Source organism: Bradyrhizobium sp. NBAIM08 (genome assembly GCF_020193935.1).
GTDB lineage: Bacteria > Pseudomonadota > Alphaproteobacteria > Rhizobiales > Xanthobacteraceae > Bradyrhizobium > Bradyrhizobium yuanmingense.
Window position 1 is genome coordinate 1 of sequence record NZ_JADYVR010000025.1, and the last position, 46,892, is coordinate 46,892.

Genomic DNA, 46,892 nt, shown 5'->3' on the forward strand with positions numbered 1-46,892 from the left:
CCAGGCCTTTCAAGCTCTCTCGACCAAGATCTGTGCCGCTCTCCCAGTCAGTCCGATCCGCCGACCGCAATCAATCCGCTGGTCCGAATGATTAGGCAATGTTGCCCGCGCGTCATTCCATGACATCTCGCCTTGCGCCGCGCTGAGATACGGTCCTTCGTGTCACCCGTGCAACGAAAGCTAGCTCACACTTGCCGCGGATGAGGCTCAAGGTCAGGCGCCAGTACTGCGGCCAGCTGCCGATTGGCCTCACATAGGATCCCGCCCCATTGCATTTCCCCTCGGGTCTACGGGCAAACTAGCACCGGGAAGACGTCGTTTCTCGGCGATCTGACTGCCTTCGCTGGAAACTAGCGGTGAAACTCCACGAAAGACTGGAGGTAAGTGAATGATTCCTGCAAGATACGATGGATTTTGACGCGCGAACGAATCAGCATCGGAAAGCACCCGCACCGAATGTCGCGCGCTCTGGCGCAGCCGGAGACCTAACTGGTCGTCGTGAGGTTGAGTTTCAGCGTGCGCGGCAGCGATCGTCCGCCATCCATGACGATTGATTGTCCCGTCACCGCGGAAAACTCCGATGTACAGAGAAACGCCACCATCCGGGCGACCTCCTGTTCGGTGACCAGTCGCGCCATCGGTGTTTCCATGACGACGCTGGCCTTGTAGTCGGCCATCATATTGGTACGCTCGCTGGCGATCTGGCCGGGTACGATCGCGTTGACCGTAACGAGCGGCGCAAATTCGAGCGCGAGGCACTGCGTCAAATGGATCAAAGCCTCTTTGGCAAGCCCGTATACCGAATGCGACCTCGCATAGGCCGAGGTTGCGCTCACATTGATGATCCGGCCCCAGCCCATTCGCTCCATGCCTGTGATCGCGCTTTGAGCAAGCTGGTACGGGGTCCTTAGATTCACCGCCATGACCGTCTCCCACTCCGACAAGGATAGCGACCGAAACGGTGTATCTGAATAGGGACCCGCATTGTTGACTAGGATGCCTAAGGCTCCCAGTCGCTCTGTGACCCGGCATACAAGCGCTGCCGCCGCCTCTGGGTCTCTTAGGTCAACCGGAAACAGCATCGCTTTTCCACCGATCGCGGCGATGCGAGCGACAATGCTTTCGCCCTCGCTCAAAGCACGCCGGCAATGCACCGCGACACGCGCCCCACGCCGGGCGAGCTCGACTGCGATTGCAGCGCCGGTGCCTGATGAGGAGCCGGTGACAAGGGCGACCTTGCCGTTGAGATCACATTCGCCCGCACTCATGGATCGATTCTCCTAGACCAGATCAACTTCAGCTTCGACTCGTCCAGATATTTGTTGTGTATCAGGTCGATCAGATCCTTGGCGGATGTGGCGAGCTCCGCCTCATAGGCGGCGCGATCGGTCACCTCGATGCGCTCGATGTAATCCCAGGGGCCGCCGTCGAACGGCACCGGCTCCGTCAGGCGATGAATCCGATAGCTGATGATCGTCTTCAGCTTTGCTGTAAACGGATAGTCAACCTCGCGCTCGAAGCGTTCATATTCGTCCGGGTCGACACCGGTTTTCAAGGCGGTCAGGATATAGACGACCGTCGTCATCATTTGCTCCTTATGAATATTGCTCAGAGAGGACGAACGAGCTTTGATAGCCTGAAGGCCAAGCTTCGGCAGATCCTTATGTTTGGGATCATCGGGCGCCGATAAGTACCGCTGTCCGCCAAGCACGAGCCACTCGTCTTCACCATCCCGCTCGTCTCCGACGCCAAGCTACACGCGTCATCCGTCACGTCCCTGGCAGGGCTTCGATCAGCGCGGCGCAAAGAGCCCGCGAGGAGACTGCCAGTCCTCTTTTGGGAAAAAAAGTTGGCTCGAGGCTTATGCCTGCCGATCGCTCGACGCCTTCGCGAAAGCCGCCTCGACGGCCGGCCAGACTTGCGTTCCGAAGCGCATGATGACGTCTTCGTAACTGACGCCAGGAGCCGGAACCGGAAAGATGTTGAAGCCGGTGACGCCGGCGCGGCGGAGGTCAATGACGTGCTGGGTCACCTCTTCGACAGTCCCGCAGAGGGTGAGAGCATCGACATGGCGGTCGGTGACGAGAGGAAATAATGCGGCGAACGGGGCGACGCCGGCAGCATAAGGGACTGGACCAATGGCATCGACGACCTCTTTTGGCAATGTAAGTCCCTGTGTCTGAAGCGTGTAGAACCGCGAAGTGGCTTGCGCAATGATCCGCGTCACTGAAGGGCGCAATATATCGCGCGCCTGCTTACCGTCATTGGCGATACAGCAATCAAGGCGCGCGACAAGCTTGATCTCGCCCGGAGAACGGCCGGCCTTTGTCGCCCCCTCGGCGACGGCCGACGCGAAGGCCTTTGCTTCGTCGACAGAGCCGCACCCTTCCATCATCACGCCATCGGCGACTGCGCCGCCCAATTTCTGACCGAGCGGACCATTGCTTGCGACGCGAACAGGGACGCGCGCGCGCGGCGGCGTGAAATTCAATCGGCCGCGGTGAAATCGAATGATCTCGCCCTGGTAGTCGACCTCCTGCCCGGCCATGAGCTGACGAATCAGATCGACGGCTTCGCGAATGGCGAGAGGCGGCTTGCGCGATTGGATCCCGAGCTCGGCGAAGCCGGAGACACCCGCGCCGATGCCGAGAATGGTGCGCCCCTTCGAGATTTCATCGAGGGTGCCCAGGGCCATGGCGGTCAAAGCCGGGTGGCGCGCGAACGGATCGGTCACGCAGGGACCAAGCTTGACGCGTGAGGTTTGCCCGGCCAGATAGGACAGACACGAGTAGGTTTCGCGGTAGAAGCGCTCATCCGCAAGCCAGACGGTTTCAAATCCGCTCTCTTCGGCAAGCCTGGTACGAGCGGCAAGGCGGGACACCGGTTGGTCGCCGAGCATCAACAGTTCTATCGACATGAACGTCTCCGACAGTTGCCTCCCTCCGCGCTCAAGCGAGCTGACCCGGCCGAGAGGTGATGAAGAAAAAGGGCTTGACTTGCCGCCTCGCCGGTCCGCGGCCAGGTCCCTAACCAGCCGAGGCATCCGATCCTTGAGGGCGAATGCGCGATGACGCCGAGCCACGTATTCGGGCGTCGCCATGGCGCCGGCCTTCACGAGGGTGGATTACCGGGCAACAGATAGACGAAGAAAGCCGGTCACGCTGACGCCGAATAGGGTCGGCGTCAGCAAAGAGTGACTGGCGAAGCACGAAAGCGAAGAACGACATGATCTTGTCAGCGCGTCCAGGCCGCTCTCAACTCAGCTTCATCTTGTTGAAGCGCTCGAAGGAATCCCAGTACTTCGCAACGCCCGCGAGCTCGGAACGAGTCACCCTCGCCCAATTGTCATACCAAAGCAGACCCCAGGCCGCGTCATCCAGAAGAATCTTCTGCGCATCCTTGACTGCGGCCATGCGCCTGGCTGGATCAGCCTCTCGGATATTCTCGTCGATGATCTTGTCGAGGGCAGGATTGGCGTAGCCCCCCTTGTTGGTCGCGCTGGCTTTGCTGTGAAAATTCCAATAGAGGTGATAGAATGGGTCGTTGATCCAGGACTGCCACGATTCAATCGACAGCTCGTGCCCGCCGGTCGATGACAGTTGGCGGAAGGTCGCGTCAGTCTCCTTCTCGATGCTGACCCGGAATCCGATTTTCTCCAGTTCGCGCTGAATCCATATCGCTGCTTGCTCATGCGGCGCATATCCAACACGCACCGCGAGCTTGACCGGGATCGGCTCCGAGCCGAGCCCAGCTTCCGCCATCAGTGATTTTGCTTTGGCGACATCGTAATTGTACGGCGAGAGCGAACCATCATGGCCGGGCGTTTGAGCTGCGATCGGGCTTTTCATCTGTTCGCCATAACCGTAGAGGACGTTCGGGATGATTGCGTGGATCGGCATCGCGTAATTGATCGCCTGGCGAACTTTCACGTTATCGAACGGTTTTTTCTTCAGATTCATGCAGAGAAAATTGCAATTGGTGTCGGGCAGCGACACGACATTGAGACCCGGCTCGCCCTCAAGGCTCTTGAGATTCTTCGGCGACATCGAGTTGGGTCCGATCACCATGTCGATGGCTTTGCGCTTAAGCAGGAGAATCCGGTCAGCCTCATTCGCCGTTGATTTGATGACGATGCGCTTGAAATAGGGTGACGCCCCCCAATAGCCTTGTGTGGCTTCCAGAACCACCTCGACGCCTGGCTCGTTTCTGACGGCTTTATAGGGCCCGAGCCCGGCCGTGTTGCGCTTAAGCCATTGAGAGGCCCAAGGATCGTCGGCGGTCGCGTGCAGCTTGATCTCTTCGGGATCAAGAAGTGCGTTGTTGGACAAGGACAGCACGTCGAGCAACATGGCACTCGGCGCCGGCAGGTTGATCGCAAAGGTACTATCGTCGCGCACCTCGAATTGATCTGCCTCCGTCACCCCGATCATGGTTGGAAAGATGAGCCGCATGTAGCCGGAAGATTGCAGCCCACGGTCGAAGAGATATTTCACCGCGTTCGCATTCACCGGCCGGCCGCTCGGAAATTTCAGGCCACGACGGATGTTGACGACAAGGGTTTTGTTGTCGTTCTCATACGTCCAGCTTTCGCCGATGCCGCTTGCGAAAACAGCGGGCTTGGAAATCGCAAGGTTAGGCGATCCGGCGACTGGCTCTGCACCCCAGCTCAGCACCGTGTCGTAGATGTTTGCCTGAACGATATAAGCGCCGTCGGACTTGAATTGCGCCGGATCGAAGGAATCGATATCCGTGCCCCAGGCCACCGTGAGCGTCGGACCAGCCTGTGCATTTGCAGACCCGGTAAAAAGGCCCGGCGTGAACATCGCACTGCCGCTCGCCGCCAGCTTGAGAAAGCTGCGGCGTGATTGATTTCCCAACATTCAAGTCCCCTGCGTAGGTTCTGGATTTGCGTGAACAAGCTCGAATGACGTGGATAGCTCTGTCTCGTGCGCACGAGTCTTCGAAGGCGCTCCCGCAAAGGAGCGACCCAGGAAGTTCCGCTTGCGTCCGCACAATCGACGATCGCGGAGATAAAGATGCGCCTGACGTGTTCAGACACACAGCTCGGGATAAGGCATGAACCGCTGCAGGATCCTCAGGCAGAGGCGTTTCCGCGCCTGCCTTTCGGAGCGGCCGCCGATCGCTTCTTTACGGGTTTGTCGATAACGCGCGAGAGGCAATTGGCCGCCTGCATGATGTCATCGGTCACAGCCGCGCGGGCGGCGGGGCCGTCGCGATGCGTCAGCGCATCAAGGATGCGGCGATGAGCATCCATGGAGCGGCGCAGGTGCGCGGCGTCGGGCGCAACGAGCACGAAGCACGGGCCAATCAGAACCCAGAAATTCTCGACCGCACCAAGGATGATGGGTGCTTGAGCGATCTCATAGATCCGCCTATGAAAGGCGAAATTCGCCGATAGATAAGCGGGCACATCGACTGCATCGGCCGCCGCCTGGAGACGATCATAGAGCTCAGCGACCTCACTATCGTCAACGCCCGTCATGCGGATTGCCGCGCGCTCGGCAAGAAGCCCCTCAAGCGCCACCCGTGCATCGCGCACGTCGCGCAATTGCGCGCCTGACAGATGAACGACGCTCAGGCGCGCCGTGTCGCTGAACTCGAATGCACCTTCAGCCTGCAGGCGGCGGAGCGCCTCGCGCACCGGCATCGGGCTCGAACCCAACGCCTCGGCAAGTCCTCGAATTGTCAGCCTCTGGCCCGGCGCGAAGCGGCCGGCCATTACGCCGTCACGCAAATGCCGGTAAACCTGATCCGCCATCGAGTCCCGGGCAACGGACGGCAGTAGCGGCAGCGGTTTCTTGTCCTTCACCATCGCGGGTCCCCCCAAGTCTTAATTTCGGATATGTGATCACAAATTCGCGTCTACGTCAAGTTTGCTCAGCCCATTCTTGATTTTGGACTTAAGGTTGCAGACTTGTCGGGTCGTTCGGTCAACGTGAGACTTCAGATGGGACGCGAGCGGCGGAGCACCGTTCGTCCCGCGGATCATGGGCCTGAAAAACCGGTTCTTGGAAAGGCCTCCGGCGGGCATGCCGGAGGCCTTCTGGAGGTCAAACTCGATTCTAAAAGCCTCTTCCTTTCTCCTTCGTGCTAGTTGCCAAAACAGATCACCAATTGCGCTGAGCTCGCAGGAGCAAGCTCACCGTGCTCTGGTCCTTCAGCTCGTAGGTAACTCCGGGCTTGGCAATACCCGTCTGCGCCGGCAACACCACAGTGCCGCCGGCCGCATACTTCTGGTCGAGCACGCTGTATGCCAGATCGGCCGAGAAGGTCAGGTTCTTGACCGGAGTCCAGCGAGTGATCACGCCTGCGACCGCATAGTTGAAGTCGGGGTTGCAGCCGGCCGCGCCGCTCGAGAGCGCAAGGCCCGCGACGAATGCACCGCAGATGTAGCCTTTCGCTGCACTATTATATCGCGCAGCAGCCCACGCACCGTAGATGCCAGTGTTCCAGTAAGGATCCCAGTTGTGGGTATAGCCGCCACGGAAGCCGTAGGTGGTGGTCAGTTCCTGACGGGAGCCCGCCACGAAGACCGAGTCGGCGAGACCGGCAAGGCCGACGCTCTGGTAGACCCCCGCAAGTCCCGCCCCCCCGTACATCGCGTAGGTGGTGGGTACGAGGTCCTGGAAATTATAGCGGCTTGCGCCATACGTATAAACGCCTTGGACGTTGATTGTGTCACCCGGACCGGTCGGGAGATTCTTGATTGACAAGGCCAGTTGACCCGCCCAGCCCCACTTGTCGCCGGGATGACCGGTCGTCTCGTCGGCGCCGTAGTAAGCGGCATGATTGTCATGCATCGCGACTGACGCCTGGAAGAGGCCCCAAGCCTGATCGACTCGAAGCATAGCGACAAGGTCAGGAGAGCTTGCACCGGCAATGTCGCTCGCGCCGTACGCGCCTGTCGCAAGACCAGCCACTGTCGCGCCGCTGATGTTCCAGATGTTGGTCGTGTAGTATTGGACCTGATCCTGCGCCGAGAATGATGCCGTGATACCCTGGCCGAAGTCAGCGGTGTACGTAAACTGATTCACACCCGTAACCGCACCGCCGCCGCCCGGCAGACCGTCAAAGTTGTTCGCGGGGTAATTGATCCAGGGCGTTGAGAACTGGGAGATGGTTTTGCCTATCGTGAACCCTGCGAACTGGATGAAGGCCAGATAGACACCAACCGATCCACCAGCGACGCCAGTTCCGCCGTAAACCGTCGAGCCGTTAACACCGCTGGTCCCAACACCGGTATAGCCGCCCGACCCCCAGTCGAACACACCATCGAAGAAGGTGCGGAGCATACCGTATTGTGTTGCGGTGCGCGTATCGATCGTCAGATCTTCACGGGCATTGGTGGAATAGGAGTTGCGCAGGCGATTGCCCGCTCCAGGCGCACCATTCACCGCGCCCTGCGTGTAGATCGAGTTGGTGTTGAAGGCCGCATCAACGCGCAGATAACCTCCGAGCTTGATGCATGTGTCGGTGCCGGGGATATAATAGAACCCGGCGCCATAGAGAGAGCAGACCTTCACGTATTCAATCGGCCCTGCCTTGGCCGGCAGGTCGGCCGCCTGTGCACCACCCATCAAGCTGAGCGCAGCGGCCGAACCGCAGAGCATTCGGTTAAACGTCTTCATAAAAGCCCTCCAACATCTTCTGCGGCCCTTATGGGCGGTTGCCGAAGAATGATCCCAAGTTCACGACTGTTGCTTCTCGTTTCGCGCACCTCGACGTCTTCGCCACGCGCGAATGGATCGATTTGCTTGACGTGCGACCGAGGGGCCGCTCCGTCACGGGATGGACATTATATAAGCTACTTATATATGCAACTGATATAAGTTAGCGAAGTGTCGATTCGGGAAAGAGTCGTGGTATTCGAGCAACACACCACCGCACCCGCATTGTTGCTGCGTGTTGCAAACCGGGTTAGGTAAGTTGGCGAAATAATGAAGAGGAGGTCTCGGATCATGTCCCGAGATACGACCCGGCAGCAGCCCTCGCTGAGCGCGAAAGGTCACAGGACAAGCAAACAAACCGCTCCGTCGGACCGAATCATAGGAGAAGTCGGTTGGGACATTGCGGCCATCAATGTGCATCTGGAGGACATTCGGCGGACCTGGGCAAAGGCACTTGGCGTCAGCGGCCCCCAATGGCTGATCCTAATGGCGATTGCCGATCTGGATCAGGGTGCAGGCGTGTCCGTCGGAGATGTTTCGGCGAAGATCAACGTCCGCTCCCCGTTCGTGACCGCAGAGACCAAAATGCTGGAAAAGGGGGGCTTCGTATCTCGCACTGCCTCTCCGGCGGATGGCAGGGTCGTTTTGATGTCGCTGACCGAAAAGGCTCGTAAGGCAATTACGAGCCTTGCAGCCAAGCGCAGAAAACTGGATGAGACGATTTTTGCAGATCTTGGGCACGAAAGGCTGCAAGATTTCAGAGAAGTGCTTTCGACCATCAAGCGCAGAATGGAGAAAGTGGCCCTTCAGCTCGAGCTGGATGCAAGCAAGCCGGACGTGTGAGTGGCTATATTACAGGAGCCATTCGGCTCCGAAGGATTTATGAGCAGATTGTGCGCACCGGACGCCGAGCGCGAGAGCGATTGATCCCAATTGAATTCGCGCCCTAGGCCCTCGACGCCGTGCGGGTATCATTGAGCGCCAGCGGCCGAGCGTTCTTTACGCAATTCTTTCGCGTTGGAATGCTAGGCGCCTGGTCGTTTCGGTCGATGCGCAGTTTGTCTCTGAGCCAATCGAAGATAAACTGCCGCCCAATGCTCGGATTGTCGAGTTGCCGGTGCGATGAACCGGTCTCCTCGCCCTTGAAGATCTTGAGATCCATGGGTACGCCGGCGGCGCGGCAGTGCTCATGCAAGGCAGTGATATCCTCCAGGCTGACATAGTCGTGCTCTCCCACAACGACCAAGGATGGACATTTGATCTGACGGGCAAGCTTACAGAACGGGGATAGTTTTATATCTGGACCGAAGAGGCTGGCGGTGACATATCTGTGCTCGAGATCATCCCAAAATCCGCCGTCGCAAACGGCAGCAGCCCACCTCGTTTCGGTTGCCGCCACGCGTGTGGCAAGGGCCCCTCCAAGACCATCGCCTATCAAGGCGATTCGCCTCTGATCGACGTCATCGCGGCTGAGTAGATAATCCAACCAGCGACGTAGAGCCACGCATTGATAATGGTGGACCGGTCGATCCTGGAAGCGCTCGATCTCTCGCGGCAGGTCGGTAACGAGCAATGACAGGCCGTTTGCAATGGCATGAGACTGAAATCTCACCAATAGGTCTTCTTTGGTATCTCTTTCCTCGCCGATAGCCACGACCACCGGGGATTTGCGCGGCGCGGCCGATGAACGAATGAGATAACCTTGGAGCAAATTGGTACCGAAGCGGATCTCGAGCACCTCTCCACGCGGAGACAGCACTTCCAGGAAGGCCTCGGCACATGAGTTGGCAATGCGAGACAGTTCGGGAATTCTCGGATCGCTGCGAACAAGAAAGGCGGAAGCTGTGCGATAATAGTTCAAGGCGCGCAGCCATTCGTTCCTTGCCGTCGTAAAGTGGCCTTCTGCGCTTGAGAGGCGCGCGCGCCTTGCGATCCGGTCGGCCAGGGCACGCCACTCCTCGAGCCAGCTCTCGTCGTCGCCGACAACGATCTTGCCGGCAATCATGAGGCACTCGGACACGAAGCTTGCGCCCTCTTGAGCATCTCCCAGCAGGCGTCTCAGCTGGGTGCTCTCGACCTCATGATCCGGCCAGTGGGTCCAGCCGTCAGCGTCATATCTGGGCGAGCGGTGGACATTTTTCGCCTGTTCTCGCATCATCCTGCCCTCCCTATTAAGCCGCGTAGAACGCCTCTGTTCTTTGCGGTCGATCACCTTTTTTTCGTCCAAGCGCCGAATTGACACGTGGCGATATGTCGTATGGTGCGGCGCGCGCATGCAATGCTATTTGAACTCATGCTCGAACCCGAAAACGCGACGATTAGGCCGGCTGGTCACATTGAACCGCCATCGGCTCGTCCTGCGGAACGTGTGACCATTTCGTGTTCGCCTATGCCCAGCGGAGTCTAGGCGACGACAACGCACGCGCTCACGGCAGAGAGCCAGACGCTATTCACAGCTCACCGAGTTCTCCTGTCTTCGCCCCGAACGCTGATCGGTGGCCCTTGGCTGCCTTGCTGAGCTGGCGCCGGTCTCATTCGCAAAAGGTCGCCACAAGATCGCACTCAGAAGCCGACATCGCTCGTCCCTTTCAACTTCAGCATGACACGAGCCTCGTCCGGGGTTGCTGCCTCTAATCCGAGTCCTTTCAGGATCGAGCGGGCTAGCCTCACTTGCTCGGCGCTGGAGGTGGCGAGCTTGCCAGGCCCCGCCCAAAGGCTGTCCTCGAGTCCCACGCGGATATTGCCGCCCATTGCCGCAGCCATGGCGCCTATGCGCATCTGCGCGGCGCCCGCGCCGAGTACCGACCAGACATAGTCGTCGCCGAACAGCCGCTCGGCCGTGCGGCGCATGGTGACGATGTCCTCATGATGCGCCCCGATCCCGCCGAGCAAACCGAAGACGGACTGGATGAAGAACGGCGGCCGCACCACTCCGCGGTCGACAAAGTGCTTAAGATTATAGAGGTGGCCGACATCGTAGCATTCGAATTCAAATCGCGTGCCACTGGGCGCGCACAATGCGAGGACCTGCTCGATCTCGGCAAAGGTGTTACGGAAAACGAGGTCGCGTGAAGACTCCAGGTGCTCGCGTTCCCACTGATGGGTGAACTCGTGATAACGCTCGAGCATCGGAAACAGGCCGAAATTGAAGGAGCCCATGTTGAGCGAGGCCAGCTCAGGCCGGAAATGCCGGGCGGGCTCCACGCGTTCGGCGACCGTCATGAATGGGCTGCCGCCGGTCGTGATGTTGATCACGGCCCCCGATCTGCGGCTCAACTCCGGGAGAATCTTCGCAAATCCTTCGACCGATTGGTCCGGCTGACCAGTTTTCGGGTTGCGTGCATGCACATGCAGAATCGCAGCTCCCGCTTCCGCAGCCCGCACGCCCTCTTCGATGATCTCCTCCGGTGTCACCGGCAGGTGCGCGGACATTGAGGGCGTGTGGATCGCGCCGGTTAAGGCGCAAGTGAGAATGACCTTGCCAGGCCTGGCCATGTGAAACCTCAAGAGCTAATCGGTAGTGGGTAAGCGGCGGCGGCCGCGGAATTTTCGGCTTTTATGGCAGGACAGCCGGATCAGGAGTGCCCATCGCGCTTGCGCACGATGGATCTCCTCGCCTGCCAATTGATGACGAGGCAGCTTTTCGCGAGGTCAGCTGGCGAACCGCGGCTCCGGTATGCCCCGGACGCCAAGCCCCTTGATTGCAAATAGGGCCCCGCGCTGCTGTCCGTCATCGGGAAATCGCGGCAAGGGCGGCTTCGCCATGGAGGTCACATAGAGAATGTCGAGGTTGGGACCACCGAACATCACGCTCGTGACCTTGCGCACCGGCATCTGAATAACGCGCTCAACGCTGCCGTCGGGCGCGTAGCGTACGAGCTTTCCATCATAAACAAGCGCTTGCCAAAGAAATCCTTCTGCATCGACCGTAGCGCCATCGGCAGCACCGCCGTTTGAGCGATCTACTGGCGCGAAACGGCGCCGCTTGGTCGCAGCGCCGGTCTCGATGTCATAGTCGTAGGCCCAGATTTCTCCAGTCCAGGTGTCGGCGAAATAGAAGGTCTGGTCGTCCGGGCTCCAGCACGGGCCATTGGACACGATGATCTTCTCGTCCAGGACGTGCAGCGAGAGATCGGGATCGAGCCGGTAGAGACGGCCAGAGGCCTGATCCTCCAGTGTATCCATGGAACCGAACACGAAACGCCCGCGGCGATCGACTTTGCCGTCATTCAATCGATTGCGCGGCAAATGTGCCTCGGGGGCCGCGATCAGCTTCAGCTCCCCGCTCTCCAGATCGAGATCATGCAGGCCCGATTGCAGCGCGACGAGCGCATGCGTACCGTCGCGACGAAGCGCCATCGAGCCGATTTTCGCTCCAACATCCCAGGCGCGAAGCTCGCGTCCATCTGCGGTCGCACGAAAAACGCGACCATCGATGCTGTCTATCCAGTACAGACGCTGCTGCTCGGTGTCCCAAAGCGGGCCTTCGCCAAGCGTCGTCTTCAGATCCGCCACGATCTCGATCTGCAAAGTCATCCCCCCCATTCTCACGTTTCACAGGTATTCCACATTCCCGTCAACGCTGATCGCCTGGCCAGTCACATTGCGTGCACCTGGCGAGCAGAGGAATAAGGCCATGGCCGCAACGTCCTCAGCCGTCACCATGCGACGCAGCGAGATCTTCTTGAGGTATTCCTGGCGCATCGCCTCGTAGCTGGTATGGAGCTGCTCGGCGCGCGCGCGGATTACGCCCTCCATGCGCGGGCCCTCGACGATACCGGGCAAAAGCGCATTGACGCGGATGTCGTCAGGACCGAGTTCGGCAGCAAGCGATTTGACGAGCCCAACAATAGCCCATTTCGTTGCCGCGTACGGGGTACGCCAGGCATAACCGAGGCGGCCGGCAACGGAGGCCATGCAGAGGATTTGTCCATAGCGAGATTGGCGAAGCATCGGGACCGCATGACGGGCGAAGCGGTACTGTGCATTGAGATTGATATCGATCGTTTGCTGCCAATCGAACTCTGCAATGGCATCGATTCCGCCCGTCGGTCCGGCAATGCCGGCATTGTTGATGAGCACGTCGAGCCCACCCCAACGCGCAGCCTGCGCGCGAAAGACGGCCGCGACCGCACCGCGGTCCGATACGTCGGCCTTTGTGGCAAGGACCTGCGGATGTTGATTGCAGAAGCTTGCAAGCGCATCGTCGTTGACGTCGCAGATATGCACATACGCACCAGCCTCAACGAAGGCACCCGCAAGTGCGGCGCCAATGCCGGATGCGCCCGCCGAGATCAGGACGCGCAGCTCGGGATGAGGCACAAGACGCTGCAGCACGCTCATGCCGGTGCACCTCCCCGGCCGCGTCTCGGAACGGCCACGGAGCGCCCAATGCCCGCATTGTCGAGAAAGCGGGACAGACAATTGGCGGCCTGCATGATGTCGTCTGTCACAGCGGCACGAGCGGCGGGCGCATCGCGGCTCAACAGCGCATCGAGGATCTGGCGGTGCGCGTCCATAGAACGCTGCAGGTGGGCAGCGTCGGGAGCAACGAGCACGAAGCACGGACCAATGAGCAGCCAAAAATGCTCGACGGCGCCGAGAATCGCCGGTGCCTGTGCAATTTGGTAGATCCGCCGATGAAAGGCGAAGTTGGTCCAGAGATAAGCGGGTCCATTGACTGCATCAGCGGCGCTCTGCAGCCGGCCGTAGAGTTGCGCCACCTCGGCATCGTCGACACGCGTCATACGCGAAGCCGCGCGCTCGGCCAGCAGCCCCTCGAGCGCCACGCGCGCATCGCGCACATCCCGCAGCTGCGCCTCGGACAGGCTCCCAACGCTCAGTCGCGCCGAATCGCGGAATTCGAAGGCGCCCTCGGCTTGCAGGCGGCGGAGCGCCTCCCGTACCGACGTCGGGCTTGAGCCCAGCGCCTCGGCAAGGCCCCGGATTGTCAACTTCTGACCCGGCGCAAAGCGTCCGGCCATCAGACCATCTCTCAAATGCCGGTAAACCTGATCCGCCATCGAGTCCCGGACGAGGGACGGCAACGGCAGCAGGGCAATGAGGTTGCGCGATTCCAAGTTCCCTCTCCTATATGAGATATGTGATCACATTATGAAAAACCCGTCAAGCTTCGTCGGCGGGATTCCCGAATCGCGCGTTGAGGCAATTGCCGCCCGGCTGGCGGCGGCAGAATGCCTCGCAGAGGAGGCAAGAGGATTGAGCTTTTCACGCACCGAGGAGTTCGTTCGATGACAGCTGAAGGATGCCGACTGCGTAGAGCCCATCCACGAAGGCCCGATACTGCGGTCGCGCCGCAACGATGGCGGCAACGAGTCTCCTCCCTGAAGCGATCTCGCCGGCGCGGATCAGCAGCACGCCCTTCCAGAAGGTTGGCTCTGGATCAAAGCCGATCAATCCCTGGGCGTTCGTGAGCATGCGCAGCGCCTCTGCAAGCTGCGGACCTGTCGCTGCCGTCTCGCCCGAGAGCAGCCCGGGTGTGAAGACAGATGCGCCGAAGATCGTGTGGGCCTGAGAGAGCTTGGTGAGCCTGCGCAATTCGGCAAGCGGCTCCGGATGGTCGTCAACTCGCACATCGATGAGCCGGTTAGCCCAGGGCGCTGGAGCGATTTCGGCGGACACAACGAGGAGCGCGGCCGACATCCGGCCGCGGGCGTCACCTCCAGCGGCTTCAGCTGCATCCATCGCCGCGAGCATGCGGTCGAGAAGTGGGCCGGCAGTATCCTCGTAAGCTGCCAGCATGGCGGGAACCACGGCGTCGCTGGCCAGCATGTTTCCCAGCACCACAACGTTGCTGGCCTCGAGCTGAGCGCGGTGGGGAACGCAGCGATCGCCAGTGAACATGGCTTTGCCGCCAGCGGCATCGAGAAAGGCGACTTGGCGCAGCTCTCGGTCCTCGTCCTTCGCAAGCAGGCTCGTGAGCGCCATCGGCGCCGACACGCCGGAGGCCATGAGATCCAGCCCGTTCGGCCCGTAAGCTGGATCAACGAACGATTGGGTCGCAACAACACCAACGCCGGCTCGCGCAAACGGCACAACGCGCCCGAGGGCGAAATAATGCGATTGGCTCGCAACACCCAACTCACCCGTAACCGAATCCCGGGCGACAATCGAGTACGTCATCATCAAGACTCCACACGCTCGAGGTGCGCCTTGATCGCCGCGATCAAAGCCAGCGGATCCTCCAGCATCGGCAAATGACCGATACCTGGCAGGAGAACGTGCGGAGCATGCAGCGAGGCTGCCATTTCTGCGCCGGCTGCGGGAGGGCAAGTCAGGTCGAACTCCCCGGTCAGAACCGTCACAGGGCAATTGACGCTGGCCACATGGGCGCGGATATCGGCCGCGCAGGCGGCTCTCCACACGCGACGGATGTCGTCCTTTCCGTTTGGATTGCGCAGCGCAATGGTCTTGGCCACCACTTCGGCAGACGCGTGTGGACCCAGCGCATATTTCGGCAAGATAAGCTCAAACATTTCGGTGACGGTGTGATACTCGAGGGTGGCTAGAACAGCCGCATTGTCAGAATCTCGCGAGTAGAGCTGACTGCCTACCGCAACAACCGAGAGGACCCGTTTGGGCTCTGCAGCGGCGAGATAGACCGAAATTGCTCCACCAAGCGAACCGCCGATGGCGTGGAAGCGATCGATGCCTGCCCGGTCCACGGCATCGATGCAGTCCTGCGCCCACCGCGCAAGGTCGTACTGTTCGGCCGGCGGCGAGTCACCGAATCCACGCATGTCGGGGACAATCGTAAATCGGTCGGCGAATGCCGGAACAATTTCGGCCCACGCCGCGCCCTTGAGATTGATAGGATGCACGAACAGGATTGGCGGCCTGCTCGCGTCGGTCTCGCCATGGTAAGAAACGGCGATCGGACCGACCGGTCGCTTGATAGTGAGCCGCCTCATGAGTCCTCCACGGTCACGACGTTCCGAACGGCCGAAGGGACGCTCGATTGCGTGTGCTCTCCCTTTCCAGTGAGGCTCGCGCACTACGGTCCATCCGCTTCTCGGCGGTCACATCGGGCGGCAAGTTCAGCTGGAAAATCTTCTTTGGACGTTCTTCGCCCCGGCGGGATCAGCCTGTCCGCCGGATGTAGGCGGCGCGGCCAGCCCGGCGGGGCGCTCGCTTTGATTACAGCTTTTGGTCGTCCGTAACCGAGAAGCTCTTGCCGAAGCCTGGCGGCAGATAACCCACGCCGCGGCTGGCGTAGCTATCGCCGAACGGCTGCCGGATCTTGTCTTTGGGCGCCATCTCCGAGCAGTGGAAGTGCCAGATCTTCCACTCCGGCTTTCCCTCTCCGTCGTTGCGCACGTAAATTTCGGTGCTGCGCAGGTACTGGTCCGGTTTGTCGGCTTCCTCGAAATTGCCTTCGCAAAGCAGGTAGGCCATGTCGCCATGGAGATCCAGACGCCAGATGTGCATGACCGCAGGCTTCGATCGCGGCCTGTCCTTGAACGACTCCCAAAAAGCGGTCAGTTCCTCCCGCCCAAAGTACGGATCGCCGCTAAGGTTGAAATTCAAGAACGCGGTGCCACTCGGGAAGCAGGTTCGCATCAAGGGGATATCCCACTTGTGATTGGCAACCCACCAGTCGCGGTGCACTTTCAAAATGGCTGCTCGGTCCTCATTTAAAGTCGGCATGAATGCTCCTGATTGGTGTGATCGTTAAATTGGCCGCCGGGAAAATCCCCCTCAGATTGGCGACCTCATCGGCCTTCGGGTCAAAGACCGAGGCAGATTCTTGTGCTTACGCCTCGGCCACTAGCAGTCGCTCTGGACAGCAGTTCTGAGCGGTTCAGCTGAGCGCGCGCCAGAAACGCGAAATTTCGAGCGCTGAAGCAGGGCGTTGCCGCTGCTCGTCGTGATCCACTGACGCGGACGGCGCCAAGAATGCACTTGGATGGCCTGCAACGCTGAGCCAACTCATAGGCCGCGGAATAGTTGATCCAATGACTCTTGCGGCACAGCGCATTGCGCGCCCACAACAAGCTTGAGCTGAGAGCAACACGAAGAGATGGCGCGAAGCGCCGGCCGATCGAAGCTGGATGCGCGATCAATGCCCGGCGAAGCGTGCGCTGGCGCGATAATGCGGCTCACTTTAGGGTCCCTCCGTTCTCGATATGTGATCACAAATCAAATTCAGCGTCAAGCATTCCCGGCCGACGCCTTTCGGCATCGTCTCAGGCTCGCGCGGGACGCGCTCCCATTACGTCATTTCAAGCGCGCGGGACCGAGGGATGTTTCGCACCTCGCGATGGTCGTCCAGTCCCGTAACAATCGGAGTGAGCGCCGGAGGGTTCAGCGACGCGAGATAACGATCGTCAGCAACTTCGCCATAGAGCGTCGTACGTTGGCGCGGCAGGCGTGCCATGGCCCGGATGAGCTCTTCCATTTGTTTTGGAGCCATCTCGTGGCCATGCTGAGCACCGGCTGAACGCGAGATCGTTTCGTCCATCAGCGTGCCGCCGAGATCGTTCACACCAGCCTCAAGGCAGGCGCGAATGCCTTGTTCGCCGAGTTTCACCCAAGAGGTTTGGATGTTGGAGATTTTCGTGTGGAAGACGAGCCGCCCGATGGCATGCATGAGAACGACTTCGCGGAAGGTCGGCCCCTTGCGCGAGCGCCCTTTCAAGTAGATCGGGGCCTCCATGTGCACGAACGGCAATGGGACAAATTCAGTGAAGCCGCCGGTCTCGGTCTGAAGATCCCGGATGCGCAACAGATGCTTTGCCCAATGCTCGTAACGGTCGACATGACCGAACATGATCGTTGCGGTGCTGCGCAATCCGGCTCTATGGGCCGCTGCCATGACCTGCAGCCATTGCGCGGTGTTGATCTTGTCGGGACACAGAATCGCGCGGACCTCGTCGTCCAGGATTTCTGCGGCGGTCCCGGGCAATGTACCAAGACCGGCGTCCTTCAACTCGCGCAGAAACTCATCGACCGAAACTCCGAGCGTCTTGGCCCCCTGAAACACCTCCAAGGGCGAGAAAGCATGGATATGCATTTCGGGCGTGAACTGCTTTACGGTCCGACAAATCTCAAGATACTTTGCGCCGGTGTAGGCGGGATGGATGCCGCCCTGCATGCAGACTTCGGTCGCGCCACGCTCCCAGGCTTCGCGCGCGCGCCGCCCGATCTCATCCATGGAAATATCGTACGGCCGCCCGCGCAAGTTCTCGGCGAGCTTTCCTTTCGAGAACGCGCAGAACTGGCACCTGAAGTAGCAGATATTAGTGTAGTTTATGTTGCGGTTGACGACATAACTAACGCAATCCCCATTGACGGAGCGGCGCAGCTCGTCAGCAGCGCGGCACACGGCCGTGAAATCGCACTCCTCGGCTTCGAACAGCGACACGATCTCTGCCTCGTCGAGTCGTGCCCCAGAATGAGCCTTTGCGACGATTCTCCGAAAGCTGCCGGTTAGGACGGCGGGCGAGCTGGCATCTTCACGCAGCATCGCGAGGTCCCCGGCAGGCGGCTCGCACCTCGCTCCAGGGCACCATTCGTCTCGGCGCGGCCAGCCATGTCCGTCGACAAGACCGAGCAGGTTCTTCTGCAGCGACATGTCAGTCCAGCGAGCATATTGACGCGCATAGGGCGGATAAACTGCGAGGCGTTCGACGAGCGTCTTGCCGCATTGAACGGTGGCCTCGGAGAGACGTGCCAGATGCGGCCATGGCGCCTCCGGATTGACATGGTCCGGTGTAACCGGGGATACGCCGCCCCAGTCATTGATGCCAGCGGCCAGAATCTTGTCCAGTACGCCCGGGCTGAGATTGGGGGGAGCCTGGATGTTCATGTCGGGCCGGAACAGCAATCGCGCGAGCGCAATGGTCCACAGATGCTCTTCCATTGTTGGGGCCGCCGCGCCCCTCATGCGGGTATCCGGCTTCGGCTTGAAGTTCTGGATAATGACTTCCTGAATGTGCCCGTAGCTTTCGTCTAAATTGCGCAATGCAAGCAATGAGGAGATGCGCTCAAGCGGCGTCTCGCCGATACCGATGAGCAATCCGCTCGTGAATGGGACCGAGAGCTGGCCTGCCAGTTCAATTGTCCGCAACCGACTTCCAGGCTCCTTGTCAGGTGAGCCGAAATGTGGCCCCCCGGGCTCGCACAGTCGTGCCGAGGCGCTCTCGAGCATGATCCCTTGCGAGATGGAGACCTTGCGCAAAGCTGCGATATCGTCGGCCTCCATCAAGCCTGGATTGAGGTGCGGCAACAAGCCAGTCTCGCAGAAAACCACGCGCGCGGCTTCCTGGAGGTAGGCGAGCGTCGATGCAAAGCCCATCTCGTGCAGCTCTCGCTCGGCCTGGCGGTAGCGCAGCTCAGGCTTGTCGCCCAGCGTAAACAGCGCCTCCTTGCAGCCGGCCTCACGACCGGCACGCGCGATCGCCAGCACCTCATCGATGGTGAGGTAGGCACGCTGCCCTTTTTGGGGCGGATGGGCGAATGTGCAGTAGTGGCAGACATCCCGGCATAACTGGGTCAGCGGAATGAAGACTTTTCGCGAGTAGGAGATCTTTCTGCCGTGAGCCTCATCCCGCTTTGATGCCGCCATCCGCATGAGATCGGGAAGGGACACGTCGCTGACGAGAGACATGGCCTCGGAAGCGGAAATGTCACTTCGCCTCAAGGATTCCAGAAGCATCCGATCCACCATTCTCAGAACTCCTCACGCTCCGCGAAAAACGTCGGAGCTCTCTGCATTTTGGGCAACCAACCCCGAGCTCACTTCGGCCGCCGCATCGACGCTTGCGCGCCCCGTCCGTCCGTTCCCATCCCCAGCCGCCTTTGGCCGAGATTAATCGAACGCAAATAGCGATCGGTGGCTGTGGACGTGTTCAGGTCAAGAAAATCAAAGACATCGGCGGGAGCATCGAGATCAAGCCCAATCCTTGCATTGCGGCACACGATAGGCTGAATGCCGAGCCTATCGGCTGCGGCGATGTGGCGGGCGAAGCTATCGGGGCCGAAACACGGCTGCAAGGCTCGCGCTACGGTGAATGCAACCGCGTTGGTGCCGCCATCGCGCGGCGCCGGCACGATCACGGCGTTGCCTTGCGCGGCTTGGAGGAGCGTCGAAACGTCCTCGCTCAAGATAGCCGGCACATCGCTCGGCAGAACAAGGATGAGTTCGTCCCCACGATTTTCGACCGCGGCGAGCCCGGCTGCCACTGCCGCATTGGTTCCGTCCGCACCGCCGTCACCAATCACGACAGTCCCCAGACGAGCCGCCTCTTGAGCGACATCCTCAGCATTTGTTACCACAGCGATATGATTTAGTTTTATCACGCCACATGCCGCGCTCAGAACATCGCACAGCATAGACCGGGCCAACAGGGCGCGCTCGGATGCCGTCAGCAATGGGGAGAGCCGCTGCTTCGCGCACGAGAACGATTTTGCCGGGATGACTACCCATGCATCACGTGTCGTCATGATGCGCCTCCCTTTGAAGGGGCCCTGCCCCGCCGCTCGTGCGTTGCGCGAAGGTTTTCGCCGAAGGCAAGCGCATGCTCTGCGAGCATGAACTTCGACTGCATGTCTGTCATGAGCGTAGGCGCCGGGTGTACATCGACCCCCAGGTCGCCTGCCCCTGCCGAATCGGCAATATCTATGATCAGGCCATCGAGCAGCCCCGCATAATGCCTGGAAATCTCTGCATTTGACGGCTCAAGGCCGAGTTCGTCCATGATCTTGCGCGTCGGTCCTTTGATTGCCTGACCGCCGATAATCGGGGAAATGGCCACAACGGGAACGCTGGTCGCGCGCAGTTTTTCAGCCATCCCTGGAACAGCCAGGATTGGATCGATGCTGAGATAAGGATTGGAAGGACATAGGATGATGAGGCGGAGATCCTCGGCATCGAATGACGCAAGCACCTCCTCGCTCAGGCGAGCGTTTTGCGCCCCGCTGAACCGGATCTGCTTGACAACCGGTTCGCAGCGACGCTCGACGAAATAGCGCTGGAATTCGAGCTCGCCTTCCGTGGTGTCGAGGATGGTCGAAAGTCTGTCATTGGTGACGGGCAGCACAGCTGAAGCGATCCCGAGCCGTCGTGCAATGTCGCTGGCAATCGCTGTGAGACTTTCTCCCCTTAAGCGGCGGCGGGTCCGCTCGATATGCATCGCCATATCGCGATCCCCGAGCAAGAACCAGGTCTCGCCGCCGATCTGCTTCAAGGCCTCCATGAAGTTCCAGGTCTCATCGGATCGGCCCCAGCCGCGCTCGGGATCGCTGAGACCGGCGAGCGTATAAAGGACTGTATCGAGGTCCGGCGAGATATGGAGTCCGAGATGCTCGAAATCGTCGGCCACATTGATGACCACGGTCAATCGTTCTCCGAGAACGTGCTGTAATCCAACAGCGAGCTTTGCTCCTCCGACGCCCCCGCAGAGCGCCACAACACGCCCTTTTCCCGGCAAATGTGACCGCCCGTTCATCTGAACATATCCCGTTCTTTCGCACGCACGAGCGCGGACGCCGAATTGATAGGCGCACGAGAGGAGAATCCACGAACATGGATTACTGGTTGGCCTTCGGCCGCCTGTCCCATCAAGAGCGAGGCGGCGGCCGCCAGCTCATCCGCGACCGCGATCTCTGTTACCTGCATGGGCCGGCCGAACAGATCGGGCTTGCCGATCATGCTCTGAAGGGCAGGAATTCCAGCACTTCCAAGCGCCACACCTACGACGCCGTTGCGCCATGGACGGCCGAAGCTATCGTTTATGATGACGCCGACATCGACCCCGAATTGTCGATCGAGGCCGCGCTTGAGGTGCCGGCAACTGTCATCCGGATCTTCAGGCAGCAACAACACGCGATGGCCGCGATCCTGCTCGATATTGGATTCATCTATGCCGGCGTTCGCCATCACGAAGCCGAGGCGGTGAACAACGATGATCACATTCTGTCTTGCGCGAAGGACCTCGGTGGATTCTGAGAGTACCACCTCGATGTGCCGGGGATCTTTGCCGACCGTTTTTGCAAGCTCCACAGCGCGGTCGGAAGGCCTCACATCATCGAGATAGACGTACCTGTTTTCCGCCTTCGACACGATCTTTTGTGCGACGACAAAAATATCGCCAGATGCCACGGCGATCTCTCCGGTCTTCGCGCCATCCGCGATGACACCAACCAGATCGTCGCCAGGCCCCACCAGAGGGATCCCGGGAAGGGCGCTGTATGTGATGCTCCTCGTCATCGCGACTTTTTCCTCCTTCGCCGCTGCCCACACGTCTTGTTGTTTCTGGCGCGGGGCATCTCTCCTCGAATACGATCTCTACGCGCCGTACCCGAAATCAGTTCTGTATCCTATCTGCTTCTCCCTTAAGCAGACCCTGGCACACCTCCTGGATAAGTCTTCGACGTTCGCATCCTTCAAGCGTGCTGACGCGCGTTTCCGTGCTATCTCTTGCCCTTATTCCGAACTCCGCTTCGCAACGGAGAGGCTAGCCATGAAGCGCCGCCGGAGAAATTGACCGCTTTATGACAGTGCGCATTGCGAAACTCGATTGCAGTCTTGCCACCCCCGGCAGGCGTGACAGGTGCTGCTTATGAATGCGTTCGTAGTCCTCCATGTCGCGCGCCAGTACCGAAAGCCGATAATCGTCCGTACCGGACATCAGATGGCAGGCGATCACGTCGGGGCATTTCTGAATTTCGGCTTCGAAAGCCCTGAGCGCGCCCTCGCTTTGGCGGTCAAGCGTGATGTGGACGATCACGGTGAGGGGAAAGCCAAGCGAGTTTGCATCGATCTCGGCCGAGTAGCCTTTGATGATCCCGGCTTTCTCCATTTGCAGCACGCGCCTTGCGCAAGACGTTGCCGAGAGGCCGACCCGTTCGGCCAACGCCAGCTGGCTTATGCGGGCATCCCGAATGAGTTCGCTTAGGATTTTGCGGTCTAGAGGATCGAGGGCTGTGAGCATCGTTGCGAACGCCCGTGTGGTTTTCCATTCAGGTCAGGCCGGAAATCGTGATGCCGGCACCCTTCACCTTGTATTTGCGGTTGATCGCGATCAGGACGGAGGTGAGGGCCTCGGCTGCAGCGGAGTTCGCGAGCGCACCGCCATCGATCCCGCGATTGCTCACCGCATCCGCCAGCAACATCACCTCCTTGCGGGCCTCAGGATCATCGCTGAACACCAGAACGTCGCAGTCCGCCTTTCCTCCGGCATGGAGCTTCTGTGAGCCGACATTGTGAAACGCTCCGACCACCCGCGAACTCGGATCAAGCTGCGATTGGGCGATCAGCGCAGCCGACCCGGCGCTCGGGAGTTGAACAACAGAGACCTTCGGCGGCACGAGCGGCACGACCGCGGTGACAACAATCTTGCCCTTGGCCGCGTCCTTGATCTCGGCCAGGCTTGTCTCATAACTGGAGAATGGCACCGCAACGACAACAATATCGCTCTTCGCCGCGGCGGCAGCGTTGGCCTCGCCAGTCACATTGGCGAACCCGTCGGATTTTAAGAGCGCGACTGCATCCTGAGCGCGCTCAATCGAGCGCGATCCAAGAATGACGGAATATCCGGCGCGACTCCAGCTGCGGGCAAGGCCGGATCCGAGATCTCCAGTGCCGCCGACGATCGACAAAGTCGGAAGGGGCGCGTTCGACATTTGGCTTACACTCCTTTGCTTGCGGCATGACGCCTTGACAGTGAAACTCTGCTTCGCTCGAGCGTGCTTGACCGTATTCACACCAGGCCGAACACTCAATAGATCAGTCGCACCGCTCCTTCACGTGAACGAATTAGTTCAAAGACGGCTCGATCGCGGGTCAACACTTCTGGGTCCGTCGCCGAACAAAGAAGTTCATACTAGCCGCCTTCAAGATAGGGAAAGAAATTGAGCTCGGCTCCGTCTTTGACTTCAGCTGACAACGGCACGACCATGTCACCAATCGAGGCCAGCCAGACATCATGCTCGGCGCTCAACGAGCCGATCACGTTGAGAATCGTCGCTCCCTCGGGGAGGTCAAGCTGAATGGATCCAACCCCGCCGGGCAAGAACCGACGGAGATTTCCATGCATATTGACCTCGACGCGGATCATGAGTGCGGGGCTCGCATTGTGGCGGCAATCTTTTCAGCGGTCATCGGCAGCGAGTTCGGCCAGCAGCCAGTCGCCGCCGCGATCGCATTGCCGATTGCAGCCGGTGGTTCGATGCATGGTGGCTCTCCAACGCCCTTGGCACCGTAAGGACCGGCAGCGGATCGGCATTCGACGATAATGCTCTCGATCTCCGGGACATCCATCGCCGTCGGCATCTTGTAATCTGTCAGGTTCGCATTCATGACGCGACCGTCCTGATAGACGATCTCTTCCGACAGGGCCTGGCCTATACCTTGCGCCACGCCACCCTCGATCTGTCCCTCAATATAGGTCGGATTGATCGCATATCCGACGTCCTGGGCCACGACATAGCGATTGATCGTCACTTTGCCCGTGGCTTGATCGACCGAAAGGTCGACGGCGTGGGCATGGTAGCTCGGCGTATTCCAGACCGGGAGCGGATGGTTCTTGACGCGTGTCGGATCGTAGGCTGGTGCCGGTGAAATGGCTGTGCCATGCGCAATGAGCCCGCCACCGGCAAGACGCGAGATGCGTGCCAGCTCCGCAATCGAAATCGACTTGTTGCCGACGACCACGTGCTTGTCCTGCAGCTTCATATCCTCAATCGGTGCTTCCAGCTGCTTGGCCGCGAGTTCGAACATCTGACGCCGCAGCTCTTTAGCTGCCGCAACGCACGCATTGCCCACAGAAAAGGTCGTACGGCTGCCTTGAGCGCCGTAGTCGAACGGCGCGGCCTGAGTGTCCACCCCGGTGACGTTGATGTCCGTCAAGTCCAGAGACAGCTCCTCGGCGAGCACTTGAGCGGCTCCCGTGATCGCGCCGGTGCCGATTTCAACGGCGCCGCTGACGAGCGTCGCACTCCCATCGGGATTGATCTTGACATAGACACCAGACGAGCCACCCGTCGTCATCCACCAGCTGCAGGCGATGCCCTTGCCCCGTCCTGGCTCGGGATTACGATCTTGCCAGCCGATCGCATCGGCTGCCTTGCGCAGACATTCCTCGATGCTCACAGAGGTGTGCGTCTCGCCCGAAGGGCCTGGATCCCCCTCCTTGACGATGTTGCGCAGGCGCATTTCGAGAGGATCCAGGCCGAGATCCTTTGCGATCATGTCGATCTGGCTTTCCATCGCGAAATTCGCCATCGGTCCCGCCGGAGCACGGAAGGAGCCAGAATGGACCTTGTTCGTGTAGACAGCGATGCTTTCGAACGCGAGCGCTCCTGTCTTGTACGGACCTGCCATGACCTGAAGTGCGATAGCAGCCGTGCCTGGACCTGAGCCGGCATAAGCGCCACAATCCACGATGACCCGACCGCTTCGGGCAAGAAGATGCCCATCCTTGTCAACGGCAGTTTTGAGCAGAACCACGGAAGCCTGACGCGGAAGCGCGGCTATAAGCTCCTCTTCGCTCGTCGACATCACTTTGACCGGGCGGGCAGTCTTGCGCGCCAGGAGAGCTGCGAAGTGCTCGACACCGATCCTCAGCTTGCCACCGAAGCCACCACCAATTCCCGGCACGGTGACGCGCACCCGCGCGGCCGGCAAATCGAGGATTTCGGCCAATGTCGTTTGCGTGTCGAACGGCAATTGGGTGTTGCACCAGACCGTCACTATCCCGTTCGCATCCCAATCCGCGGTCGCAACGCGCGGCTCGGTGTATCCTGGATGCTGAAGCGAGGTCGTGAACCGATGCTCATAGACCTTATGAGCCTTTGCGAAGGCTCCTTCGACATCGCCGACGTGAATACGGGCGTGACCTGCGATGTTGTCCTTGCGCGAAATGATCGGGAGCGCCTTGTAGGTTTCCCAATCAGGATGGATGCGGATATCGCTTGTGAGCGCCTCTTCCGGATCGTACAGTGCCGGTAGATCCTGATATTCAACCTTGATGGCTTCAATCGCGCGCTCGGCGATCTCGCATGACGTGGCAGCGACCGCGGCGATCGCATGTCCCATGAACAGGACGCGATCGGTTGCAAATACGGTCGTGTCGCGCACCGCCGTTCCATAGCGGACCTGCGGGATGTCAGCGGCGGTGATGATGCCACGCACGCCTGCGATCGCAGCCGCGCGCGAGATGTCGATGTTCTTGATCAGAGCGTGCGCGCGAGCACTGCGCAGGATCTTGCCGTAGAGCATACCGGGCAGCTTGAAATCCGCAGCGTAAACGTGCTTTCCGGTAACCTTGCCGACGCCATCCCGCCGGGGCAGGCGGTGACCGGCAACGCGATGGGTTTGAGCGTTCATTGCTTGGCTCCCGAAAGTGCGATGCGCTCTGCCGCGGTTTCCACGGCATCGATGATCTTGCGATAGCCGGTACAGCGGCAAAGGGTACCTGCGATAGCTTCCCTGATCTCGTCGCGCGAGGGGCGGCAGCCCGGATTTTCGTCCAGGAATGACTTTGCCGTCAGGATCATGCCCGGGATGCAGTAGCCGCACTGAACGGCGCCGCATTCGATGAATGCTTCCTGAAGGGGATGCAGATGCTCGGGATCGCCGATCCCCTCGATCGTGGTGATCGAGCATCCCTCAGCTTGCCCCGCGAGCAGGATGCAGGAATTGACGGCCCTTCCATCGAGCAGCACCGTGCAGACCCCGCACTCTGCTTCCAGGCAGTTCTCCTTGGTGCCCATCATGCCGATCCCGTTGCGCAGGACCTGTAGCAGCGTCCAATGAGGCTCAATGAGCAGCTGATGGCTCTCGCCATTGACAACGATATTGAGAATTTTCCGGTTCATTGATCCTGTTCCCGAATTCGTTGCAAACATGTCCCGAGCGCGCGCTCGACCATGACCGCGACAAGACCGCGGCGGTAGCCGGCCGACGCGCGAACATCAGAAATGGGACTGGAAGCCTCTGCCGCGATCCTGCCCGCCTCCACAAAGCTTTCCTTTCCGGCAGATCTGCCGATGAGATAACTCTCCGCCTGTTCGGGCCGGAACGCCTTTGGGCTTGCGGCTCCGATTGCCAGGCGCACTGAAGCGCAACGCGAGGTGGAGGCATCCAGCGTCAAGCAAGCTGCAACACAAACCACCGATATCTCCATGGCCCGCCGGCGCCCTTCTTTCAGGAAGGCGGTTGCGGATCCGGCCGGAAGCTTGGCAAATCGGATGCTGGTCACGATCTCGGCGGGCAAGAGATCAGTCTTTCCCGGGCCGACGATGAAGTCGCGCAAGGGGACGGAGCGCCGTCCATTGGGACCTGTCATGTCGAGGCTTGCATCGAGCGCGAGCAGTGGCGGCACAAAGTCGGCGGCAGGAGAAGCATTGACGATGTTGCCGCCGATGGTTGCGATGTTTCGTACTTGATGGCCACCGACGACGCTGGCAGCTTCGACCAACGCTCGCAGATTACCCCGAAACGCAGAATGCGTTTCGATCGTGCGGTACCTCGTTAACGCGCCAAGGGTGAATGCTTCGGTAGTCTCGGTGATTTCGCTCATTCCGGCCAGGCAGGCGACATCGATCAGATGTACGGGATCGATCTTCTTCCGATTGATCTGGATAACCGTATCGGTCCCGCCGGCGACATAGCGCGCGGTCGGCGCAAAGCGTTGAGCAAGGTCGATAGCTTCAGTGACCGTGGCCGGCCGATGGAGATCAAAGCTCATGGCTTGCTCCCTTCCAGCGCCTGGGCGGCAGGCCACACCTCGGAGCCCATCTTGGCGATCGTATCCTCGATCGTACCTCCTTCGGGAGCGAAGGGCATGATGATAATCCCGTCGACGCCGGCCTGGCGCAGTTCGATCACACGCGCGGTCACCTCCTCCACATTGCCGGCCAAAGTGAAGGCGTTGATATGGCGATCGGTCACGTATGGCAGCAGAGGAAGGTAAGGCGTCACCCCGGCGGCGTAATGGGCGCCCTGGACAGAGGCGAGCACGTCCTCCGGCAAGGTCAGCCCCTGCTCTTCGGCTGTTTCAAACTTGAGACGCCCTGCCCCGAGCAGTCTTGCAACCGTCGGCCGAAGCGCGTCACGGGCGGCCTGACCGTCTGAGGCAACACAGGCATTGAGCCGAACGATCAGCCTGACGGATTTGGGATCGCGGCCCGCCTTCCTGGCCCCATCGTCCAGTCTCGCGCGGAAGGCCTTGATTTCCGGAGCATTGCCGCCGGCCTCCATGAACGCGGCATCGGCGCAAGCGCCTGCCGTCCGTTGGCCGAGCGGACCATTGCTGGCCACATAGATTGGGATATCGGCGCGAACAGGGGTGAAATTCAGCTTGCCCTCCTTGAACCGAATGACCTCTCCCTCGTAGGTGACGGTCTCGCCGCGCAGGAGCATCCGAATGACCTCGATCGCTTCGCTGATAGCGCGCGCCGGCTTCTTCCGATCGATGCCAAGCTCAGCAAAACCGGAAATACCGGCGCCGAGGCCGAGAATTGCGCGCTTGTTGGAAATCTCGTCGAGCGTCGCAATCGCCATGGCCGTCAGCGCCGGATGTCTGGCGTAGGGATCTGTCACGCAAGGTCCGAGCCTGACCCGAGACGTATTTTGTGCAAAATATCCAAGACACGAATAGACCTCCCGATAGAACCGTTCATCGGCAAGCCAGACCGTGTCGTATCCGCTCGCTTCGGCGAGCTTCACGCGATCAAGCATCTTGGCCATTGGCGCGTTGCCGAGAATCAGCAGGTCGAGGGTCATCTTGTTGGTGTCCTGTTTGCGCTTACGTTCTTGGACTAGGCAGAGCTCAACGCGGAGCACAGATCATTCTATCTCGTCGCTGACGAAATAGATGTTCTTCGAGCGATCGAGAAACTTGCCATAGAGCTCCTCTCGCAGCGCAACACCAGCCGGTGAGGCAAGGTCCCTGTCGTGTTGCTCCAGGCTTTTGACCTCGATCCTTTCGATGTATTGCCACGTCGAGTTTTCGGCGCCCTGGATGGGGCGGCGAATGCGATGAACCTTGTAGCTCACGTAATTGTCGAGGCTCCGCACGAGAGCGTAGTCGCGCTCGCGGACCCAGGCCTCATATTCCGCTGGGTCGACCCCTTCCTTGAGCGTGCTGATCAGGAAACGGACTGGCATGTGACTTTCTCCTTGGCTGTTTGCCCAATTCGGGTTGATCGGATATTGCCGACGACTTTGACGCGCACGCGCATGGCATTTCCGGGCAGATAGGCGATCGGCGTATCCTCTGCCTCGACCAGGGCAAGCGATTCCGAATCCGCGCCGGCCTCCACTGCCCGGGAATCGGCAAGCTTGCGTGCTGAAGCAACCGCCTCGTCTCGCGTCAGCCCCTGGAACACCTGATCGACTTCACCACTGACCTGCGCAATGGCTGCGCCAACCGCATTCGCGCAGCCCCCGTGTTGAACCCGAACGACACGCCCGACGCCCTGCAATTCTTCCGGAACAAGAAACGCGCCGCCCCCGACCGCAATCAGCGTGACGTCTGAAGCGCTTGTCTTCATCCGGTCGACGTTCTCTTCCAGCATCTCCTTGCAGCGGCGCAGAACCCTCTTCACGTCATCGGCAGTGATGTGTGCCACACGCTTGCGATCGCCAAGGTCGATCAGTCCGGCGGCAACGCCGATGTCGGTCGAGGTCACGCGATTGCCGCCAAACACCAGCGCTTCCGTGGACAGGCGATACCCAACGCTGAGCGGCCCGATGGCTGCCGCTCCAAGGTCGATATGGCTGCCGCCACCAAGTCCGATGGAAACGAGGTCCGGCATGCGGAATAGGGTCCTGACGCCTCCAATATGAACGACCGTGTTGGCTTCACGGGGAAAGCCGTTCCGCAAGTAGCCAAAGTCCGCCGTCGTTCCGCCGACGTCAACCACCACCGCATCTTTGAGCCCGGAAAGATAGGCCGCACCGCGCATCGAGTTGGTCGCACCGGAGGCGAAGCTGAACACAGGGTATGCGGCGGCACGCGAGGCCTCCGCGACGGTGCCGTCGTTTTGCGTGACAAAAAGCGGCGCGTTCAGCCCGACCTTTGACTTGGCTTGCTCAAAAGCCGTGATGGTCTCCCGAGCAAGCGCAATGAGAGAGGCATTGAGAATTGCGGCGTTCTCACGTTCGAGCAATCCGATCCCGCCGAGCAAATGTGCGCAGGTCACCGACACATCGGGGATTTCTTCGCGCAGGATGGCGGCGACCGCTTCTTCGTCGGACGGATCAAGCGGAGAGAACAGTGCGTTGACCACGACGTATTTGAGGCCGAGATTGCCGATTTCGCGCGCAATTCGCTTGGCTGCCGCGATATCCAGAGGGGCGAACCTGCGCCCGTCGTAATCGTGGCCGCCTTCGATTTGAAAGACCCCGCCATTGGCGAGCTCGGCAAGCCCAGCCGGCCAGTCGGTAAAGGGCGGCAGGGAGCTCGTGGCGGGGAGTGCAACTCGGATTACTGCCACTTTCGTCAGATGACGGCGCTGAACGACCGCATTGATGAAGTGGGTCGTACCTATCATCAGCGCGTCGAGACCGCTCGCATGCTCGGCACTCAGATCGAGCGCCCCGATGGCCGCAGCCACACCACTGGTGACGTCGGCCGTGGTGGCGACCTTCACGCCTTGAACGACTTTTCCGCCGTCGATCAGCACGGCATCCGTATTGGTGCCACCTACGTCAATCCCAATGCGTCTCATGAGCAGAATACCGACTTGAAATCGATGTCATAACCAAAAGCGCGGGGGCCGACATGGTCGAGCCCGCGCGGCGAGAGGAAGACCGGAGCCGCCGGCAGCGCGATCACGGTTGTCCGCTGGCCGTAGCGAATGGTTTCCGTTCCGATCGCTTCGCCGGATTCACTGTCGAGAACGCAAATGAGGTCGGGCGTCGAGACGAGCGCCTGCCCATCGCGCCACACGACGATCCACTCGTTCTGGAAATCGATCCGGATCTGGCTGCTGTGATCATCGCCAAGCCCCTCCACGACTGTGCGGCCGCGCAGGAAGCCCTCCGTTGTCCGCCGCTCGACTTCAACGACCTTGCCGGAGAACAGGAACCTGCCGGATTCCGCTTTCAGAATGGCTGCAATCGGGTCAGCGTGCTGCCGGTTGGCCTCGGCAACCGCCCGCCCGAGATTGATGGCTTTGGATGTGGTACGGGGAATGGCCCATTTCTTCACCTCAGCACCGGTGCGCGGCGCCTTGCAGGTCGCGACGATGGACCCGAACTCGGTACAAAGCTTTCGGCTCACACGTTCCATCCATTTCCAGGAGGAGGTTTTGCCAACGATCGCCTCATTACCGCGCGGGTCTACGGAGGTCAGCGGATAGGGAGCGAGACCGCCCACCGCAAAGCTCGTCATTTGCGCCTCAGGATAGGCACGCCCCATCGCATCGGCGTCGACAACTGGAATTTTCAGGTGGACGGCAGCGAGCAAGGACTGCATGCCGTTGCCGCCACCGATTTCGACTGCCATCACCGCCCTGAACTTGCGACCAAGATGCTCCTCCATGGCCGACACGGCGCGCGCGATGAGCCTGCTGTCGACCAGACGCTCCTGGAAAACAAGCGGCGCGCCCATAATGGAGACAACCGCGATCGCATCATCATCGTCCAGCTCGTCGGGATCGATCAGATCTACGCGAACGCCTTCATTGTAGTAACTCCGCATGCTCAAGAGCGCGTGATACGGACTCCCGCCGCCACCCGTTCCGAGAATCCAGGCGCCGACGGAGAGCGCCTCGATATCCTCCGGACTCAATTGTCTCATCTATAGCCTCCGAGCCGCGTCAATTGCGGCGACAAAAAACCGGATCAAGCAGCAACCGGGCCGCCACCACCAAGGGCGCGCTGCGCACGCTGCATGAGAAACTGATCGCCGAAGCGGTGCGCGATACGCTCAGCGGCAGTCGTAAGCAGCGTGATCGCACGATTCCTCTCCTCATCGCTCATGTGCGAGGCTGGATAGGAAATACAGAAGCCCACCGTCTCGCGGATTTCTGGATCGGAGACGCTCACGGAGATTGAGCCGACCCCGGGGATCGCTTCATCGAGGGCCTCGGCCCAACCGAACCGGCGCGGCTGATCCAGCGCCGCCACCAGCTCGTCGACATTTTGAGGGGCGCGCGGCGAAGGCGGCGTGACGCCTTCAGGATGAAGGGAGCGCACCACATTATCTGGAAAGCGCGAGAGCAGACTGCGCCCAATCGCAGTCGCAAATGCAGGAGCACGCTGGCCCAGCGGCGTGAATACGCGCAAGGCATGAGACCCCTGGTGCATCCGGATGACCAGAACATCCGCACCATCAAGGATCGAGACATAACCGGTATGCCCAGTCTCCCGGGTGATCTCCTTTACGGCCTCATCGACCGCGTCGATCAAGGAGGAGTTCAGCTTGTAGAGGCGCGAAATCTCAAAAAGCAAATTTCCAACCTTGTAGCGCGGAGGATTTTCCGAGCGCGACAGGAGCCCCTCAACCAGCATCGTCTTCAGCAAACGAGATGCTGAACTTTTGGGCATACTCAATAACTGCGAGACTTCTGTCACGGAGACTTCAAGCCTGCCGGGCCCAAAAAGTCTAAGGATTTGCGCGGCATTTTCAATTGCGCCCATTTTTTGATCACCTAGTTTCGTATATTGAAACTTAGTTGACAATAGCAGGACGATGACAATAATGCAAGCCATCGCGCACCGGACGACCGGCAAATCTTTCGCGCACAGTCAGGAGGGGAATGAGATGAACAGGGACACGCGCCGTCGGGATTTCTTGAAGTTCGCCGCAACCAGCGTCGCGGCGCTCACATTCACGGGCACAGCTCGTTTAGCTGCCGCACAAGATAAGCGAACGCTGACAGTCGCCTGGGATGCCGACATCGACACGCTCGATCCGGCCTCGTTCAAGACGTCGGCCGGCTACACGGTGCAGGCAAACGTTTACGACAGTCCGCTGATGTGGAAGGTGCAGCCGGTCGAGGGAAAGCCGGGAGTGTCGCAAGCAAAGCCTGGCGAGATCGAGGGCGGCATCGCTCAGTCCTGGTCCTTCGAAAATGGCAACGCCACGCTGGTGCTGAACATCCGCAAAGGCCTGAAATTACCGAGCGGCCGCGACGTCAACGCCACGACCGTGAAGTATCTCCTCGACCGCGGGCTGCAGTCGCCGGGTTATATGCGCCTCCTGTTTCCGCGCCTTCTTGGGGTAACCAAGCCCGAGCAGTTCAAGGTGCGCGACGACTTCACGATCGAGATCAATATGCCCTCGCCAAGCCCGATGGCGCTGGACATGATGGCGCTTATGAACAACGCGCTGCTTGATCCGGATGAGGTAAAGGCGAATGCGAACGCAGACGATCCCTGGGCCGCCAACTGGTTGAAGCGAAATACGGCCGGCGTCGGGCCGTATCAACTAGTCAAGAACCAGCCGGGCGTCGAAGTCGTCCTGGAAGCGCAGGCTGATCACTGGCGTGGTCACCCCTATTTCGATCGGATCGTTCTCAAATATGTGCCGAACGAAGCCGATCGCGTGCTGCTGCTCAAGCGCAAAGCCATCGACATGGTCGTCGGCAGATCAACGCTGTCTCCGCGCAATGTGAAGAGCCTCGAGGCGGAGCCAGGTTTGAAGACAGTCTCCGTGCCGGACACCCTGTGTCACTGGCTTTGCATGAACACGCAGAAGGCTCCGCTTAACAATGTCAAAGTGAGGCAGGCCATCAACTACGCCATCCCGGTCCAGGCGATCATCCCGAGCGTGCTGTATGGTTTCGGCACCGAGATGAAGAGCCCTGTACCTAGTTTGACGCCCGGTTACGACAACACGATCAGTCCCTACAAGTACGACATCGCAAAGGCCAAGGAGTTGATGCGCGAGGCGGGCTTCGGCAAGGATCCGGTTCCGATAGACCTTGCGGTACGCGCTGGATGGCAGCCGCACGAGCAGGCCTCGATCTGGCTCCAGACCGAGCTGGAGAAGATCGGCTTCAAGGTGAACATCGTCAAGGAAACCGAAGCCACCTTCCGCCAAATCGCAACCAAAGGCGATCACCAGCTTTCGATCGAGTCCTGGCAGTCCTGGATCAACGATCCCTTCTATCACCTGTTCTTCAACTTCCACAGCACAGCGAAGGGCACGAACACCTCGTTCTATTCCAATCCAGAAGTCGACAAGCTGATCGATGAGAACATGCATGAAACCGACACCAGCAAGCGTCTGGCGGCGGCAAAACGCCTGCAGGAGATCATCATCGGCGACGCCGTTTGGGGGCACCTCTGGTACGAAAACTGGACCCGCGTCATGCGATCCGACCTCGTTGGCATTGAGAAGCGTTGGGATAGTTATGAGCGCTTTTTCAGCATGAAGCTCGCCTGAGCACGTCATCTTCGTATTAAACGGGAGAGCGCTCCAATGGGTTTCTTCAATTATGTCATGCGACGGTTTGCGCTGGCTCTGCCGACCTTGTTCGGGGTCAGCGTGATCTGCTTTACCCTCACCTACCTACTCCCGGGCAATCCGGCCATGGTCAAGGCGGGCCCGTTTGCCACGCCCGAACATCTCGCTGAAATGGAGCACCAAATGGGCCTGGATCGCCCGTTTCCAGAGCAATACTACCGCTACGTCTCGGGCATCTTCAAAGGCGATCTTGGCGAGAGTGCCTCGACGGGACGGCCGGTGTCTCAGGACTTTCTGCAGCGCCTGCCCGCCACTCTCGAGCTCAATCTGGCGAGCCTTCTCATCGCGATCGTGATCGGACTGCCTCTTGGGGTCTTGTCAGCGGTGCATCGCGACACATTGATCGACCATATCGGACGAGTGGTCGGCATCATGGGTGTCGCCATGCCGAGCTTCCTGACCGGGCTCCTGTTCGTTTACGTCTTTTTCTACATGCTCAACATGGCCCCCTCACCGCTGGGGCGCCTCGGATCCGGCATAGAACCTCCCGCACACATAACCGGACTTTATGTGATCGACTCCCTGCTTACCGGCAATTGGACCACCTTACGATCAAGTCTGCATCAGCTCATGCTGCCTGCAGCGACCCTCGGGCTCAGCGCGATCGCGCCAGTCGCACGCATGGTGCGGTCCACCATGCTTGAGATCCTCGAGTCCGACTACATCAAGGCGGCCTGGGCGGCCGGATTGCCGCGAAGAACGGTGATTTATCGGGATGCGCTGCGAAATGCGCTGATACCTGTCATCACTATTTCCGGAATCGTTTTTGGATTCTTGATGGCCGGAAATGCGGTCGTCGAAAGCGTGTTCTCATGGCCCGGCATTGGCAATTACGCGGTGACTGCATTGCTTACGAAGGACTCGGCTCCGATCCAGTCTTTCATCCTCTTCGTCGCAGTGACGTGTGTCATGGTCAATTTGGCAGTCGATATCGCGTACGGCCTCGTTGACCCCCGGATTAGGTTCAGCTGATGTCCTCATCATTCTCCTCTTCGATTTCGCAACCGGCTTCATCTCTGGTGTGGCAGCGGCTTCAGCGCAATCCTGTTTCCTTTGCGGCACTGTGCGTGATCGTGCTGATCGCGGCGGCTGCGATATTGGCGCCGATCGTGGCGCCCTACCCGCCCGATGCCACCGACCCTGCAGCTTCTTTGCAGCCGCCTTCCTGGCAGCATGCGCTTGGAACTGACGAGTTCGGCCGCGATCAACTCTCGCGAATCATTTTTGCGGCCCGGGTCGACCTGCTGGTTGCCTTTGCAGCAACGTTTGTTGCCGTTTCAATCGGAGGGTTGCTTGGAGCAGTCGTCGGATACAGCCGGGGGTGGGCTGATACGATCGCGATGCGCGTCGTCGACGCTCTGATGGCCTTCCCGGCCTTCGTACTGGCCATGGGCATCACGGCAGGGCTTGGCAATTCCACCACCAATGTCGCAATTGCCATCTCGATCACACAAATCCCGGCTTATCTGCGGCTGACCCGTGGAGAGATGCTTCGGCTCCGGGAGATGGAATATGCCGATGCTGCTCGCACGCTCGGCAATCCGACCTGGAGGATTGTGTTCATTCACCTGCTGCCGAACTGCCTTCCCCCGCTGATTGTGCAGGCGACCCTCTCGACGGGTTTTGCGCTTCTGACGATGGCCTCGCTCTCCTTCATTGGCCTTGGAATTCAGCCGCCACAGAGCGAATGGGGCGTGATGACCGCGGAAGGTGCCTCACAGATCGTCACGGGAGAATGGTGGCTGTTCCTGTTTCCTGGCCTTGCCATCATGATTTCCGTTCTCGCATTCAACCTTATCGGCGACGGACTCCGTGACTTGCTTGACCCGCGCATGAGGGGATTGAGATGACCGAGCTGCTTGAGATTTCTGATCTGACCGTCCACTTTCAGATAAACCAGGGTGCCATTGAAGCAGTCGACCACATCAACCTGACGATCCGCCGGGGCGAGGTTCTCGGGCTGGTCGGCGAGTCCGGGTCGGGAAAGTCAGTCACGTCTTTCGCCATTCTGCGCCTGATCCGTCCCCCAGGGCGCGTCGTCTCCGGAAGCGTTCACTTTGACGGAGTTGATCTGGGTACGCTCCCTGAGGAACAGATGCGGCGCATGCGCGGCGCAAAGATCGCGATGGTATCGCAGACGCCGCGAACCGCCCTCAACCCGCTTCTGACCGTTGGAAAGCAGATCTCACGCTTGCTGATGGTCCACGCCGGCTTGTCGGCACGAGAGGCGGACAAGAAAATGCTCGAGATGCTGCGCCTTGTGCGCATTCCGGCGCCGGAAAAGCGAGCCAAGCAATACCCGCATCAGCTCTCGGGAGGGATGTGCCAGCGGATCATGATCGCTATGGCTCTTGCAACCTCACCTCAGCTCCTGCTCGCGGACGAGCCAACGACCGGGCTCGACGTTTCAATCGCGGCCAAGATTCTCGATCTGCTGCGCGAATTGAGCGCGAAAACAGGTGCGGCGATCATGCTGGTCACGCACGATCTCGGCGTTGTTGCCGAGATATGCGACCGCGTTGCCGTTATGCATGCGGGCCAAGTGGTGGAATGCGCCCCCGTGCGGGAGCTGTTCCATAATCCCGCCCATCCCTATACCAAGGCGCTCGTCCGATCGATACCGAGGGTCGATCGGGACGTCGTCCTAGAGCCCATACCGGGGTCGGTTCCTTCCCTGGTCAACCCGCCGAGCGGATGCCGTTACGCAGGACGCTGTGAGTGGGTAATGGATCGCTGTCGCGCGGCACGCCCTGCGATGATCGAGGCCGCCCCCGGCCATGTTGTAGCATGTTATGGATTCGAGGAACGCCGTGGCACTTGTTGAGATACGTGATCTGCAAATGCACTTTCCGCTCGGCGGGATGGCCGGGACGCTCGCACGCCTGCGAGGTCAGGATCAGCCCGTCGTGCGGGCAGTTGACTCTGTCTCCTTCGATATAGAAGCCGGCGAGACGGTTGGATTGGTCGGCGAATCCGGCTGTGGAAAATCGACAGTCGCGCGGTGCCTGGTCCGGCTAATCGAGCCGACGGCGGGATCTGTCTGCTATGATGGCACGGACATAGCGAGGCTTGATGCGCATGCCATGAAGCCTTTGCGCCGCGACATCCAGATGGTGTTTCAGGATCCTACTGCCTCGCTCAATCCCAGACTATCGGTGAGACGGATGGTGGAGGAGGCGCTCACGCTTCATACCAAGCTTCCGGCGAAGGAGCGGCGCGACCGCATCGAGGAGCTCATGCAGGAGGTGGGGCTCGGCCGCGATCTATTGGACCGCTATCCGCACGAGCTTTCGGGCGGTCAACGCCAGCGGGTCAATATAGCCAGGGCCATTGCAACGAATCCCCGCTTCGTTGTTCTTGACGAGCCAACCTCCGCACTGGACGTATCACTACGCTCGCGGGCAATTCTTCTGTTGGAGAAGCTGCGTGAACAACTCGGGTTGTCCTACCTCTTTATTTCCCACGACCTGGCCACTGTGAAGTACCTGGCGAGCCGCGTTGCGGTGATGTATCTCGGCAGCATTGTGGAGATGTCGGGCACAAAGGATCTGTTTGCAAAGCCCTTGCATCCCTACTCGCGCGCTTTGCTGGCGGCCATTCCAGTTCCGGATCCCGACGCAAAGCGCGACGATTTCGCTTTGTCCGGGGAAATTCCAAACCCTATCGATATCGCGCCTGGATGCAAGCTGAGAGGGCGTTGTCCTTTAGCCAAGCCTGTCTGCGCGGAAAGACCGCCTTTGAAGGAGGTTGCGCCCGGCCGGTTCGTCGCCTGCCACCTGGTCTGAGACGGATGTCTTTACGTTAGAGCCGCGATACTGAGGAGCCCGTGGGACTATATCGAGCGTATCGAGGTGACTGATCGCGCGGTCTACGAAGCTGAACTCGCCCTCGCCGGCAAGGAACTGATCGACCAGCGAGAAGTATCGGGGTAAATCGAAGACGATATCGCTCTGGTCGGAACGTATCGAGCCGTAACACCCCCGGCGAAGCGTGGGCTTGGTCTGAGTGCGTCTCCTTCGGATCTTTGGGTTGTAATGCACTTACTAGTCATCCACGCGAGTTCGCTCAGGGGATGATTCACGTTGATTCGATCCCGTGGGGGATTTCATAGCTATCCAAAAGTAGAGGGCTTCCACCTCCAAGCTGCCGAACATGCCGGGCACAAAAAAAGGGCCACTCCAAGGAGCGGCCCTTAAGTGAGGGAGGAAACGTCCCATAGGGACTTCTGGGATCAGGCCGCAGCCTGTTCGATCGGGGAGAATGGCAGGCCGAGGCTCTCGGCTACAGCCTTGTAAGTAAGCCGGCCGCGATACGCATTGAGGCCTGCCCGCAGATGCGGATTCTCGAGCACCGCCGCGAAACCCTTGTTGGCGAGCGCCAGCCCGAAGGGCAGTGTGGCATTGTTCAGTGCCTGGCTCGATGTGAGCGGGACGGCTCCGGGCATATTGGCGACGCAATAGTGAATGACGCCATCCACCTCGTAAGTTGGATCGGCGTGCGTGGTCGGGCGCGATGTCTCGAAGCAGCCGCCTTGATCGATGGCGACGTCAACGATGACGGATCCCTTGCGCATTGAGCCTAGCATGCTGCGGCTCACGAGTTTCGGTGCGCTTGCACCGGGGACGAGGACCGCGCCGATGACAACGTCGGCTGCAAAGACCTCCTCTTCGAGGGCATCTATGGTCGAGAATCTGGTACGAACGCGGCTTTCGAACAGTTCATCCAGCTCGCGAAGGCGGGGGATCGAACGGTCGAGGATCGTGACCTCGGCGCCCAGGCCAGCGGCCATTCGGGCCGCATGTGTCCCAACAACGCCGCCTCCGATCACGACGATGCGGGCCGGCTGCACGCCAGGAACGCCGCCGATCAACAGCCCTCGCCCGCCGCTATAGCGCTTCAGGGCGCTGCCTGCCGCTTCGACCGCAAGCCTTCCCGCGACTTCGCTCATCGGCGCAAGCAGCGGAAGCCCGCTATGCGCATCCGTCACGGTCTCATAGGCGATAGCGGTGCATCCAGACTTGAGGAGTCCCCGCGCCTGTTCCGGGTCTGGCGCCAGATGCAGGTACGTGAAAAGGATCTGCTCCTCGCGCAGCTGAGTCCATTCAGAAGGTTGCGGCTCCTTCACCTTTACGATCATCTCGCTGGATGCGAAGACCTCACGAGCTGAGCCGACAATCGTCGCGCCGGCCTTGCGATAAGTGTCATCGCTCGCGCCAATGCCGGCACCCGCATTGGTCTCGACCAGTACATTGTGACCGGCAGCCACATATTCGCGGACGGCGCCAGGGGTCAGACCCACGCGGTATTCGTGCGTCTTGATTTCCTTAGGGACCCCGACCTTCATATGCAATCTCCTGTTTGGCCCCTCCTTTTAATCGAAAGGCCAGGTTGTTTCTCTGCAAAATCGCGAAGAATGGGCGACACAACGGCGACAATATGCGCTGACCGAGATCGTTCTGCAGAATTCCAAACAAACGCGGCCAGCCCGGCAAAGTCACACGATCCACTGCACGGGGGCGACACGATCAGTAAAAGCTCTCTCATCATTGTTGGAAGGCGTCCTGCAAGCGGACCGCTGGGCGTCCGCTCGGCTGGCGGAGGTTCCATGTATGGAGACAGCGGTCAACCTCATGCGGCTGGGTCTCGTCACTGAGAACGGTTTAACCTCGGCCGGGCTTGAGGTCTTCGTCGTCGCTTTCAAAGCGCAACGTGACGCGCCTCAGCGGGAGTTGCTGCCGTAAATCACGCAGCGTTACCAGAACGCCAAGCCGGCTGAGAGATCTATGTTCGGTTAGACGGGTCGGTGCGCTGCTGCGCCGGACCCGATGCCAAGCCAAAAGTGGTTGGCGGCTTGCAAGCCCAGCAGCATGGTGCCTGATTCGGCAAATATCGCGATCATTTTGAGCAAGCTTTCGCACGGCGACGGAAACTGTCGCGGCATTGCGCGGTGACGAAGTCGGATTAGACTTTGCTTAAGTCAGATCGGCTGCCTGCACTGGATCTGGTACTGTCTGTCAGCGCGAAGCGGTCGCTGGCCATGGAATTGCTACCATTGAACTAGACGCCTTCCGTGCCGGTAACTCTACTCAGGCGCTATAGGTGATTGAATCATCGTCCCTTCGGCCGCTGGCCGCAAACGCGCCACCTAATTGCCTCGTCGCCCATCCCGCATCCTCCGCAACGTCAAACTATTTTTCAAATCGCTCGAGATCATACTCAGAAAATAAAAGCCCTATTTTATATCACGATGCTAGCTTCCGCGCGCTGGCGATATGCCGGTCACTCTGGAGAAAGTGGATGAATACAACCGCTATCAATGAAACCGCTATCAATGACACGGTGCAGGACCTCGGGGACGCCACCGAGCTCACAAAAGGCTTTGGGGGCTCGTGGCGCGCAGAACACACGACCGGCGATTATTATTTCGTGGATGAGTCCGATTGACGCGGACCGTCTTGATGGGATGGGCTTCGGCCCATCCCATCAGTTTGAGGCGGTGGCCAAGGGATCGCTGCTGTGAGTGACATATTTCATGCGTGGTCTAACGGGCGTTGGATCAGCCTCGACCTGCAATCCAATCGTTACAGCATGGCGAGCACTTCTGCAGCTTGTCCGGAGGAGCGTGAACGGCTAACCGAGACGACGGCCAAGTTGCGCGATTGCCTGAGTTCACCGCCAGCCTTTCTCCCACCCCTCCATCTGGTGTGGCACTATGCGCGTGCGGCTCATGCTGCTCGCTTCGTTCGCAGCCAGACCATCGCTCGTCAACTCGACTTTTTACGTGCCTCGCGTCGGGGAACAGCACCGGCGTCAATGGGAGTCGAAACAATCGATTACTACGCCAGCGTATTCCAACATCTGCGCAATCTTCGGTTCCGCCGCCCGCGCTGCCTTGAGGATTCCGTAGGGGGGTATCTGTTTTTCTATCCCTACATCGCATCGCTCGAGCTCCTCGTTGGTGTGAAGCAGCCCCCGTTCAGAGCCCACGCCTGGCTGCAATCTGGTGACCTCATTTTGAACGACGCGAAGCGTGCTGTGGAGGACTACAGCGTCATCTTGAGCTTCGCGAAATGAGACTCAATGTAGATGGGCTCTTGGATTCAGCGAAGGAGCTTGCCACCATCATTGTAGACGGCCGCGTGGAAATCACGGTGCTCAACGATATTGTTGACGCCGAGACCGGCATGCCGACTGAATTGGAGCCAACACAGTTCAAAGACACGTCTCTGCCGGAGATTGTCGCCTTGCTGCAGGAGCGGTACGCTGGCGATGCGGCGTTCATTGTTCGCGCGCCAAGTGGCATCGCGATCGTACGCCCACCTTTCTCGGAGATCTCCATCTTCTACCAGGTCAGAAATGATGAGATTGAGTGCTGGGCAGGACTGAAGCTGCCAGATGCCGCCTTGGCGCAACGCCACGCCTTCAACTTTGGCTATTTGACTGGCCTGATACGCAACGCGTCTTGGTTGACCCCGGAAACAGGGTTGTGTGGGATTTTTGAGCTACTGAGTGGCGCGGCGCTCATCGTCTCAAGGGGGACTTTTCGGCAAGTCGATTTTCTGGCGGGCGCCGTAGCCAGGCTCAACACCTCGGCGTTCTCTTTCAAGGATGACGTGGCCAGTTTTCGCCAATTGATCTCAGCGAGCGTCGCTCACAAAACCCGCCACTATGGCGGTGCTTTCAGTATTCAATGTTCCGGGGGCCTTGATTCGTCGGTAGTGGCGCTGGCTGCGGCCGACCTCCATCGAGGCAGGCCCCTTTCCCTCCTGAACAGCTACTCAGAGACGGACGTCAATGGTGACGAACGCTTCTTTTTTGCCGCGCTAGCCGAGCAGGTGGGCGGCGCGCCAACCTATGTCGAAACGAATGCTCGCTCGTCGATGACCCATCTATCGTCAGAATTGCTGGCTCCAACGCCGCGACCTTGTAAGCTAGCGGCCACGATCGCCACAACGGCTCAACTTCACGAGGCTGCGCAGGCCGCAGGATCGCGCCTGGTGCTCACAGGAGACGGAGGCGATCAACTATTTCTCAGAATGCGCCGCTTGACGATGGCCAGAGAGCTGCTTGCCGAATCCCGATCGCCACAAGATGCATTGCGCGAGCTCGCCGGCCTTGCGATTCAGGCTCGAACGTCTGTCTGGCGTGTTCTTCGCGAGGTGATCACCGGTCGGAGCGGCCGGGACTTACGCCGCCATATGCTCGGTGATCATCGGCCGCAGTCGCCTGTCGCGTCAGTGCGGCCGGATTTCGGTGCAGAGCTCGTACCAGGCGCCAGGTCCCTACGCCACCTGCCGACGACGCGACTGTTTCAGTTCTTCGGCATGCGTCATGCGGAGCTCAATCGCATCGCACTACGAGACATTGCGGTAGAAGAGCGAAAGGCGTTTGTGTTCTGGCCGCTCATCAAGGCAAGTCTCGTCACGGCTCGCCGACATCATCACTCAAATGGAATTGATCGTGCACTTGAGCGCGAGGCCTTCCGGGAACATTTGCCCGACGTGATCTACTATCGGGTTGGCAAAGGTGCCGGGCGCGACATGCTAATGCGGTACGAATATGGTGCCTTAGTGTCACGTGTCGAGCGTAGTGCATTGTATCGGCAAGGCTTGATCTCCCGCGATCTCCTCCGTTCAGCTATCGACAATTTGTCATACGACTCAGCGTTTGCACTCGTTCGTCTCTGCGCTGTTGCCGATTGGATGGACCTTCATGAACTGGGGTAAGCCGCTCTTGCCCCCGCTCCAATGGGACATCATCAAGACGAGCCTGCAATCTTCCCGCGTTCTTGTCGCGGGCTTCTTGCTCACGACCATTGCAGCGTCTGCCTGCACGGTCGCCGGGCCGCTCTTGTTCTCACGGGCCGTCGCCCGGCTGGCCAGCGCGCCGCCGCTTCTTACGCTCAGTTTGTTGTTGCTGTTTGCCGTTACGACCGCACTTGCTCGGTGCTTGCAGGAGGTCAAGGCGGTTCTGTCGAACAGGCTGGAACAGGACGTTCGTAATCTCTCCAGCAAGAAGATCATGGCCGCTCTGGTGAGCGCCGAGGGCTCGCTGTTTTCTCAAAACAATCCGAGCAAGATTTCGGCAATGGTAGAGAGTTGGCACCAGTCCAATAAGATGTACATTCAGCTCTATTTGATGGTGCTGATGGGCGGGGTCGCCGATGTTGCGTTCTCGTTCCTTGCCGTCGGTGGAGCAGCAAATTGGTTTGTGGCGCTGTTCGTTCTAGCCTACGGCGCCGTCCTCGTGTTGATAACGTGGAAGAGCAATAGAGTTACAAAAGTGTATCAGGCTGAGGCGCAGGCCTCAAGTAACGAGGGCTCGAACGTTTTAGGAAATGCAATCGAGAACATCATTTCGATCAGGGTGTTCCGCGCTCAACCCTGGATAGCTGAGTTGTATGACCGCCAGGCCGCCGCCACGCGCCGAGCCTGGCTCTCGTTCTATGGCGCCCGGTTGCGCTATGGCGCTTTGCAAGCGACCCTCTTGTTCGTTCAGTATGCCTCGATCTTGGGGCTTTCGCTGTGGCTCTATGACCGATCAGGCGAGATAGGTGGGCTCGTCATGGTGAGCATGATCCTGGTTCAACTGAACCGGCCCTTCGAGCTTATTGGCATGTCAATTCGAGACATCATCATTGCGCGTGGCATGGCCCGGCCGCTGCAGGCGCTGCTTGATGCCCATGCCCCAGCGGCACGACCCGCTATGCTCAAGCGTACTATGCCGATATCGGGCTCACTCGCCATTTCCATCAGCGCGCTTTCGTTTGGTTATGAGCGCGCCGCCTCGCCGCTTCTCTCTGGGATAACGGGCGAGTTCAAGCCCGGCGTCATCAACTTCATCATCGGACGCTCGGGCGCTGGCAAATCGACGCTTATGCAGCTCCTGCTAAAAATGCATCAAGGCTACAGCGGCCTGGTACGCGTTGGCTCTCTGGACCTGGCCACGATCGATCCGGAAGATTACTTGGCGCACGTAGGTTACGTGCCCCAAGAGCCTATGATGATGAATCTGAGTATCCGCGAAAACGTTCTGCTGGGCCGCCCGTTTCCCGATGCGGACGTGTTCCACGCACTAGAATGCGTCCATCTGGCTGATAAGGTGACCTCCTTGCGGGACGGTTTGGACTACCGCGTCGGCGAGCGGGGCCAATTGCTAAGCGGCGGCGAGAGGCAGCGCCTTGCGATCGCCCGTGCCCTCATCGCAAGGCCTCGGCTGTTGCTCCTCGACGAGGCCAGTTCCGGGTTGGACGAGCAGACCGAGCGCGGAATCTTCGACGAACTTCGGCAACTCGCGTCGGACACGACGATCATAGCAATCACGCATCGCCGGGGCGTGATAAGTCCACGTGACTACGTGCTAGATTTGTCGTGGTCGGCATCCGCGAGAGCCTCGCTTGTGCTCGCATAACTTCCGTGACCCGGCGCCTGAAAAAGTCTTGGATGGCACGGGCTGCGCCTTTGTGCTGCCCTTCGACCATCAACGCACTGATACTTTGACTTTCGACAAGCAACTCGCTGTAGTACGTACGTGTTCCCATTGCGCGTGAAAGGTAGACATAAACGACGTCCGCGACGTGATCCGCAATGTGGCGATGCTGTTTGACCAGCAACGCGCGCCGATAGCACTCGCCTGCTTTCAAGAAGAGTTTGGCGGGATCCTCATTGCTTGCGTAGATGGGCTTAATTTCACCGCAGAAGCTTGCCGCCACTTCATCAATCAGCTTCGCCTTGGTGAAATCGCTGATGCTATCGACATACATTTGCGACAGCATGTTGCAGAACAGGATGGCTTGATGTGGGTCGATCGGCCTGGCGTTGAACCCCTTGTGGTCGACATTTTGCACCACATCGCGCTCAGTCAGCCGTATCAAAGCCTCTCGTACGGGCGAAATTCCGACGCGAAGCTCATCGGCAATGTCGGCAGGCTTCAAGGCTGTGCCGGGTAGCCAATGGCCCAGTAATAGACGCTCGCGCAAGGCCTGGAATACTGGATGCTGTGTCTCAAAAGCCATGATTACTCGCCCGTTCAAGCGGCCTGACTGAGGCGGTCAAGGGAGCCTCACCTCTTGGCATAGCTCATGCCGCCCCGGAAACCATGCGCGGTCCGGTCCGCGGCGAAATGGCTGCTAGCATAGGCCGCCATGGCAGGCCGTCCGCTAGGGCCACGAAGCTCTGCTGCCGAGTAGGAGGTGGGTATGTCCAAAGCGGAATAGGCGGTCGCAACGGGTAGAGGCGATGATCGAGCGGCATTTCTGCCATTGTGCAACCCGCCCAAGAAGCAGCGTCGCTGCCACTGGTGCCGACGTCGGCGCCAACATGTTGGTTTCGCTGTTCACGATATTGCGTCCGCACTCGCGGTCCGCCGCCCAAAATCAGGATAGATTCGCCGGTCATCATGGCTCCCATTTCGTTCATCAAAATGTTAGTCGTTTGTTGGATCGGTGGAGAGCTCCAGCTCCGCTCGTCGCGCAGCCGCGTTCGTAACGAGATCAGCATCGGCGATTCGTAAGCCGCCACTTGCGCAATGGCGTGTTGGTGCTCCGAGGTGCATCCGAAGGGGAACGGGCCTGCATCGGGTGAACAACACCGCCACCATCGCTAAAGAAGAGCGTGCCGTTCAAACCGCCCTGCTTTCGCTGATCACGGAAGTCCTGCGGCGTGAGTCTAAGAATTGAAACATTCGCAATCCTTTTCGCTCGTTGGATAGCCTTGGCGTGGTCGGGGGCCGTCCCACCCATCTGAGATACAACTTGACGCTACGTACGATTCAAGGGATCTGAGGCCGTCAAACTGGACCATTTTTGGCTAGAGTTTTCGCCGCCGAATCCTCTCGGCTCGGAGCTTAACAACGGACTTAATCCCTCGATTTTCGAAATTTGCACTCGGCACGAATGCAGGTCGTCCCCGTGATGCCGTGTCTTTCGTTCTACCCGGAGACGTAGATTTTCCTTACGGCGTGCATGCCGCTTGGCCTCGCGGTAGTTGAGTACACACAATCGAAACAGAGCGCCCACAGCCGGGAATATCGCTCCGAAGGCGTCTTTGCGTTCTCAGACTGCAAGCCGCAAATTCCGGCTGCCTACTTGCCTCACTATGAGCGACACGACACTGAAGGGCGGTCGGATTTCAGATCATAAGCCACGGATGTAGCTTCCTCATGATCGGTCTCTCTTATCCTTGGCTTGAGCTCGAGTGCTCGCCAAGACTAGGCGCGACGTCGACCTCGCCGCGCTGCGCCACCCGCGCACGACGTTCGACGGCTTTGCCTTCATCGCAATCGCAGCGATATAGACCGATACATAGCGACTCGCTCTTGCACATCACACCTAATTTTGGAGCCATCCCGTCGCCGGCCATGCAGGCTTAAATGCCGGCTCCGATGATCAGATCAAAGAGCACTTTCGATTCCAGGCTGAATGTGTCGGCCGCATCGCCTGAGCTCAACGAACTGACGGCGCATGATAAACAGTGCAATCATCCCGGCGCCTAGCTCCGCGATGGCTTGACTGGCCAATACTCCGCTGAAGCCAGAGATGGCAGGGAAGAACAGTACAGCCGGAATGAAGAGATAATGTCTCGCGAAACACACAACCGCGCTGAGACGCGCTCTCCCGAGCGATTGAAGCATCGCCGTGACGACAGTCTCAATACCATACAGTCCAAAAAAGAGATGGAAGACGGTGCAGGCAGAAACGGCAATTTCCCTGACGCTATCGCTATCGCTGAACAGCCCGACCAAAGGACGGACAAAAACCATA

Annotated in this window: 42 protein-coding genes and 1 pseudogene; 11 read left to right on the top strand and 32 right to left on the bottom strand. The window is 59.6% G+C overall.

Annotated elements, in window-relative coordinates:
* Positions 1–485: 485 nt before the first annotated feature.
* The 6 genes from I6F37_RS37295 to I6F37_RS37320 all read right to left on the bottom strand — a co-directional run bounded on the left by I6F37_RS37295 (position 486) and on the right by I6F37_RS37320 (position 7,649).
* The gene (locus tag I6F37_RS37295) at positions 486–1,268 is read right to left on the bottom strand and encodes an SDR family NAD(P)-dependent oxidoreductase (protein WP_225131283.1); all 783 of its coding nucleotides are present in this window, start codon (positions 1,266–1,268) and stop codon (positions 486–488) included.
* Positions 1,265–1,711 carry a hypothetical protein gene (locus tag I6F37_RS37300; protein ID WP_225144544.1) on the bottom strand — a complete coding sequence of 149 codons (447 nt, stop codon included), beginning with the start codon at positions 1,709–1,711 and terminating at the stop codon, positions 1,265–1,267. The genes I6F37_RS37295 and I6F37_RS37300 overlap by 4 nt, the downstream gene beginning before the upstream one ends.
* Before the next feature lie 150 nt (positions 1,712–1,861).
* A complete protein-coding gene (locus I6F37_RS37305) occupies positions 1,862–2,917 on the bottom strand; it encodes an LLM class flavin-dependent oxidoreductase (RefSeq protein ID WP_225131287.1) in 1,056 nt (351 codons plus the stop codon).
* Positions 2,918–3,254: 337 nt separating this feature from the next.
* Positions 3,255–4,880, bottom strand: a complete 1,626-nt coding sequence (locus tag I6F37_RS37310) for an ABC transporter substrate-binding protein (protein WP_225131289.1) — start codon at positions 4,878–4,880, stop codon at positions 3,255–3,257.
* Positions 4,881–5,095: 215 nt separating this feature from the next.
* Positions 5,096–5,833 (bottom strand): GntR family transcriptional regulator, encoded by a 738-nt coding sequence (locus tag I6F37_RS37315; protein WP_225148707.1) that lies wholly within the window; start codon positions 5,831–5,833, stop codon positions 5,096–5,098.
* Between the two features lie 295 nt (positions 5,834–6,128).
* Complete coding sequence (locus I6F37_RS37320) at positions 6,129–7,649, bottom strand: porin (RefSeq protein WP_225131292.1); 1,521 nt, start codon at positions 7,647–7,649, stop codon at positions 6,129–6,131.
* 330 nt (positions 7,650–7,979) lie between these two features.
* Between I6F37_RS37320 and I6F37_RS37325 the strand changes: the two genes are divergently transcribed.
* Positions 7,980–8,531, top strand: a complete 552-nt coding sequence (locus tag I6F37_RS37325) for a MarR family winged helix-turn-helix transcriptional regulator (protein ID WP_225131295.1) — start codon at positions 7,980–7,982, stop codon at positions 8,529–8,531.
* 103 nt (positions 8,532–8,634) lie between these two features.
* Here the strand turns inward: I6F37_RS37325 and I6F37_RS37330 are convergent, their stop codons facing one another.
* The 23 genes from I6F37_RS37330 to I6F37_RS37440 form a co-directional block, all read right to left on the bottom strand.
* Positions 8,635–9,846 carry a S9 family peptidase gene (locus I6F37_RS37330; RefSeq protein WP_225131297.1) on the bottom strand — a complete coding sequence of 404 codons (1,212 nt, stop codon included), beginning with the start codon at positions 9,844–9,846 and terminating at the stop codon, positions 8,635–8,637.
* 404 nt (positions 9,847–10,250) lie between these two features.
* Positions 10,251–11,183, bottom strand: coding sequence for a 3-keto-5-aminohexanoate cleavage protein (locus tag I6F37_RS37335; RefSeq protein WP_225131299.1), 933 nt, complete (start codon positions 11,181–11,183; stop codon positions 10,251–10,253).
* 156 nt (positions 11,184–11,339) lie between these two features.
* Entirely contained in the window at positions 11,340–12,218 is an 879-nt protein-coding gene (locus I6F37_RS37340) for an SMP-30/gluconolactonase/LRE family protein (RefSeq protein ID WP_225140369.1), read from the bottom strand.
* A gap of 24 nt (positions 12,219–12,242) precedes the next feature.
* Entirely contained in the window at positions 12,243–13,031 is a 789-nt protein-coding gene (locus tag I6F37_RS37345) for an SDR family oxidoreductase (protein ID WP_225131302.1), read from the bottom strand.
* Positions 13,028–13,768, bottom strand: coding sequence for a GntR family transcriptional regulator (locus I6F37_RS37350; protein WP_225131304.1), 741 nt, complete (start codon positions 13,766–13,768; stop codon positions 13,028–13,030). The genes I6F37_RS37345 and I6F37_RS37350 overlap by 4 nt, the downstream gene beginning before the upstream one ends.
* 148 nt (positions 13,769–13,916) lie before the next feature.
* Entirely contained in the window at positions 13,917–14,834 is a 918-nt protein-coding gene (locus I6F37_RS37355) for a DUF1028 domain-containing protein (RefSeq protein ID WP_225131306.1), read from the bottom strand.
* Complete coding sequence (locus I6F37_RS37360; protein ID WP_225131308.1) at positions 14,834–15,619, bottom strand: alpha/beta fold hydrolase; 786 nt, start codon at positions 15,617–15,619, stop codon at positions 14,834–14,836. Before I6F37_RS37360 ends, I6F37_RS37355 begins: the two co-directional genes overlap by 1 nt.
* A gap of 226 nt (positions 15,620–15,845) precedes the next feature.
* Complete coding sequence (locus I6F37_RS37365) at positions 15,846–16,355, bottom strand: nuclear transport factor 2 family protein (RefSeq protein ID WP_225131310.1); 510 nt, start codon at positions 16,353–16,355, stop codon at positions 15,846–15,848.
* A gap of 565 nt (positions 16,356–16,920) precedes the next feature.
* On the bottom strand, positions 16,921–19,377 hold the full coding sequence (gene cofH / locus I6F37_RS37370) for a 5-amino-6-(D-ribitylamino)uracil--L-tyrosine 4-hydroxyphenyl transferase CofH (protein ID WP_225131312.1): 2,457 nt from the start codon (positions 19,375–19,377) through the stop codon (positions 16,921–16,923).
* Between the two features lie 68 nt (positions 19,378–19,445).
* On the bottom strand, positions 19,446–20,153 hold the full coding sequence (gene cofC / locus I6F37_RS37375; RefSeq protein WP_225131314.1) for a 2-phospho-L-lactate guanylyltransferase: 708 nt from the start codon (positions 20,151–20,153) through the stop codon (positions 19,446–19,448).
* A complete protein-coding gene (gene cofD / locus I6F37_RS37380) occupies positions 20,150–21,157 on the bottom strand; it encodes a 2-phospho-L-lactate transferase (protein WP_225131316.1) in 1,008 nt (335 codons plus the stop codon). The genes cofC and cofD overlap by 4 nt, the downstream gene beginning before the upstream one ends.
* Positions 21,154–21,918 carry a coenzyme F420-0:L-glutamate ligase gene (gene cofE / locus I6F37_RS37385; protein ID WP_225131318.1) on the bottom strand — a complete coding sequence of 255 codons (765 nt, stop codon included), beginning with the start codon at positions 21,916–21,918 and terminating at the stop codon, positions 21,154–21,156. The genes cofD and cofE overlap by 4 nt, the downstream gene beginning before the upstream one ends.
* Before the next feature lie 247 nt (positions 21,919–22,165).
* On the bottom strand, positions 22,166–22,642 hold the full coding sequence (locus I6F37_RS37390) for an Lrp/AsnC family transcriptional regulator (RefSeq protein ID WP_225131321.1): 477 nt from the start codon (positions 22,640–22,642) through the stop codon (positions 22,166–22,168).
* A 28-nt stretch (positions 22,643–22,670) separates the two neighbouring features.
* The gene (gene npdG, locus I6F37_RS37395; protein WP_225131330.1) at positions 22,671–23,333 is read right to left on the bottom strand and encodes an NADPH-dependent F420 reductase; all 663 of its coding nucleotides are present in this window, start codon (positions 23,331–23,333) and stop codon (positions 22,671–22,673) included.
* 200 nt (positions 23,334–23,533) lie between these two features.
* Complete coding sequence (locus I6F37_RS37400) at positions 23,534–23,767, bottom strand: MoaD/ThiS family protein (RefSeq protein WP_225131332.1); 234 nt, start codon at positions 23,765–23,767, stop codon at positions 23,534–23,536.
* The gene (locus I6F37_RS37405; protein ID WP_225131334.1) at positions 23,764–26,037 is read right to left on the bottom strand and encodes a xanthine dehydrogenase family protein molybdopterin-binding subunit; all 2,274 of its coding nucleotides are present in this window, start codon (positions 26,035–26,037) and stop codon (positions 23,764–23,766) included. Before I6F37_RS37405 ends, I6F37_RS37400 begins: the two co-directional genes overlap by 4 nt.
* Positions 26,034–26,528: a (2Fe-2S)-binding protein gene (locus I6F37_RS37410; RefSeq protein ID WP_225131379.1), complete on the bottom strand. Its 495-nt coding sequence runs from the start codon at positions 26,526–26,528 to the stop codon at positions 26,034–26,036. Before I6F37_RS37410 ends, I6F37_RS37405 begins: the two co-directional genes overlap by 4 nt.
* Positions 26,525–27,400, bottom strand: a complete 876-nt coding sequence (locus tag I6F37_RS37415) for a xanthine dehydrogenase family protein subunit M (protein WP_225131336.1) — start codon at positions 27,398–27,400, stop codon at positions 26,525–26,527. Before I6F37_RS37415 ends, I6F37_RS37410 begins: the two co-directional genes overlap by 4 nt.
* Positions 27,397–28,437: an LLM class flavin-dependent oxidoreductase gene (locus tag I6F37_RS37420; RefSeq protein ID WP_225131338.1), complete on the bottom strand. Its 1,041-nt coding sequence runs from the start codon at positions 28,435–28,437 to the stop codon at positions 27,397–27,399. The genes I6F37_RS37415 and I6F37_RS37420 overlap by 4 nt, the downstream gene beginning before the upstream one ends.
* Before the next feature lie 63 nt (positions 28,438–28,500).
* Complete coding sequence (locus I6F37_RS37425; RefSeq protein WP_225131341.1) at positions 28,501–28,821, bottom strand: hypothetical protein; 321 nt, start codon at positions 28,819–28,821, stop codon at positions 28,501–28,503.
* A complete protein-coding gene (locus I6F37_RS37430; RefSeq protein WP_225131343.1) occupies positions 28,803–30,386 on the bottom strand; it encodes a hydantoinase/oxoprolinase N-terminal domain-containing protein in 1,584 nt (527 codons plus the stop codon). The genes I6F37_RS37425 and I6F37_RS37430 overlap by 19 nt, the downstream gene beginning before the upstream one ends.
* Entirely contained in the window at positions 30,383–31,459 is a 1,077-nt protein-coding gene (locus tag I6F37_RS37435) for a DUF917 domain-containing protein (protein ID WP_225131344.1), read from the bottom strand. Before I6F37_RS37435 ends, I6F37_RS37430 begins: the two co-directional genes overlap by 4 nt.
* Before the next feature lie 44 nt (positions 31,460–31,503).
* On the bottom strand, positions 31,504–32,373 hold the full coding sequence (locus I6F37_RS37440) for an IclR family transcriptional regulator (RefSeq protein WP_225131354.1): 870 nt from the start codon (positions 32,371–32,373) through the stop codon (positions 31,504–31,506).
* Between I6F37_RS37440 and I6F37_RS37445 the strand changes: the two genes are divergently transcribed.
* Genes I6F37_RS37445 through I6F37_RS37465 form a run of 5 tightly spaced genes read left to right on the top strand, consistent with a single transcriptional unit; the run spans position 32,363 to position 37,917 of the window.
* Positions 32,363–34,051 carry an ABC transporter substrate-binding protein gene (locus I6F37_RS37445; RefSeq protein WP_225131356.1) on the top strand — a complete coding sequence of 563 codons (1,689 nt, stop codon included), beginning with the start codon at positions 32,363–32,365 and terminating at the stop codon, positions 34,049–34,051. The two genes, I6F37_RS37440 and I6F37_RS37445, sit on opposite strands and share 11 nt — an antisense overlap.
* A gap of 36 nt (positions 34,052–34,087) precedes the next feature.
* Complete coding sequence (locus tag I6F37_RS37450; RefSeq protein WP_225131358.1) at positions 34,088–35,104, top strand: ABC transporter permease; 1,017 nt, start codon at positions 34,088–34,090, stop codon at positions 35,102–35,104.
* Positions 35,104–35,982, top strand: a complete 879-nt coding sequence (locus I6F37_RS37455) for an ABC transporter permease (RefSeq protein WP_225131360.1) — start codon at positions 35,104–35,106, stop codon at positions 35,980–35,982. Before I6F37_RS37450 ends, I6F37_RS37455 begins: the two co-directional genes overlap by 1 nt.
* On the top strand, positions 35,979–36,956 hold the full coding sequence (locus I6F37_RS37460; protein ID WP_225131362.1) for an ABC transporter ATP-binding protein: 978 nt from the start codon (positions 35,979–35,981) through the stop codon (positions 36,954–36,956). Before I6F37_RS37455 ends, I6F37_RS37460 begins: the two co-directional genes overlap by 4 nt.
* On the top strand, positions 36,943–37,917 hold the full coding sequence (locus I6F37_RS37465; RefSeq protein WP_225131364.1) for an ABC transporter ATP-binding protein: 975 nt from the start codon (positions 36,943–36,945) through the stop codon (positions 37,915–37,917). Before I6F37_RS37460 ends, I6F37_RS37465 begins: the two co-directional genes overlap by 14 nt.
* A gap of 446 nt (positions 37,918–38,363) precedes the next feature.
* On the opposite strand, the gene ald is transcribed toward I6F37_RS37465, so the two are convergent.
* Positions 38,364–39,476, bottom strand: a complete 1,113-nt coding sequence (gene ald / locus I6F37_RS37470) for an alanine dehydrogenase (protein WP_225131366.1) — start codon at positions 39,474–39,476, stop codon at positions 38,364–38,366.
* Positions 39,477–39,741: 265 nt separating this feature from the next.
* On the opposite strand from ald, the gene I6F37_RS45695 reads away from it, so the two are divergent.
* The 5 genes from I6F37_RS45695 to I6F37_RS37490 all read left to right on the top strand — a co-directional run bounded on the left by I6F37_RS45695 (position 39,742) and on the right by I6F37_RS37490 (position 44,542).
* Complete coding sequence (locus I6F37_RS45695) at positions 39,742–39,873, top strand: hypothetical protein (RefSeq protein ID WP_275945364.1); 132 nt, start codon at positions 39,742–39,744, stop codon at positions 39,871–39,873.
* A 556-nt stretch (positions 39,874–40,429) separates the two neighbouring features.
* A complete protein-coding gene (locus I6F37_RS37475) occupies positions 40,430–40,576 on the top strand; it encodes a hypothetical protein (protein ID WP_225131368.1) in 147 nt (48 codons plus the stop codon).
* A 72-nt stretch (positions 40,577–40,648) separates the two neighbouring features.
* Positions 40,649–41,206: a lasso peptide biosynthesis B2 protein gene (locus tag I6F37_RS37480; protein ID WP_225131370.1), complete on the top strand. Its 558-nt coding sequence runs from the start codon at positions 40,649–40,651 to the stop codon at positions 41,204–41,206.
* 20 nt (positions 41,207–41,226) lie between these two features.
* On the top strand, positions 41,227–42,858 hold the full coding sequence (locus I6F37_RS37485) for an asparagine synthase-related protein (RefSeq protein ID WP_225131372.1): 1,632 nt from the start codon (positions 41,227–41,229) through the stop codon (positions 42,856–42,858).
* Positions 42,845–44,542, top strand: a complete 1,698-nt coding sequence (locus I6F37_RS37490) for an ABC transporter ATP-binding protein (protein ID WP_225131375.1) — start codon at positions 42,845–42,847, stop codon at positions 44,540–44,542. Before I6F37_RS37485 ends, I6F37_RS37490 begins: the two co-directional genes overlap by 14 nt.
* Here the strand turns inward: I6F37_RS37490 and I6F37_RS37495 are convergent.
* Together I6F37_RS37495 and I6F37_RS37500 are read right to left on the bottom strand one after the other, a co-directional pair.
* Positions 44,451–45,146, bottom strand: a complete 696-nt coding sequence (locus tag I6F37_RS37495; RefSeq protein ID WP_225131377.1) for a GntR family transcriptional regulator — start codon at positions 45,144–45,146, stop codon at positions 44,451–44,453. The genes I6F37_RS37490 and I6F37_RS37495 overlap by 92 nt on opposite strands.
* Positions 45,147–46,522: 1,376 nt before the next feature.
* Positions 46,523–46,892 (bottom strand): annotated as a pseudogene (locus I6F37_RS37500) (MATE family efflux transporter); the annotation flags it as partial.

Coding starts and splice junctions, on each gene's coding strand:
- cofH (WP_225131312.1), bottom strand. CDS start 19,377: ATGGTGGATCGGATGCTTCTGGAATCCTTGAGGCGAAGTGACATTTCC.
- I6F37_RS37435 (WP_225131344.1), bottom strand. CDS start 31,459: ATGAGACAATTGAGTCCGGAGGATATCGAGGCGCTCTCCGTCGGCGCC.
- I6F37_RS37365 (WP_225131310.1), bottom strand. CDS start 16,355: ATGCCGACTTTAAATGAGGACCGAGCAGCCATTTTGAAAGTGCACCGC.
- I6F37_RS37440 (WP_225131354.1), bottom strand. CDS start 32,373: ATGGCTTGCATTATTGTCATCGTCCTGCTATTGTCAACTAAGTTTCAA.
- I6F37_RS37330 (WP_225131297.1), bottom strand. CDS start 9,846: ATGATGCGAGAACAGGCGAAAAATGTCCACCGCTCGCCCAGATATGAC.
- ald (WP_225131366.1), bottom strand. CDS start 39,476: ATGAAGGTCGGGGTCCCTAAGGAAATCAAGACGCACGAATACCGCGTG.
- I6F37_RS37325 (WP_225131295.1), top strand. CDS start 7,980: ATGTCCCGAGATACGACCCGGCAGCAGCCCTCGCTGAGCGCGAAAGGT.
- I6F37_RS37315 (WP_225148707.1), bottom strand. CDS start 5,833: ATGGTGAAGGACAAGAAACCGCTGCCGCTACTGCCGTCCGTTGCCCGG.
- I6F37_RS37430 (WP_225131343.1), bottom strand. CDS start 30,386: ATGAGACGCATTGGGATTGACGTAGGTGGCACCAATACGGATGCCGTG.
- I6F37_RS37455 (WP_225131360.1), top strand. CDS start 35,104: ATGTCCTCATCATTCTCCTCTTCGATTTCGCAACCGGCTTCATCTCTG.
- I6F37_RS37490 (WP_225131375.1), top strand. CDS start 42,845: ATGAACTGGGGTAAGCCGCTCTTGCCCCCGCTCCAATGGGACATCATC.
- I6F37_RS37420 (WP_225131338.1), bottom strand. CDS start 28,437: ATGACCCTCGACCTGCTGATTCTCGGCAACGCGCCAATGGCCAAGATG.
- I6F37_RS37410 (WP_225131379.1), bottom strand. CDS start 26,528: ATGAACCGGAAAATTCTCAATATCGTTGTCAATGGCGAGAGCCATCAG.
- I6F37_RS37400 (WP_225131332.1), bottom strand. CDS start 23,767: ATGATCCGCGTCGAGGTCAATATGCATGGAAATCTCCGTCGGTTCTTG.
- I6F37_RS37450 (WP_225131358.1), top strand. CDS start 34,088: ATGGGTTTCTTCAATTATGTCATGCGACGGTTTGCGCTGGCTCTGCCG.
- I6F37_RS37320 (WP_225131292.1), bottom strand. CDS start 7,649: ATGAAGACGTTTAACCGAATGCTCTGCGGTTCGGCCGCTGCGCTCAGC.
- I6F37_RS37345 (WP_225131302.1), bottom strand. CDS start 13,031: ATGAGCGTGCTGCAGCGTCTTGTGCCTCATCCCGAGCTGCGCGTCCTG.
- I6F37_RS37295 (WP_225131283.1), bottom strand. CDS start 1,268: ATGAGTGCGGGCGAATGTGATCTCAACGGCAAGGTCGCCCTTGTCACC.
- I6F37_RS37495 (WP_225131377.1), bottom strand. CDS start 45,146: ATGGCTTTTGAGACACAGCATCCAGTATTCCAGGCCTTGCGCGAGCGT.
- I6F37_RS37390 (WP_225131321.1), bottom strand. CDS start 22,642: ATGCTCACAGCCCTCGATCCTCTAGACCGCAAAATCCTAAGCGAACTC.
- I6F37_RS37360 (WP_225131308.1), bottom strand. CDS start 15,619: ATGAGGCGGCTCACTATCAAGCGACCGGTCGGTCCGATCGCCGTTTCT.
- I6F37_RS37475 (WP_225131368.1), top strand. CDS start 40,430: ATGAATACAACCGCTATCAATGAAACCGCTATCAATGACACGGTGCAG.
- I6F37_RS45695 (WP_275945364.1), top strand. CDS start 39,742: ATGGAGACAGCGGTCAACCTCATGCGGCTGGGTCTCGTCACTGAGAAC.
- I6F37_RS37355 (WP_225131306.1), bottom strand. CDS start 14,834: ATGATGACGTACTCGATTGTCGCCCGGGATTCGGTTACGGGTGAGTTG.
- npdG (WP_225131330.1), bottom strand. CDS start 23,333: ATGTCGAACGCGCCCCTTCCGACTTTGTCGATCGTCGGCGGCACTGGA.
- cofD (WP_225131316.1), bottom strand. CDS start 21,157: ATGAACGGGCGGTCACATTTGCCGGGAAAAGGGCGTGTTGTGGCGCTC.
- I6F37_RS37310 (WP_225131289.1), bottom strand. CDS start 4,880: ATGTTGGGAAATCAATCACGCCGCAGCTTTCTCAAGCTGGCGGCGAGC.
- I6F37_RS37335 (WP_225131299.1), bottom strand. CDS start 11,183: ATGGCCAGGCCTGGCAAGGTCATTCTCACTTGCGCCTTAACCGGCGCG.
- I6F37_RS37305 (WP_225131287.1), bottom strand. CDS start 2,917: ATGTCGATAGAACTGTTGATGCTCGGCGACCAACCGGTGTCCCGCCTT.
- cofE (WP_225131318.1), bottom strand. CDS start 21,918: ATGACGAGGAGCATCACATACAGCGCCCTTCCCGGGATCCCTCTGGTG.
- I6F37_RS37460 (WP_225131362.1), top strand. CDS start 35,979: ATGACCGAGCTGCTTGAGATTTCTGATCTGACCGTCCACTTTCAGATA.
- I6F37_RS37415 (WP_225131336.1), bottom strand. CDS start 27,400: ATGAGCTTTGATCTCCATCGGCCGGCCACGGTCACTGAAGCTATCGAC.
- cofC (WP_225131314.1), bottom strand. CDS start 20,153: ATGACGACACGTGATGCATGGGTAGTCATCCCGGCAAAATCGTTCTCG.
- I6F37_RS37425 (WP_225131341.1), bottom strand. CDS start 28,821: ATGCCAGTCCGTTTCCTGATCAGCACGCTCAAGGAAGGGGTCGACCCA.
- I6F37_RS37445 (WP_225131356.1), top strand. CDS start 32,363: ATGCAAGCCATCGCGCACCGGACGACCGGCAAATCTTTCGCGCACAGT.
- I6F37_RS37405 (WP_225131334.1), bottom strand. CDS start 26,037: ATGAACGCTCAAACCCATCGCGTTGCCGGTCACCGCCTGCCCCGGCGG.